This is a genomic window from Pseudonocardia sp. Cha107L01 (genome assembly GCF_052566575.1).
Map to the genome: position 1 here is coordinate 6540943 of NZ_CP199579.1, position 56599 is coordinate 6597541.

At 70.4% G+C, this 56599-nt stretch carries 57 protein-coding genes and 1 pseudogene (2 of these 58 running past the window's edge); 27 read left to right on the forward strand and 31 right to left on the reverse strand.

What is annotated here, in order from left to right:
- A protein-coding gene (locus ACTXG6_RS30805; protein ID WP_445182911.1) for a gamma-glutamyltransferase family protein crosses the window boundary here: on the reverse strand, positions 1-136 show its start. 1652 nt of this gene lie to the left of the window's left edge; 136 of the gene's 1788 nt are visible here — the first part of the coding sequence; the start codon lies at positions 134-136; the stop codon falls past the left edge of the window.
- Positions 137-261: 125 nt separating this feature from the next.
- On the opposite strand from ACTXG6_RS30805, the gene ACTXG6_RS30810 reads away from it, so the two are divergent.
- Entirely contained in the window at positions 262-1143 is an 882-nt protein-coding gene (locus tag ACTXG6_RS30810) for a LysR family transcriptional regulator (protein WP_445182912.1), read from the forward strand.
- 16 nt (positions 1144-1159) lie between these two features.
- Here ACTXG6_RS30810 and ACTXG6_RS30815 read toward each other — a convergent pair whose 3' ends face one another.
- From ACTXG6_RS30815 to ACTXG6_RS30830, 4 genes are all read right to left on the reverse strand, one after another.
- A complete protein-coding gene (locus tag ACTXG6_RS30815; protein WP_445190142.1) occupies positions 1160-1678 on the reverse strand; it encodes a RidA family protein in 519 nt (172 codons plus the stop codon).
- Positions 1561-2898, reverse strand: coding sequence for a UDP-glucose dehydrogenase family protein (locus ACTXG6_RS30820; RefSeq protein ID WP_445182913.1), 1338 nt, complete (start codon positions 2896-2898; stop codon positions 1561-1563). Before ACTXG6_RS30820 ends, ACTXG6_RS30815 begins: the two co-directional genes overlap by 118 nt.
- 124 nt (positions 2899-3022) lie before the next feature.
- Positions 3023-4087 carry a glycosyltransferase family 4 protein gene (locus tag ACTXG6_RS30825; RefSeq protein ID WP_445182914.1) on the reverse strand — a complete coding sequence of 355 codons (1065 nt, stop codon included), beginning with the start codon at positions 4085-4087 and terminating at the stop codon, positions 3023-3025.
- A gap of 104 nt (positions 4088-4191) precedes the next feature.
- Positions 4192-4455, reverse strand: a complete 264-nt coding sequence (locus tag ACTXG6_RS30830) for a hypothetical protein (RefSeq protein ID WP_445182915.1) — start codon at positions 4453-4455, stop codon at positions 4192-4194.
- A gap of 313 nt (positions 4456-4768) precedes the next feature.
- Here ACTXG6_RS30830 and ACTXG6_RS30835 point away from each other — a divergent pair, with 313 nt between their 5' ends.
- Positions 4769-5914 carry a hypothetical protein gene (locus tag ACTXG6_RS30835; protein ID WP_445182916.1) on the forward strand — a complete coding sequence of 382 codons (1146 nt, stop codon included), beginning with the start codon at positions 4769-4771 and terminating at the stop codon, positions 5912-5914.
- Positions 5915-5956: 42 nt separating this feature from the next.
- On the opposite strand, the gene ACTXG6_RS30840 is transcribed toward ACTXG6_RS30835, so the two are convergent.
- Positions 5957-6667, reverse strand: coding sequence for an ABC transporter ATP-binding protein (locus tag ACTXG6_RS30840; RefSeq protein ID WP_445182917.1), 711 nt, complete (start codon positions 6665-6667; stop codon positions 5957-5959).
- A gap of 176 nt (positions 6668-6843) precedes the next feature.
- Between ACTXG6_RS30840 and ACTXG6_RS30845 the strand changes: the two genes are divergently transcribed.
- Entirely contained in the window at positions 6844-7155 is a 312-nt protein-coding gene (locus ACTXG6_RS30845) for a fumarylacetoacetate hydrolase family protein (protein ID WP_445182918.1), read from the forward strand.
- Between the two features lie 31 nt (positions 7156-7186).
- Here ACTXG6_RS30845 and ACTXG6_RS30850 read toward each other — a convergent pair whose 3' ends face one another.
- The 3 genes from ACTXG6_RS30850 to ACTXG6_RS30860 all read right to left on the reverse strand — a co-directional run bounded on the left by ACTXG6_RS30850 (position 7187) and on the right by ACTXG6_RS30860 (position 9709).
- Entirely contained in the window at positions 7187-7837 is a 651-nt protein-coding gene (locus ACTXG6_RS30850) for a GntR family transcriptional regulator (protein WP_445182919.1), read from the reverse strand.
- Positions 7838-7918: 81 nt separating this feature from the next.
- Positions 7919-8221 carry a hypothetical protein gene (locus tag ACTXG6_RS30855; protein WP_445182920.1) on the reverse strand — a complete coding sequence of 101 codons (303 nt, stop codon included), beginning with the start codon at positions 8219-8221 and terminating at the stop codon, positions 7919-7921.
- Between the two features lie 162 nt (positions 8222-8383).
- Complete coding sequence (locus tag ACTXG6_RS30860; protein ID WP_445182921.1) at positions 8384-9709, reverse strand: MFS transporter; 1326 nt, start codon at positions 9707-9709, stop codon at positions 8384-8386.
- A gap of 594 nt (positions 9710-10303) precedes the next feature.
- Here ACTXG6_RS30860 and ACTXG6_RS30865 point away from each other — a divergent pair.
- The 3 genes from ACTXG6_RS30865 (at position 10304) to ACTXG6_RS30875 (ending at position 14139) form a co-directional block, all read left to right on the forward strand.
- Positions 10304-11941: an FAD-dependent monooxygenase gene (locus ACTXG6_RS30865; protein ID WP_445182922.1), complete on the forward strand. Its 1638-nt coding sequence runs from the start codon at positions 10304-10306 to the stop codon at positions 11939-11941.
- Positions 11938-13440, forward strand: a complete 1503-nt coding sequence (locus tag ACTXG6_RS30870) for a carboxylesterase/lipase family protein (protein WP_445182923.1) — start codon at positions 11938-11940, stop codon at positions 13438-13440. The genes ACTXG6_RS30865 and ACTXG6_RS30870 overlap by 4 nt, the downstream gene beginning before the upstream one ends.
- Positions 13441-13530: 90 nt before the next feature.
- A complete protein-coding gene (locus ACTXG6_RS30875) occupies positions 13531-14139 on the forward strand; it encodes a TetR/AcrR family transcriptional regulator (RefSeq protein WP_445182924.1) in 609 nt (202 codons plus the stop codon).
- 47 nt (positions 14140-14186) lie between these two features.
- On the opposite strand, the gene ACTXG6_RS30880 is transcribed toward ACTXG6_RS30875, so the two are convergent.
- The 3 genes from ACTXG6_RS30880 to ACTXG6_RS30890 form a co-directional block, all read right to left on the reverse strand.
- Positions 14187-15551: an FAD-binding oxidoreductase gene (locus ACTXG6_RS30880; protein WP_445182925.1), complete on the reverse strand. Its 1365-nt coding sequence runs from the start codon at positions 15549-15551 to the stop codon at positions 14187-14189.
- Between the two features lie 130 nt (positions 15552-15681).
- Complete coding sequence (locus tag ACTXG6_RS30885) at positions 15682-16605, reverse strand: SMP-30/gluconolactonase/LRE family protein (protein WP_445182926.1); 924 nt, start codon at positions 16603-16605, stop codon at positions 15682-15684.
- Entirely contained in the window at positions 16602-18095 is a 1494-nt protein-coding gene (locus ACTXG6_RS30890) for an FAD-dependent monooxygenase (protein WP_445182927.1), read from the reverse strand. The genes ACTXG6_RS30885 and ACTXG6_RS30890 overlap by 4 nt, the downstream gene beginning before the upstream one ends.
- Before the next feature lie 238 nt (positions 18096-18333).
- Between ACTXG6_RS30890 and ACTXG6_RS30895 the strand changes: the two genes are divergently transcribed.
- The 6 genes from ACTXG6_RS30895 (at position 18334) to ACTXG6_RS30920 (ending at position 25266) form a co-directional block, all read left to right on the forward strand.
- Complete coding sequence (locus tag ACTXG6_RS30895; protein ID WP_445182928.1) at positions 18334-19965, forward strand: alkaline phosphatase D family protein; 1632 nt, start codon at positions 18334-18336, stop codon at positions 19963-19965.
- 166 nt (positions 19966-20131) lie between these two features.
- Positions 20132-20647 carry a VOC family protein gene (locus ACTXG6_RS30900; RefSeq protein WP_445182929.1) on the forward strand — a complete coding sequence of 172 codons (516 nt, stop codon included), beginning with the start codon at positions 20132-20134 and terminating at the stop codon, positions 20645-20647.
- Positions 20648-20667: 20 nt separating this feature from the next.
- Positions 20668-22314: a thiamine pyrophosphate-dependent enzyme gene (locus tag ACTXG6_RS30905; RefSeq protein WP_445182930.1), complete on the forward strand. Its 1647-nt coding sequence runs from the start codon at positions 20668-20670 to the stop codon at positions 22312-22314.
- 168 nt (positions 22315-22482) lie between these two features.
- The gene (locus tag ACTXG6_RS30910) at positions 22483-24021 is read left to right on the forward strand and encodes a DHA2 family efflux MFS transporter permease subunit (RefSeq protein ID WP_445182931.1); all 1539 of its coding nucleotides are present in this window, start codon (positions 22483-22485) and stop codon (positions 24019-24021) included.
- 63 nt (positions 24022-24084) lie between these two features.
- Positions 24085-24588: a TetR/AcrR family transcriptional regulator gene (locus ACTXG6_RS30915; RefSeq protein ID WP_445182932.1), complete on the forward strand. Its 504-nt coding sequence runs from the start codon at positions 24085-24087 to the stop codon at positions 24586-24588.
- 99 nt (positions 24589-24687) lie between these two features.
- Positions 24688-25266, forward strand: coding sequence for a hypothetical protein (locus ACTXG6_RS30920; RefSeq protein ID WP_445182933.1), 579 nt, complete (start codon positions 24688-24690; stop codon positions 25264-25266).
- 1 nt (position 25267) lies between these two features.
- Here the strand turns inward: ACTXG6_RS30920 and ACTXG6_RS30925 are convergent, their stop codons facing one another.
- The gene (locus tag ACTXG6_RS30925; protein ID WP_445182934.1) at positions 25268-26071 is read right to left on the reverse strand and encodes a COG4705 family protein; all 804 of its coding nucleotides are present in this window, start codon (positions 26069-26071) and stop codon (positions 25268-25270) included.
- Between the two features lie 306 nt (positions 26072-26377).
- Between ACTXG6_RS30925 and ACTXG6_RS30930 the strand changes: the two genes are divergently transcribed.
- Positions 26378-27061 (forward strand): hypothetical protein, encoded by a 684-nt coding sequence (locus tag ACTXG6_RS30930; protein ID WP_445182935.1) that lies wholly within the window; start codon positions 26378-26380, stop codon positions 27059-27061.
- Between the two features lie 15 nt (positions 27062-27076).
- Here the strand turns inward: ACTXG6_RS30930 and ACTXG6_RS30935 are convergent, their stop codons facing one another.
- Genes ACTXG6_RS30935 through ACTXG6_RS30945 form a run of 3 tightly spaced genes read right to left on the reverse strand, consistent with a single transcriptional unit; the run spans position 27077 to position 29174 of the window.
- Positions 27077-27586, reverse strand: a complete 510-nt coding sequence (locus tag ACTXG6_RS30935) for a class I SAM-dependent methyltransferase (RefSeq protein ID WP_445182936.1) — start codon at positions 27584-27586, stop codon at positions 27077-27079.
- Positions 27583-28080 (reverse strand): acyltransferase, encoded by a 498-nt coding sequence (locus ACTXG6_RS30940; RefSeq protein WP_445182937.1) that lies wholly within the window; start codon positions 28078-28080, stop codon positions 27583-27585. The genes ACTXG6_RS30935 and ACTXG6_RS30940 overlap by 4 nt, the downstream gene beginning before the upstream one ends.
- The gene (locus ACTXG6_RS30945) at positions 28059-29174 is read right to left on the reverse strand and encodes a hypothetical protein (RefSeq protein ID WP_445182938.1); all 1116 of its coding nucleotides are present in this window, start codon (positions 29172-29174) and stop codon (positions 28059-28061) included. The genes ACTXG6_RS30940 and ACTXG6_RS30945 overlap by 22 nt, the downstream gene beginning before the upstream one ends.
- A gap of 272 nt (positions 29175-29446) precedes the next feature.
- On the opposite strand from ACTXG6_RS30945, the gene ACTXG6_RS30950 reads away from it, so the two are divergent.
- Both ACTXG6_RS30950 and ACTXG6_RS30955 read left to right on the forward strand, forming a co-directional pair.
- Positions 29447-32302, forward strand: coding sequence for a BTAD domain-containing putative transcriptional regulator (locus tag ACTXG6_RS30950; protein ID WP_445182939.1), 2856 nt, complete (start codon positions 29447-29449; stop codon positions 32300-32302).
- Positions 32303-32362: 60 nt separating this feature from the next.
- Positions 32363-32815 (forward strand): anti-sigma factor antagonist, encoded by a 453-nt coding sequence (locus tag ACTXG6_RS30955; RefSeq protein ID WP_445182940.1) that lies wholly within the window; start codon positions 32363-32365, stop codon positions 32813-32815.
- Between the two features lie 27 nt (positions 32816-32842).
- On the opposite strand, the gene ACTXG6_RS30960 is transcribed toward ACTXG6_RS30955, so the two are convergent.
- The 4 genes from ACTXG6_RS30960 to ACTXG6_RS30975 form a co-directional block, all read right to left on the reverse strand.
- Complete coding sequence (locus tag ACTXG6_RS30960) at positions 32843-33016, reverse strand: SDR family oxidoreductase (protein WP_445182941.1); 174 nt, start codon at positions 33014-33016, stop codon at positions 32843-32845.
- Between the two features lie 40 nt (positions 33017-33056).
- Positions 33057-33338 carry an SDR family NAD(P)-dependent oxidoreductase gene (locus ACTXG6_RS30965; protein WP_445182942.1) on the reverse strand — a complete coding sequence of 94 codons (282 nt, stop codon included), beginning with the start codon at positions 33336-33338 and terminating at the stop codon, positions 33057-33059.
- Positions 33339-33427: 89 nt separating this feature from the next.
- Positions 33428-34303 carry a GntR family transcriptional regulator gene (locus ACTXG6_RS30970; protein WP_445182943.1) on the reverse strand — a complete coding sequence of 292 codons (876 nt, stop codon included), beginning with the start codon at positions 34301-34303 and terminating at the stop codon, positions 33428-33430.
- Positions 34304-34391: 88 nt separating this feature from the next.
- Positions 34392-34517 carry a hypothetical protein gene (locus tag ACTXG6_RS30975; RefSeq protein WP_445182944.1) on the reverse strand — a complete coding sequence of 42 codons (126 nt, stop codon included), beginning with the start codon at positions 34515-34517 and terminating at the stop codon, positions 34392-34394.
- Positions 34518-34865: 348 nt separating this feature from the next.
- On the opposite strand from ACTXG6_RS30975, the gene ACTXG6_RS30980 reads away from it, so the two are divergent.
- The 3 genes from ACTXG6_RS30980 (at position 34866) to ACTXG6_RS30990 (ending at position 37957) form a co-directional block, all read left to right on the forward strand.
- Positions 34866-35927 (forward strand): NAD-dependent epimerase/dehydratase family protein, encoded by a 1062-nt coding sequence (locus tag ACTXG6_RS30980; RefSeq protein ID WP_445182945.1) that lies wholly within the window; start codon positions 34866-34868, stop codon positions 35925-35927.
- A gap of 215 nt (positions 35928-36142) precedes the next feature.
- Positions 36143-36817: a DUF3558 domain-containing protein gene (locus ACTXG6_RS30985; RefSeq protein WP_445182946.1), complete on the forward strand. Its 675-nt coding sequence runs from the start codon at positions 36143-36145 to the stop codon at positions 36815-36817.
- A gap of 84 nt (positions 36818-36901) precedes the next feature.
- A complete protein-coding gene (locus ACTXG6_RS30990) occupies positions 36902-37957 on the forward strand; it encodes an aldo/keto reductase (RefSeq protein WP_445182947.1) in 1056 nt (351 codons plus the stop codon).
- 451 nt (positions 37958-38408) lie between these two features.
- On the opposite strand, the pseudogene ACTXG6_RS30995 reads toward ACTXG6_RS30990, so the two are convergent.
- The 3 genes and pseudogenes from ACTXG6_RS30995 to ACTXG6_RS31005 all read right to left on the reverse strand — a co-directional run.
- A pseudogene (locus ACTXG6_RS30995) lies at positions 38409-38687 on the reverse strand (amidase family protein); the annotation flags it as partial.
- 17 nt (positions 38688-38704) lie between these two features.
- Positions 38705-39307 (reverse strand): response regulator transcription factor, encoded by a 603-nt coding sequence (locus ACTXG6_RS31000; RefSeq protein ID WP_445182948.1) that lies wholly within the window; start codon positions 39305-39307, stop codon positions 38705-38707.
- A gap of 209 nt (positions 39308-39516) precedes the next feature.
- A complete protein-coding gene (locus ACTXG6_RS31005; RefSeq protein WP_445182949.1) occupies positions 39517-39678 on the reverse strand; it encodes a hypothetical protein in 162 nt (53 codons plus the stop codon).
- A 101-nt stretch (positions 39679-39779) separates the two neighbouring features.
- Between ACTXG6_RS31005 and ACTXG6_RS31010 the strand changes: the two genes are divergently transcribed.
- Positions 39780-40529: an AfsR/SARP family transcriptional regulator gene (locus tag ACTXG6_RS31010; RefSeq protein ID WP_445182950.1), complete on the forward strand. Its 750-nt coding sequence runs from the start codon at positions 39780-39782 to the stop codon at positions 40527-40529.
- Positions 40530-40538: 9 nt separating this feature from the next.
- Here the strand turns inward: ACTXG6_RS31010 and ACTXG6_RS31015 are convergent, their stop codons facing one another.
- A complete protein-coding gene (locus ACTXG6_RS31015) occupies positions 40539-41747 on the reverse strand; it encodes a PucR family transcriptional regulator ligand-binding domain-containing protein (protein ID WP_445182951.1) in 1209 nt (402 codons plus the stop codon).
- Positions 41748-41867: 120 nt separating this feature from the next.
- On the opposite strand from ACTXG6_RS31015, the gene ACTXG6_RS31020 reads away from it, so the two are divergent.
- From ACTXG6_RS31020 to ACTXG6_RS31035, 4 genes are read left to right on the forward strand one after another with little or no spacing between them, the layout of a single operon-like run.
- Entirely contained in the window at positions 41868-42791 is a 924-nt protein-coding gene (locus tag ACTXG6_RS31020; RefSeq protein ID WP_445182952.1) for an FAD binding domain-containing protein, read from the forward strand.
- Positions 42788-43279: a (2Fe-2S)-binding protein gene (locus ACTXG6_RS31025; RefSeq protein ID WP_445182953.1), complete on the forward strand. Its 492-nt coding sequence runs from the start codon at positions 42788-42790 to the stop codon at positions 43277-43279. The genes ACTXG6_RS31020 and ACTXG6_RS31025 overlap by 4 nt, the downstream gene beginning before the upstream one ends.
- The gene (locus ACTXG6_RS31030; RefSeq protein ID WP_445182954.1) at positions 43276-45603 is read left to right on the forward strand and encodes a xanthine dehydrogenase family protein molybdopterin-binding subunit; all 2328 of its coding nucleotides are present in this window, start codon (positions 43276-43278) and stop codon (positions 45601-45603) included. Before ACTXG6_RS31025 ends, ACTXG6_RS31030 begins: the two co-directional genes overlap by 4 nt.
- Positions 45600-47003: an amidohydrolase family protein gene (locus ACTXG6_RS31035; protein WP_445182955.1), complete on the forward strand. Its 1404-nt coding sequence runs from the start codon at positions 45600-45602 to the stop codon at positions 47001-47003. The genes ACTXG6_RS31030 and ACTXG6_RS31035 overlap by 4 nt, the downstream gene beginning before the upstream one ends.
- A gap of 3 nt (positions 47004-47006) precedes the next feature.
- Here ACTXG6_RS31035 and ACTXG6_RS31040 read toward each other — a convergent pair whose 3' ends face one another.
- Positions 47007-47234, reverse strand: coding sequence for a hypothetical protein (locus ACTXG6_RS31040; RefSeq protein ID WP_445182956.1), 228 nt, complete (start codon positions 47232-47234; stop codon positions 47007-47009).
- A 175-nt stretch (positions 47235-47409) separates the two neighbouring features.
- Here ACTXG6_RS31040 and ACTXG6_RS31045 point away from each other — a divergent pair, with 175 nt between their 5' ends.
- The 3 genes from ACTXG6_RS31045 (at position 47410) to ACTXG6_RS31055 (ending at position 51075) form a co-directional block, all read left to right on the forward strand.
- On the forward strand, positions 47410-49020 hold the full coding sequence (locus ACTXG6_RS31045) for a sugar ABC transporter ATP-binding protein (protein WP_445182957.1): 1611 nt from the start codon (positions 47410-47412) through the stop codon (positions 49018-49020).
- On the forward strand, positions 49017-50024 hold the full coding sequence (locus ACTXG6_RS31050; RefSeq protein WP_445182958.1) for an ABC transporter permease: 1008 nt from the start codon (positions 49017-49019) through the stop codon (positions 50022-50024). Before ACTXG6_RS31045 ends, ACTXG6_RS31050 begins: the two co-directional genes overlap by 4 nt.
- A gap of 64 nt (positions 50025-50088) precedes the next feature.
- Entirely contained in the window at positions 50089-51075 is a 987-nt protein-coding gene (locus ACTXG6_RS31055; protein ID WP_445182959.1) for an ABC transporter substrate-binding protein, read from the forward strand.
- Positions 51076-51080: 5 nt separating this feature from the next.
- Here ACTXG6_RS31055 and ACTXG6_RS31060 read toward each other — a convergent pair whose 3' ends face one another.
- The 6 genes from ACTXG6_RS31060 to ACTXG6_RS31085 all read right to left on the reverse strand — a co-directional run bounded on the left by ACTXG6_RS31060 (position 51081) and on the right by ACTXG6_RS31085 (position 56275).
- Complete coding sequence (locus tag ACTXG6_RS31060) at positions 51081-51698, reverse strand: histidine phosphatase family protein (RefSeq protein ID WP_445182960.1); 618 nt, start codon at positions 51696-51698, stop codon at positions 51081-51083.
- Positions 51692-52672, reverse strand: a complete 981-nt coding sequence (locus tag ACTXG6_RS31065; protein WP_445182961.1) for a lysylphosphatidylglycerol synthase transmembrane domain-containing protein — start codon at positions 52670-52672, stop codon at positions 51692-51694. The genes ACTXG6_RS31060 and ACTXG6_RS31065 overlap by 7 nt, the downstream gene beginning before the upstream one ends.
- On the reverse strand, positions 52672-53562 hold the full coding sequence (locus tag ACTXG6_RS31070) for a class I SAM-dependent methyltransferase (protein ID WP_445182962.1): 891 nt from the start codon (positions 53560-53562) through the stop codon (positions 52672-52674). Before ACTXG6_RS31070 ends, ACTXG6_RS31065 begins: the two co-directional genes overlap by 1 nt.
- Positions 53517-54614 (reverse strand): glycosyltransferase family 4 protein, encoded by a 1098-nt coding sequence (locus ACTXG6_RS31075; RefSeq protein WP_445182963.1) that lies wholly within the window; start codon positions 54612-54614, stop codon positions 53517-53519. The genes ACTXG6_RS31070 and ACTXG6_RS31075 overlap by 46 nt, the downstream gene beginning before the upstream one ends.
- Positions 54615-54868: 254 nt before the next feature.
- On the reverse strand, positions 54869-55267 hold the full coding sequence (locus tag ACTXG6_RS31080) for a 6-pyruvoyl trahydropterin synthase family protein (RefSeq protein ID WP_445182964.1): 399 nt from the start codon (positions 55265-55267) through the stop codon (positions 54869-54871).
- Positions 55268-55312: 45 nt separating this feature from the next.
- On the reverse strand, positions 55313-56275 hold the full coding sequence (locus tag ACTXG6_RS31085; RefSeq protein WP_445190143.1) for a zinc-dependent alcohol dehydrogenase: 963 nt from the start codon (positions 56273-56275) through the stop codon (positions 55313-55315).
- Positions 56276-56354: 79 nt separating this feature from the next.
- On the opposite strand from ACTXG6_RS31085, the gene ACTXG6_RS31090 reads away from it, so the two are divergent.
- On the forward strand, positions 56355-56599 hold the 5' end (the start) of the coding sequence (locus ACTXG6_RS31090; RefSeq protein WP_445182965.1) for a sulfatase. 1453 nt of this gene lie beyond the right edge of the window; 245 of the gene's 1698 nt are visible here — the first part of the coding sequence; the start codon lies at positions 56355-56357; its stop codon lies off the right edge, out of view.

A 56599-nucleotide genomic window follows, 5' to 3' on the forward strand; every position in this document is an offset into this window, starting at 1 on the left:
CGAACCCGGCCGCGACCGCCGCGTCGAACGCGTTTCCGCCGTCCTCCAGGACCGCCGTCGCCGAGGCCGAGGCCAGCCAGTGCGTCGAGGAAACCATGCCGAACGTGCCCTGAAGGGTCGGCCGGGTGGTGAACACAGGGGCGCCTCCGCTCACATATGAGAGTTCCAGTCAGTGAACACTCGAACCGACCGTTGCGTCCAAGACATCTATGACACCACACCCATAGCTACCGACTATCGGCGAGCGGTTAAGAAGGACGCATGGAGCGCCGCCAGCTGGAGTACTTCGTCGCGGTCGTCGAGCACGGCGGATTCAGCGCGGCGGCCCGTGCCCTGCACGTCGCCCAGCCCTCCCTGTCCCGCTCGATCGGCAACCTGGAGCACGAGCTGGGGGTCGGACTGTTTCACCGGGCCGGCCGCACCGCGGTGCTCAGCGCGGCGGGCGAGTCTCTCGCGGACCGGGCCCGGCTGGTGCTGCGTGACCTGGACGCGCTGCGCGCGGCGGCTCGGGCGCTGGGCGAGGGCATCGCGGGGCGGGTCGAGGTGGCGGCCACGTCGTCGTCGGGAATCGAGCCGGTGACCAGTGTCGTTGCCGAGCTGCGCGAACGCCATCCGGGCGTCACCGTCAGCACGACCTCCGCACTGTCCGCGGCCGAGGTCGTGGCGATGGTGCGCGACGGCCGGTGTGAGGCGGGGGTGTGCGGCAGCGCCGAACGGCCCGCCGGGCGCGGTTTAGTCGCGCACCACCTGCGGGACGAGGAGCTCTTGTTGGTGGTGCCGCCCGGCACGCTCTCCGGCGCCGGGCCCTCGGTGCGCCGCGAGGTGCTGCACGGCATGCGGTTCGTCGTGCCAGCACCGGCAACGGCGGTGCGGGCCCTGTTCGATCGGCTCTCCGGCAGCGTCGGCGGGATGACGGTTGCGGCGGAGGTCGGCGACCGCGGCATGGTGCTGCCGATGGTGCTGCGCGGGATCGGTGCCGGCCTGATGCCCGACGGCTGGGCCGACCTCGCCCGCCGCGCCGGTGCCGGCGTCTACCACTTCGACCCGCCGGAGTTGCTCCCTCAATGGCTCGTGCACCGGGCGGGCGGGATGACCGCCGCGGCGCGGGCCTTCGTCGACACGACGCTGGCGAGCGCGCGCTGACCCTCGCCGTGTTGCTTCAGTGCAGAGCCGCGATGGCCTCGACCTCGACGAGCTGGTCGGGGTAGCCCAACACCGCAACGCCCAGCAGGGTGGACGGTGCGTCGTGGTCACCGAAGCAGCGCCTGACCACCTCCCAGGCTGTCACCAGGTCCTCTCGGCGCTGGCTGGCGACATACACGGTGGTCTTGACGACGTCGGCCAGGCCGGCACCGGAGGCCCGCAGTGCGATAGTCAGATTCGCCATGGCCTGCTCGGTCTGTCCGGCAACGTCACCCACCGGCGCGATCGTGCCGCTCCTGTCCAGCGGACAAGCGCCGGCGGTGAAGACGAGTGTCGAGACCTCGTGCGCCACGGCGGCGTACGCGTACTGGGCACGGTCGGTGAGCTCGGGCGAACGGATCAGTTCACGGGGTTTGTTCAGCGGCAGCCGACGCCGACCCAGGAGAAGCCGGCGCGGCGTAGGACGTCGGGGTCGAGCAGGTTGCGGGTGTCGACCACGGTGCGGGTGGCCGCGACCCGGGCCAGCGCCGGCCAGTCCAATGCCCGGAACTCCGGCCATTCGGTGAGCACCACGATCGCGTCGGCGTCCTTCGCGGCGGTCATCGCGTTGTCGGTGACCGCGATGCCGTCGGTGAACCCGGGCACCGGGGCGGGGCAGCCGGGGTCGAACCCGGTCAGCTCGGCGCCCTCGGCGAGCAGGTCGGCGGCCACCGCGAGCGCCGGGGAGTCGCGCAGGTCGTCGGTGCCGGCCTTGAAGGTCAACCCGAGCAACCCGATCCGCTTGTCCGCCAGACGGCCGCCGACCGCACCGCGGATCTTGTCCACCATCCGCCCGCTCTGCCGCTGGTTCGTCTCCAGCGACGCGGTGAGCAGCGGGAAGTCGAAACCGGCGGCGTCGGAGATCTGCATCAGCGCGTGGGTGTCCTTCGGCAGACACGACCCACCCCAGCCCGGGCCGGGCTTGAGGAACGACTGCCCGATCCGCTTGTCGTAGCCCATGCCCTCGGTGACCTCGTGCACGTCGGCGCCGAGCCGCTCGCACAGCTCGGCCATCGCGTTCACATACGACAGCTTCATCGCCAGGAAACAGTTCGCCGCGTACTTGACCATCTCCGCGCTGGCCGCGTCGGTCAGCAGCGTCGGCGCACCGAGCCGGGAGTACAGCGCGGCGACCCGCTCCGCGGCGTCCTGCTGCTCACAGCCCACCACGATCCGGTCCGGGTTGAGGAAGTCGTGCACCGCGCTGCCCTCACGCAGGAACTCCGGGTTGGACACCACCGCGATGTCGCGGCGCCCCAGCAGCTGCTTGGTCCGCGCCGCGGTGCCGACCGGCACGGTCGACTTGTTCACCACCACACACCCGCGCGGCAACAGGTCACGCACCTCCTGCGCGACCGCCTCCACCGCGGCCAGATCAGCGGCACCACCCTCACCCATCGGGGTGGGCACACACAGGAACACCACCTCGACCGGATCATCAGTGCCGTTGAGAGAGCCGCCGTCCGGAGCAGCACCGACCGGCGCGACAGCGTCACGGGCACCGACCACGAAACTCAACCGCCCCGCCGCCACCCCCTCCGCGACCAGCTCACTCAGCCCCGGTTCCAGGATGGTGACGTCACCGTCACGCAACCGGGCGATCTTCTCCGCGTCGATGTCGGCACACACCACCCGGTGGCCCAGCGACGCCAAGCAAGCACCCGTGGTCAGACCCACGTACCCGGTGCCGATGACAGCGATACGACGAACGAACATCATGCTCCTTCAGGAGTGGGGCCGGAGGTGTCCGGTGCGGTTGCAGGGTCTGTGTGGTTGATATGGGGAGACGATGGGACGCACTCGGCGTCGAGGGGCCCGAGCTAGCGGTTGAGCCGTCCGGTCATTCGGATACCGCCCGACACAGCCAGTCCTCCGCCTGGACCCGCCCGTCGAGCGGTGGAAGGGAAGCGCGGACCTCGACCGGGTTCAGCTGATTCCGCGCGGCGTCGCACAGAGCGGTCGACAGATCGGCCACGGTGAACTCGTCCGGCAGCACCCCGTGCCCATGTAGCTCGAGCCACTCCCGCAGGCCGGTATCCGGGGTGGCGACGATGTGGCAGCCGTGCGCCAGGCCCTCGACGATGGAGAGCCCGATCTGCTCGCGCCAGCGCCCGTCCCGCCGGGACGGCAGGACCACGATCGAGGTGGTGATCATGAGTTCGTGCATCTCCGGCCGCCCGATCAGGCCGAGCGGCACTATCGACGAATCGGACGCCGCGGCCCGCGCCACGTCGTCAGCGAGCGGTCCGGCCCCCGCCATCGCCAGCTCCCAGCCAGCCCGGCCCAGACCCGACTCCGTCCAGGCCGCCAGGAGATCCAGTACGCCCTTCCGGGGTTCGAGAGCGCCCAGAAAGGTCACCCGCCGGAGCTTCGTACCGATCTCCTCACCGAGACATTCCTGGGGGAGATCGTTGAACAGTTCGACTCCGCCCTGCTCGGGCAGCAGCCGGACCGCCACGTAGCAGTCGCTGGCTCCGCGACTGGCCAGGGCGACCCGATCGAAGATCCACCCACTGAGGTGGCGGACAAAACCGAATGCGACACCCCGCGACCCGCCCGGAATACCCCGCAACAGCGCCGAGGGGTCGTTGTTCTCCATCGCGTACGTCACGATCCGCGTCTTGCGCCGGCACACCAGGTCGGACACGCGCACGGCGAGGCCCACCGACAAGGTCAGCGGCAGTGCCCGTAACCACAGCGGCTCCGGCAGCTGCACCACGTTCCAGCGTCGCTTGAAGGCCCACAACCACGCCCACATCAGGCTCACGCGGTGGGCACTCGGCCACACCGAGCTCCGGTCCAGGTCGCCGTACCCGGAGACGTAGATTGTGATCCTCTCCGGCGACGGTCGGGACCGTTCGAAATGGGCGCTCCGCGCTTCGGGCAGCACGCGCAGAACCTGCACAGAGACCTCCTTCCTCGCCGTGCGCCGCGGCGCACGAACCATCACTACAAGCGGGCAGGCAGCACGACGGCGCGCGCCGGCTGACCGCTACTCCACCGTCGACCTCATATCGACCGCCCCCGAGCAGCTATCACGGAAACATCACAAATGCCGATAACCACATCGGAGCGGCCGTCGATCGGGCGCACCAATGCGGCAAGAAAATCTGACTCCCGGCGATCACCATTACGCAACCCTGCCGCGTAGAGTCCTCGCACGTTCAATGGCGCCACGAAGAGGTCCTCGACCATGCCCGAGGCAATCAGCCGCGCAAGGCACACTGGTCGATTGCGAGACGGCATGATGCCGCTGACCAGCGGTGAAGACACGATTTCCACCGTATCTGAGGATGCCGCGGTACCGCGCCGTAAATTTTTACGACTCCGCCCCCGAATGGCACCCGATGGGCGCGGAAACCCCACACGACATGGGTCGATCCGGAGAGTCGGATAGTGAGATGCAACACTAGCGCGAAGATTACTCGCTTGAGTTATGGTCCTGCTGACCGAGGAACGCGAGAGTCGCCTGGAGATACCTAACTCTTATGATGACAAATCCATGCGAACCGCGCTAAACGCCAGGGTTGCGCTCCGGGCGCCCGCGGTCTCCCTTGCATCACAGGTCACGGGGCTGGTTCAGCTCGTGCTCATCCTGGCCCGGGCAGGCACGAACCAGAGCACCGACGCCTATTTTTACCTGTTCAACGTCGGTCTCGTTCCGATCCAATGCATCATCGTCGGAATGATGTATCCCTCGCTGCTCAATGATCGGGGGATGTCCCGAGCCGGCTTGGCGAGGATCCGATGGTTGACACCCGCGCTCGGCCTCGTGTTCGTCACCGGAGGGGCGCTGTGGCTCACGGAGCGCGACCGGCTGCCCGTGGACCTGATCGCATTGGCCGTCCTGAGTGCGTTGAACGCACTCGTACAGGCTCTGCTCTGGTTCAAGGCGGTCGCGGCCCAAGCCGGCGGCAACGCGCTGTGGATCTCCGGGGTCGCGTTGCCGGCGAACATCCTCGCGGTCGTCGCACTGACCTACCCGTGGAAGTCGCCGCCGGCCGCGATGACCATCATGGTCGGGGCACTGCTGGTGGGGAACATCGGCCTGCTCGTCGCCATGACCCGCCGGAAGGTCGGCACGGCGGTCCTCGACTCGGTCCCCCTGGTGGCACCGTCGCGATCGGGCCCGTTCTGGTTCCTCGGCAAGTCCACCGTCGGCTACCTCGGCCAGATCTTCCTGCAGTCGCTCGCGGTCCTACTGCCCGCCTCGGGTGTCACGTTCCTGAACATCGGCGTCAAGATCGTCAGCTCGGTGTCGGCGACGTTCGTGAACGCCACCATGCCCTCGCTCGTCCACCGCTCGACCGACTCCCCCCACTCCGCGCGCCAGTTTCTGCGCCTCACCGTCGTGGTTGTCAGCCTCGGTGGCGCCGCGCTGGTCGCGGGGACCTGGATCATCTGGCCAAGCCTGCTCAGACCGGCCATCGTGGTGGCCCTCTGGCTGATCGCCTCGTCCGCCTCGGCGATCGCCGCCCAGATGTCGTACCGCTTCCTCACCCCGCAGATGTCGACCCGGACCATCCTCGTGGTCACCGCGGTCGTCGCGCTCACGGCGCTCTCGTCGCGGGGAACCGGCTTCGACCTCACCGTGGCGCTCTGCGCCTACGCCACGATCGACGCCGCGTCGGCGCTGCTGTTGCTCCTACCGCTGCGCGACCGGACGATGAGCCTGCTTCTCGGTGGTGTGGTGGCGGGTCTGGCCAGCACCTGGATCACGGCATACCTGTAGGCACTGCCCGCGTTGCTCGGGACGGTCAGTCGCTCGGGATGGTCAGGAGGCGGCCGGCAGCAGCTGGCCGCCTCGAACGCGCCGGTCGTTGGGTTCGTCGCTGACGATGTTGCCGTCGCGCAGCCACACCTTCCGGGTGCAGTACTCGGCGACTTCCTCCTCGTGAGTGATCACCACGATGGTGCAGCCGGCCTCGTTGAGCTCGCAGAGCAGCTGCATGATCTCGGTCGTCGACTTGGTGTCCAGTGCCCCGGTCGGCTCGTCGGCCAAGATGATCGAGGGATCGTTGATCAGAGCGCGCGCGATCGCGACGCGTTGCTTCTGGCCACCGGACAGCTCGCTGGGCACGTGCCGCAACCGGCTGCCAAGGCCGACCCGCTCCAACGCGGCCTTCGCCTTCGCCCGCCGGTTCCGGACCCCGTTGTAGATCAGCGGCAACTCCACGTTGCGCATCGCATCAGTGCGCGGGATCAGGTTGAACGACTGAAACACGAACCCGATCTTCCGGCCGCGGGCCCGGGCGAGCTCGGATTTCGACAGCTTGCTGACGTCGATGCCGTCGAGCATGTAGCGCCCGCTGGATGCGGTGTCCAGACAACCCACGATGTTCATCAAGGTGCTCTTACCGGAACCGGACGGGCCCATGATCGCGACCATCTCGCCGTCTCCGACGGTGAGGTTGATGCCGTGCAAGATCTGCATATCCCCCTCCGCCATCTTGAAAGACTTGGTGACGCCCTCCAACTCGATCACGATCTTTCCTCCCCGTCGCGGTGCCTGAACCACCAACTCGTGGTTTCCGGCCCGAAGTCCACCGCTGTCTGTACTCAGTTGACCGGGCCCGCCTGTGAGTTCGCTGTGGTTTCCGTTAAAGATCTGAATGCTTTGGATCCGCCGAGGTCACCGGCCCGGACGGCGCACCGGTCACCGTGACCGTGGACGACCCTGTCGGGCGGACAGCCGCCAAGTTCATGCCCGACGTCACCGACCTGCGCAGCACGCTCTCGGTCAACGACGAGCCGATGATGGACGCCTCGACGAGCGAGATGCTCTACGCGGTGGACGAGCAGCTCAGCATCATCAGCGAGTACATGCCGCTCTCCCCCGGCGACATCGTCTTCACCGGTTCGCCCGCCGGATCTGCCGCCCACCACGGCGGCCGCTGGCTGAAACCCGGAGACCGCATCGACGCCCACATCGGCGACATCCCCACCCTCACGGTGTCCATGCGGCACGACTGACCAGCTGATGAGCGGCGGCGGCCGGTCCGTCTCAACCGGTCGCGGTTGCCGCCGCTGACATGGCATCCAGTACCGCGCACCGCCCGATCTCGATGTCACGGGCCAGGGCGTCGACGGCACGGTCGCCACCGTGGCGCAGGTGCGCCAGCAACTCGGTGTGCAGGGCGGCGAGTTTGCCCGCGGTGTAGGCGGGCCGCGTGATCGCGGTGACGAACTGCAGTTCCTCCTCGCAGCTCGCGTAGGCGTCGATCAGTCGGCTGTTGCCGCTCAGCCCGACGATCGTCCGGTGGATCTCCTGGTGGGTGCGCACCACCTGCGGCCACGGCGCGTCGGCGGGCAGCGCCTCGAGCGCGGCGGTCGTGCTGGCCACCGGCTGGAGCGCGACCTGCCGGGACAGCGCGATGCGCAGGCTGCCGACCTCGAGCACCGTGCGGTAGGCGAAGAGCTGGTCGACTCTTGTCGGATACAGCTGCGGAACCCGGGCACCGCGGTTGGCCTCATGTTCGAGGAGCCCGTTTGCCACCAGGGTGCGCAGGGCCGAACGCACGGTGTAACGACCGACGCGGAACCGCTGGGCCAGGTGCTCCTCCTTGAGCCGCGAGCCGGGCGCGAACTCACCCGACAGCAACTCGTCGCGCAGTTGGTCGGCCAGCAGGGCGGCCGCGGCACTCAGCTCACGCACGGCTCGAGTCTGGCAGACACGGTGAGTACCCGCCGCGAACCCACGGTGTTCTTCCACCGGTGGTTCATCGCGTCGTGCTCGTCAGCGGCGCGGGTGATCGTCGAGCATCTGGGTGCCCATGTGCGCGGTGGCGGCCAGCTCTTCGTTGCCGGCGGGCAGGAATGTCACGTCGTGGCCGGCCAGCAGGTCGGGGATGCGCGACAGGGCGAGGTCGAACCCGGCAAGTGGTGACCCGGGATAGCCGCTGATGAAGGTGCCGATCCGTAGCCCGTCGGCCCGGTCGCGCCGCGCCTGCTCGAGCGGCACCCGCACCAGGGCTTGCAGACCCGGCAGGAAATGAGTGCCGTCCGCCGCGGTCAGTCGGTCAGTCAGGGAGGCAGCCACCGCCGCACTTTGTGTCACAATTTATTGTGACACAATCGACGACGTCGCGAACAAGACGTGTAGAACGTGCGGTGACACAGACCGGCCGCCGGCGGCGCAGACCCCGCAAGGTCTGTGCCACCGGTACCACGTCTGTGCGGCTGCGAAGGACGCCAGCCCGACTCACCGCGGGGTGTCCGCCGGAGCCTCTATCGGGGCGGTCGCCCGCGCGGTCGCCCGGCGCCGAGGGACGCTCGCCGCACAGACGGCGGACACCAGCGCGACGACCGCGAAGACATAGAAGTTCGAGGCGACGCCGTAACCGGCCGCGATCAACAACCCGGCCACCGTCGGCCCGGTGATGCCCCCCAGCCGACCCACCGAGGCCGTCCATGCCAAGCCGGCGGCCCGGCATGTCGTGGGGAAATAGGTAGCGGCGAAGCCGTAGACAAGGACCTGGGCTCCGATGGTGCCCGCGCCCGCGACGAAGGTCAGCAGGTACAGCCCGAGTGTCGGCAGCTTCACGCTCAGCAGGCAGATCGCGACGGCGGCAGCGGCGAACGACACAGCGACGACCTTCTGCGGCCCGATCCTGTCCGCGGCCCGCGACGCGAGCAGCGGTATCAGGATGGCGCCCGCGTTGAGCACCAGCAGGAAGGCCAGGGCGGAGCCCAACGCGTATCCGCTGCTGCGCATGAGCTGAGGCAGCCAGGTGTTGAGCCCGTAGGTCAACAGTAGTCCCCCGGCGCTCATCAGTCCCATCAGGACAGTCGCCGTCCGACGACCTCGGTCGAAAAGCGCGAGCGGACCTCGGCGTTCGCTCGCCTCGTTCCGGTCGGGGGCGGCGTGGCTGAGGCCGTAGCGCCGCGCGATCACGGCCGCTTCCTCGTGCCGCCCCCGCAGCGCGAGGAAACTGGGCGACTCCGGGAGGAATCGCAGCGCGAGCGGAACGACCGTGACCAGCGGGAGGACGCCGAACCAGAACAGACTGCGAGGCCCGAACTCCTCCAGGAACACCAGGCCGAGCAGCGCGGCGAGAACACCGCCGCCGGGGTAACCCGCCCACACGATGGCGCTGTGCGTGTTCCCGCGACCGGGCGGCGCGAACTCCACCGCCAACGCGGCCGCCGTGGGGATGAGCGCGCCGATCCCCACGCCGACCAGGAACCGCGCCAGCCCGAAGACGGAGAGGCTCGGCGCAACGGCGGTCACCGCCATCCAGGCCGAGAACCAGGCTGTTGACACGATGACCAGCCAGCGCCGCCCGACGAAGTCACCGATCGCGCCGGCCAGCAGCGAGCCCGCGAGCATGCCCACCAGCGCGTAACTCCCGATCAGCCCGGCGTGCGCTGCTCCCAGTCCCCACCGCGGATCAGCCAGGATCGACGGCAGCGCCGTTCCGTACGCGACCAGGTCGTACCCCTCGAAAACGATGGAAACCAGGCAGATGGCCAGCACGCCCCTCGCGCGGCGACCCGCGCGGAGGCCCCCAACACTGTGGTCCTGCATCTCTCTCCCTCCTCATTGACGGAGTACGGGGCATCGCCCGGACGGACACCCACGGCGGGGACCAGCCGACCCGGGCCGTCGGTCAACTCGGGCGTGGCCGGTGGGGCATGACTCGCAGCTCGTTGACCAGGGCACATTCCCTCGCCGAGACCCCAGAGCGGCGGTCCGCCGGCCACTTTTGTGTCACAATCTAACTTTGACACAGAAGGTTCTGAGCGGCAATGCCCTGTAGAACATCACGGGCGACGCAGCCGCCGAGCCGGCCCGGCAAAACCCTGACAGCGGCGCGAGCGTGCCCGGTCGCCGACGCCACGAGCACGACATTTCCGCGCAAACAAGAACGATCGTTGGCGTTATGCGCCTCTGACTGGTAGCTTCCCGGTTATGCCAGAACGTTCGTTGGCGTTTGAGGCTTCGAGGTCATCAGGTGCGCGGTTGTCGATCAGCTCTGCCCACACCGAGGCCGACCCAGGACATCGATAACGAGCTCCTCCGCCGGCGCCGGCCGCGACAACCAGGACTCCGCTGTCGGCGACCTCGCTGACGCCCACGGTCACAGCTGGTTAAGAGACAGCGAATGAAGGGACATTTGCAATGGTGCATTCACCGGTTGTCATCGCTGGAGCTGGACCGGTCGGTCTGACAACGTCACTGCTGCTCTCGGCCGCCGGGGTGCCGAACGTCGTGCTGGAGAAGCGCCACGGCACCAGCCTGCTGCCGAGATCACGCGGGATCATGTGCCGTACGTCGGAGATCTGGTCCCACCTCGGGCTGCTGCCAGCCCTGCGGGAGCGGAGCCTGCCGGAGGAGTGGACCCGCTACTTCCTCTACGTCCACGGGCTCAGTGGTGCGGAAATTGGCCGCATGGAGGCGACCTCGCAGATCGCGGAGTTCACCGCCCGCTACAGCCCCGCGCCCTTCCTGTGCAGCACGCAGGACCGGATGGACGACGTCCTCAACGCGGCGGCGCAGAACCAGGAGAACTCCAGGGTCCTGTTCGGACACGAGGTGATCGGGGTCGAGGACACCAGCAACGGCGTCAGTGTGCAGGTCAGGGACGGCGAGAAGTACACGATCGACGCCGACTGGTTCGTGGCCGCCGACGGGGCCAACAGCCCGACGCGCCAGGCGCTCGGCATCGAGATGCCCGGTGTACGCACCCAGCGTTGGTACCTCAACGCGCACTTCCGCGCCGACCTGAGCCGCTGGACCGATCCGGACCGCAAAGCCACCCTGATCTGGGCACTGGACACGGCGATCGAAGGGGTGTTCCAGCCGCTGGACGGGGGCACCGAGTGGGCGGGCGGCTCCAGCTTCGACGCCACCGTCGATCCTCCGGAGAGCTTCACCGCGCAGCGGGTGCGCGAGATGTTCCGCACGATGATCGGCCCCGGCGGCGAGGACACCGAGATCGATCTGATCGGATTCTGGCCGTGGTTCGTCTCGGCGACCGTCGCGGACCGGTTCCGGCAGGGCCGCGTGCTGCTCGTCGGCGATGCCGCCCACCAGGTCCCGCCGTTCGGCGGCATCGGCATGAACACCGGCGTCCAGGACGCCCACAACCTCGTCTGGAAGCTCGCGGCGGTCATCAAGGGCTGGGCCGGCGACGCGCTGCTGGACAGCTACGGACTCGAGCGGCGCGAGATCGCCCAGCGGGCCTGCACCTACGGCCTGACCAACGCCAGGCACGTGAGCTCGATTCGAGAGCTGCCCGCCGCTGAGCGCGTCGCGGCCCTGCGGCAGTACGGAAACTGGGCGGGCCTGGACGTCGGCGTGCACTACAACACGGGCGCATTCCTGCCCGACGGCTCCCCGCCACCCGGGCACGAGGTCGCCGTCGACACGTACCACCCCTCGGCGCGGCCGGGCGCGCGCGCTCCGCACCTGTGGGTGCGCACACCGAACGGGCGCGCCTCGACCATCGAGTTGTTCCACGACGGGTTCACCGTGGTCGCCGGGGCCAGCGGCGACGCGTGGACGAAAGCCGCGCGGAAGCTCAACGAGGCGAGCCCGGCCCCGGTGCGCGGCTACACACTCGGCATCGACCTGCATGCCGAGACCGACCAGCCCGATGACGAGTTCGGGCGACTGTACGGAATCGACCCTGGCGGAGCGGTGCTGGTCCGCCCGGACGGCCACGTGGCGTTCCGCTCCCGCGGCGCCGTCAGCGATCCCGCCGCGGTCCTAGCGGACGCACTCGCGGTGGCACTCGGAAGGAAGGAAGCGGCATGACCACTCCTGACACGATCTTTGCCGGACAGAGTCCGGTGGTGGCGACCAGCGGCGGCCGGGTCCGCGGCGAGGTCGTCGGCGGGATCGCCCGGTTCCGGGCCATCCCGTACGCGGCGCCACCGGTGGGAGCCCTGCGGTTCGCGCCACCCGCGAGGCCGTCCTCGTGGGACGGGGTCCGCGACGCGCGCTCACCGGCCGCGACCGCGCCGCAGACGCACCGGAGCCTGCCCGGGGTGGACCTGACGCCCGTCACCGGACCCGGTTGGCGGCGCGGCGAGGACTACCTCACGCTCGATGTGTGGTCCCCCGACATCGGCGCGCGCGGCCTGCCAGTGATCGTTTTCCTGCACGGCGGTGCCTTCGTCGCCGGGACCGGCTCCGCCGCCAGCTGTGACGGCTCCGGGTTCGCCCGGGCGGGGACGGTCCTGGTCACCATCAACTACCGAGTGGGCGCCGAGGGCTTCCTGCCGGTTCCCGGCGGGGCGACGAACATCGGCCTGCGCGACCAGATCGCCGCCGTCAAGTGGGTACGCGAGAACGCCGAGGCATTCGGCGGCGACCCACACAACATCACGCTGTTCGGGCACTCCGCCGGAGCGGCGAGCGTCGCCTGCCTGCTGCGCTCGCCCCTGGCCGAGGGACTGTTCCGCCGCGCGATCGTGCACAGCGGGAATGACGAAACGACGCGCCCGCTCGCTGTCGGACACCGGCTCAGTGCCGCTGTCGCCGAGGCCGTGGGAGTCGAGAACACCGCCGAGGCCCTGCGCGCCGTCTCCAGCGAGCAACTGCTCGAGGCACAGGCCGTCGTCACGACGCGTGGCACCAAACCTGACCTGCGCGACTCCGAGGGCTTCGACCCCGGCTACGGGCTCGTCACGTTCCTGCCCGTGACCGGCGACGACGTGCTGCCCTGGGACACCGCGTCCGGCACGGCGCCAGCCGGTTGGGCACCCGAGCTGCTCATCGGCACCTGCCACGACGAGATCAACGTCTACCTGGTGCCCACCGGGGTGGTGGACTCGGTCGGTGAACGCCAGGCGGTCGGCATGCTCCAGGCATCCCGACCGGACGCGGAAGCCGTGCTCGCGGCCTACGGGCTGGGTGAAGGCGACAGCCAACCCGGCTCGGTGTTGGCCCGGGCGCTCACCGATCTGGCTTTCCGCTCCCCCGCCCGTCGCCTGGCGCGGCGCCACCCCGGCCACACCTACAGTTTCGACTTCCGCTGGCCCTCTCCGTTGCATCAAGGTCGGTTGGGCGCCTGTCACGGGCTCGAGCTGCCCTTCGTCTTCGACACCCTCGGTACCGCCGGCGGCCCCACCGGGCTGGTGGGCGATACCCCTCCCACCCAGATCAGCGCCCTGATGCAGCAGGCCTGGGTGGAGTTCGCGGCGAGCGGCAAGGCCAGCTGGCCGCTGTACGGGCCCGACCACCAGGTACTTCAGATCGACGAAACGACGTCGGTCGGCACGGACGAAACCGCCCCGATTGCCGACAGCTGATTCATCCCGCCGGGCCACCGGCGGACCGGACACGCGGTGAGCGCCGGCCCGGGCCGGCGCTCACCGATCTCTTCTCCCTAGGCTGACACGATGCCCAGGCTCAGCGCCGATCTCCTTGCCCAGCGGCGGCACCACATCTTGACCAGCGCATGGAGCTGTTTCGCCCGTGCCGGGTTCCATGCCACCTCGATGGACGACGTGGTGGCCGCGACCGGCATGTCGACCAGCGCCGTGTACCGGTACTTCGCCAGCAAGGACGACCTGATCGACGCCACCGTGGACGAGGCCCTGGTCCTGGTCCGTGACCTGTTCAGCCAACTGCTGGCCCGCGAACCACTGCCGACCCCGCACGAAACCCTCCGTGCGCTGACCGAGGAACTGCACCGCCGATCCGCGCACCCTCGCTACGACCTGTCCCAGATCGTGATCCAGGGCTGGGCCGAAGCTCTGCGCCGACCCGAGTTACGCGAGCGCACCCGCACCTTCTACCTCGAAGCGCAAGCACACCTGGCCGAGCTGGCGCGGCGCTGGATCGGTGACGGGCAGCTGCCCGCCGACGCCGACCCGGACGCGGCCTCGGCGCTGCTGCTGGCCCTGATGCCGGGACTGATCGTCACCCACCAGCTCGTCGCCGAGTTCTCCGCCGACACCCTCACCCGTGGCCTCGCCGCGCTGGGCGGTGCCGGCCACCGCACCTAGCCGGCCAGCGCACCTAGCCGGCCAGCGCACCTACCCGGCCACCGCACCTAGTAGCCCCGCCCGGGGTTGAGCAGGCCCTGGGGATCGAGCGCCCCTCGGATGGCCGCCTGGACAGCCAGTGCCGTCGAGTCCAGCTGCTGGGCCAGCCAGCCCATCTTGAGCTGGCCCACCCCGTGTTCACCGGTGATGCTGCCGTCCAGCTCCAGCGTCGCCGTGCAGATCTGCTCGGCGACGGCCATCGCGGTGCTCCTGGTGGCGTCGCTCAGGTCCGGGAGATACAGGTTCGGGTGCACGTTGCCGTCGCCGGCGTGGCCCACGGTGGCGATCCGGATTCCGCTGTCCGCCGAGATGCGGGCGATGGCGGTGAGCAGCTCGCCCAACCTGCTGCGTGGCACGACAACGTCCTCGATGATGGTGGGCCCGATCGCCGCGATGGCGTGGCCGGCCAACCTGCGGGCCTGCATCAGCATGGCGCCTTCCGCCGGGTCGTCGGTCGCCACGGCCAGCGATGCACCCGCGTTCTCGCAACAGGTCACGATGGTGTCGACCTCGCGCAGGGCGTCGACCCCGTCGGCCTGCGCGATGATCAATACAGCCGCGGTCCGGTCGAGGTCCATCCGGGTGTGATCTTCCACCGCGTTGATCGTTTCCTGGTCCATCAGCTCGAGCACGCTGGGCGTCACGCCGCTGGCGAAGATCCCGTCCAGCGCCCGGCAGCCGGCTTCCAGGGTGTCGAACGTGGCCACCATGGTCGCCGTCCTGACCGGCAGCGGACGCAGGCGCAAGGTGGCCGATGTGATCAGGCCCAGCGTGCCTTCCGAACCGATGAACAGCTGCGTCAGGTCGAGGCCGGCGACGTTCTTGACCGTCCGGCCGCCGGTGCGAAGGATCTTGCCATCCGCGAGCACCACCTCCATGCCCAGCACGGAGCTGCGGGTGACGCCGTACTTCACGCAGCGCATTCCCCCGGCGTTGGTGGCCAGGTTCCCGCCGATCGTCGAGATCTCGAAGCTGCCCGGGTCCGGCGGGTAGAACAGCCCCAGGTGCGCCACGGCCCGGCTCACGTCCGCGTTGATGACGCCCGCTTCGACCACGACCGTCTGGTTCGGCGCATCGATCTCGCGGATACCGGTCATCCGCTCGAGGCTGACCACCAGGCAGTCGTCGAGAGCGGTCGCTCCGCCGGACAGGCCGGTACCGGCTCCCCGGGCGACCACGGGGGTCCCGGTCGAGCTGGCCCACCGCATGATGGTCACCACCTCGTCCGTGGTGGTCGGTCTCAGCACCGCGAGCGGCTTGCCGGCCGCCACCAGGTCAGCTCGATCCCGGGAGTAGCCCCACATCACATCGGGATCAGTGGTGAAGACCGCGGCCGGAAGGGCGCTGTGCAACGTCTGCAGGGTGTCGCTCATCGTGTCCGTCCCGATCTGTGTTGGCGTCGGGTCCGGCGGCCCGCCGCCGCCGGGAACCCAGAGCCGAGCCTTCTGGAGGCGGCGGGTCTTCGTTACCCCCATTGTGCGGCTCAGCCGCGGCCGGGAGGAATCAGCGGTCCAGAGTGAGGCGGACGAGCCTGGCGGGCTGGACTCCTCCTTCGGGCGGGTTGAGCATGCCGCCGGTCGCGGTGACGTACAGGGCGGTGGGGTCCTGTGGGTCGAGCGCGACGGACGTGGAGCCGGCCACGCCCTCGTCGAGGCCGGCGATGTCCTCGCGGTGTCCGTCCGGGTCGAGGCGCAGGACACTGTGCAGGACGTGGGTGGCGACGTACGCCCGCCCGCGCCCGTCGATGTCGAGGTCGTCGCCGGCCAGCCGCTCGGCGACGACCTCGATCTCGTCCGCCGGGCTGTTGCTGGCCACCGGGCAACGCACCAGCAGGGCCCGCTCGCTGTTGGTGACATAGACCCATCCCCCGTGCACCGCGATGCCGTTGGCGCCGGGCAGGGCGGTGGCGGGGTCGAGCTTGGTGAGCAGTTCGTGGGCCAGCCAGACCGAGCTGGTGCGCTGCACGGGGTCGATGGCCACCAGGTGACCGAGCCCCGAGTCCACGGCCAGCAGGCGGTGTCCGTCCCAGGTCAGCCCGTTGCCGAGCACGAGTTCGGGGACGTCGCACACCGTGTCGCCGGTGGGTTGGCCGGCGTCCGGGTCGTCGAGGCGCGCCAGCCGCCATCCCGGCTCTCCCATCACCCCGGTGAGGAAGAAGGTGCCGAGGTCGGTGGTGGTGATGCCGGTGACCGTGGTCGGCAGCTCGACGACGGTGTCCCACGTCCCGCCCGGGTCCACCCGGTCGATCCGGTTGTGCGACGGGACGGTGACCAGCCAGCTGCCCGGGTGCGTGCCGGACGGGGCGAGGTTCTCCAGGAACGTGCCCTCGGGCCACTCGGCGACCACGACCGAGGGCACCGGGCGCAGCGGCGGAGCGTCGTGCGCGGATGCGGAAATGGGCTGCCCACCGCCGAACTGGGTGCTCATGACGACTGGCCCAGCGCGTACCGCCCGAGGGCGGACCGCACGGCCGACGGGTCCGCGGGCACGTCCGTGGCGGCGAGGTAGCCGTCCGGGCGCACCAGCAGAGTGGTGTCCAGGCCGTCGAGCACCCGCACCGTGAGCTGGTCGAACTGGGCGTCACCGTCCGGGCCGCCGCTCGACTTGGGGACCGCGAGGGTCCAGTCCAGCCCGTGCGGAGCCACCAACGTCGGCGCGACGCGCTGGCCGACATGGTGCGCGGAGGTCGGCGGGGCATCCAGCCTCGGCGCGTAGTCGATGTCCAGCTGACCGAGGCGCTTGGCGAGCCAGTCCGTCGCGCCGGGCGCCTTTGCCGCCTCGGCCAGGACCCGGTTGCGCAGCTGGCCGGCCTCGGTGCCCCGGACGAGGGCCAGGCTGGCGATCTGGCTGGTGAACGCGACGAGCCGCTCGGCGACGGGGTGGCGTTCGCGGTGATAGCTGTCCAGAAGCTCGCCGGGCGCGACGCCGGTGAGGACGGCGTGCAGCTTCCAGGCGAGGTTCCCCGCGTCCTGGATCCCGGTGTTCATGCCCTGTCCACCGGCCGGGCTGTGCGTGTGCGCGGCGTCGCCGGCCAGGAATACCGGGCCCTCGGACAGCCGCTGCGCGACACGTTCCTGCACGTGGTAGGTCGAGGCGGCGACGACCTCGGTCACCCGGGGGAACTGAGCCGGCCCCCGGGCGGCCAGGAACGACTCGACGTCGGACAACGACGGCGGCCGCGAGCCCGGCGGGACCGAGGCGACGATCCGGAACTGGCCGCCCTCCAGCGGGGAGGTCAGCAGCACGCCCTGTGCGGAGAGGAAGAACGTGGTGTCCGCGTTGTCGTCCCCGAACGCGGTGGCCAGCCGCACGTCGGCCAGGGCGTAGAGCTGTTCGGGGGCCTCGCCGGGGAACCCGATCCCACTGATGTCCCGCACTCGGCTGTGCACCCCGTCGCAGCCCACCAGGTAGCGGGCGTTGACCGCGCGGACGGTGCCGTCCGGGGCCGCGACCGTCGCGGTCACCCCCGGGAAGTCCGACCCGAAGTCCAGCAGCTTGTGGCCGCGGTGGATGCTGCCGCCCCGTTGGGCGAGGTGCCGGGTCAGGTGCTCCTCGGTGGACTGCTGGGACAGCAGCAACACGTACGGGAACGGGGTGTCCAACTCGTCGTAGGGCACCCGCAACAGGCTGCGCTGACCGTCGTGCAGCTGGAACCCACGGCCGCGTTCGCCCGCCGCGACCAGCTCGCGCGCCAGTCCGAAACGGTCGAGGTACTCCAGCGTCGCGGGCTGCAGCCCGGCGGCTCTGGTGCCCGGCTGGAGCTCGTCGTTGCGATCTATCAGCACATGGTTGATGCCGAGTTGGGACAGACTGCAGGCGAGCGCCAGCCCAACGGGACCGGCTCCCACGATGAGCACATCGGTTCGGGCGGGCAGGGCTGACATGCTGTTCTCCAAATCACCGGAGTGCTGGATCATGATCTACTCCTACGTCCAGGTGACTTCTCCCCTGCACGGGCCGGCCCGATGATCAACTCGAACCTCCGCGACGGAGGCGGAAACGATCATTTCGACGAAACCGACCGTATCAGCGAACCGAGCTTTACGCCAACGATCGTTCCCGTTTGAGTGATGAGCAGCCTTCCCGCTGATCAAGCGGCGATCACCCCGCGGCAGCGGCCCGCGTCCACTACGGTTGCCGCCTGGGAGGTCGCCAATGCCCCGGCTCGTCCTCGGCCCGATGCAGCGCCATGTCGACCACACCAGCGCCGCCATCTGGGTGGAGACGGACGCGCCGTGCACCGTTGAGGTGCTGGACACAAAATCCACGACGTTCACCGTGCACGGGCACCACTACGCCCTGGTGGAGCTGTGCGGGCTCGCCCCCGGCGCGGTCCTGCCGTACACCGTGCGCCTCGACGGCGAGCAGGTCTGGCCCGAACCGGACAGCCCGTACCCGCCGAGCCGGATCCGCACCATCGACCCGACTGGGCGGGTGCGGCTGGTGTTCGGCTCCTGCCGGACCAGTGTCGCCCACGACGCGGCCACCACCCTGGTCCACGGTGTGGACGTGTTGCGCTGCCACGCCCACCGGCTGCGGGACGCCGACGAGCGGGATTGGCCCACCGCGTTGCTGCTGCTCGGCGACCAGGTCTACGCCGACGAGCCTCCCGAGGCGGTACTCGAGTACATCCGCGCCCGGCGAGACACCAACCAGCCACCCGGCGAGGAGACCGCCGACTTCAGCGAGTACGCCGAGCTGTACCGGCACGCGTGGAGTGAGCCGGAACTGCGGTGGCTGCTGTCCACCGTGCCCACCTTCATGATCTTCGATGACCACGACCTGCGCGATGACTGGAACACCTCGCAGACCTGGCGCGAGCAGATGGCGCGCCAACCGTGGTGGCGCGGGCGGGTGGCCGCGGGGCTCGGCGCCTACTGGATCTATCAGCACCTGGGCAACCTGTCGCCGGACCAGCGCGCCACCGACCCGCTGCTGACCGCCCTGCGCAGAACCGACGGTGCGGGTGACTGTGACGGCTGGCGGGTCCTCGAGGAGTTCGCCGCCCGCGCCGACCAGGACCCGGCGGCGAACCGGTGGAGCTACCACGTCGACTTCGGTCACACCCGGCTGGTGATGCTGGACAGCCGCTGCGGGCGGGTACTCACTCCTGGCCGGCGCACGATCCTCGACGACGTCGAGTGGGAGTGGCTACGCGGCTTGACGGCCGGCGAGCACCGCCACCTGGTCATCGGCACCTCGCTGCCCTACCTGCTCCCGGTCGGGGTCCACTACCTGGAGAGTTGGAACGAATCGGTCTGTGACGGCGCGTGGGGAGCCCGCGCCGCCCGCGTCGGCGAGCGGATCCGACAAGCCGTGGACCTGGAGCACTGGGCCGCGTTCGGGCGCTCGTTCACCGCGATGGCCCAGCTGATCACCGACCTGTGCCAGGGCCGCCTCGGCACCCCACCGGCCAGCATCGGGTTCCTGTCCGGCGACGTGCACTTCTCCTACCTGGCCCGCCTCGACCCCGCGCCCGCCGGCTCCACCGCCGTCTACCAGGCCGTCTGCTCACCGATCCGCAACCCGCTGCCCCGGCCGATCCGGCTGCTCAACGGCGTCGCGAGCTTCGGCGCCGCCGGCGCGGTCGGGCGCGCACTCGCCCGCCTCGCCCGGGTGCCCCGCGCTCCGCTGCGGTGGAGACTGCAGGACGGCCCGCACTTCCAGAACGCCCTCGGCACGCTCGACCTGCACAGCGACCGGGTCGAAATCAGGTGGGACGCACCCGGGACGAGCGACGCCGACCCGCCACCGCTGCGACAACTCACCCACCGACACATCGCCTGACGAGCCGCTGCCGCACCGAGGGGCGCGTGCTCAACACCATTTCCTGAGGGCGGGAACGGTCCTTGTTGCCGACGCGGGCACCCGCTAGCGTCCCACCCAAAGCAGAAACGATCGTTCACGCTATGAAGACCCGACGGATCGAGCGGCTCAGGAGGGAAGACGTCCCGTGTCGAAGGCACAGGCCACCACGGCAGCACTCGCCGCACCACCGAGCCAGCTCACGTTCTCGGGCTTGCACCACCTGAAGGTCCCGGTCAGCGACCTGGACGCCAGCGTGGCCTGGTACGAGAAAGCCCTGCGAGCCACCGTGCAGGGCGACCTCGACCATCGCGACCCCGAGGGAAACCTCTTCGCCAGGATGATCCAGATCCCCGGGCTCGAGGTACTGCTCGAGCTGAGACTGGCCCCGAAGGCCGCCGCCGCCACGGACGGCTACGACCCGATCACGCTCCAGGTCGACGACCTGACCCACCTGCGGCAGTGGCTGGACCATCTGGACGCGGCCGGCGTTCGACACTCCCCCGAGCTACGCAGCATGATCGGTTTCCTGCTCGTGGTACCGGACCCGGACGGACTGATGATCCGCATCCACACCAAACCCGCCGCCAGCGCCGAGCTCGACTCGGCGGGCGCCGATCACGACTCCCTGTGGACCACACCACCGATCATGAAGCGCGACTGAGGAATCCGATGGACACTCCTGTGGACAGCACCACTGGCAACCGGCCGCCGACCTCGGCCGACCTTATTGTCGAGGGCCTGCTCGCTCATGGTGTGGATACGGTCTTCGGCATTCCGGGCGTTCAGACCTACGAACTGTTCGACAGCTTCGCCCGTGCCGGGGATGCGCTCCGGGTGATCGGCACGCGCCACGAGCAGACGGCCGGCTACATGGCGTTCGGCTACGCCCAGGCGACCGGCCGGACCGGCGTCTACACGGTCGTGCCAGGTCCCGGCGTCCTGAACTCCTCGGCGGCATTGCTGACCGCCTACGGCGCTGGCGCCCCTGTGCTGTGCCTGACCAGCGAGGTCCCCCGGGCCTTCCTCGGCCGCGGCCTCGGACACCTGCACGAAATGCCGGACCAGTTGGCCACGCTGCGGACGCTGACGAAGTGGTCGACCATGGTCGAGCACCCGGCACTCGTCCCCAACGCGCTCGGGGCCGCCATCCATCACGCCCACACCGGGCGCCCCCAACCCGTGTCCCTGGCCGTTCCGTGGGACTGCCTCGGGCTCCGCTCACCCGCCACGCCGATCGCCCCTCGCCCACCCGCAAGGCCGCCGATCTCACCGGACGCCATTGCCGAGGCCGCCGAGCTGCTGGCCGGCGCCCGCAACCCGATGATCATGGTCGGTGGCGGGGCACGACATGCGGCGAGCGAGGTCCGCGCTCTCGCCGAGCACCTGCAGGCTCCCGTCGTCCCGTTCCGAAGCGGCCGGGGCGTCGTCGGCGACGATCATCCACTCGGCTTCACCTGCGTGAGCGGGTTCGAGCGGTGGTCGGAGACCGACGTGGTGATCGTGATCGGTACACGGATGGAGCTCGCCTGGTCCCGATGGCCCGACCGCCCGGCCGGACTGTGCACGATCCTGCTCGACATCGACCCACGCCAGACCGCTCGACTCGACCCGGACATCGCAGTGATCGGCGATGCCATCGACAGCGTCGCCGCGCTCACCCAGGCACTGGCGGCCGACGGCCCCCCGCGCACTGACCGCTCGGCGGAGTTCGCCGAGGTGAAGAGGCGCATCGCCGAACAGATCACCGACGTCGGCCCGGAAATCGAGTATCTCGCCGCGATCCGCCAGGTACTGCCCCGCGACGGTCTGTTCGTCGAGGAGATCTGCCAGGCCGGGTTCACCTCCTACTTCGGGTTCGAGGTCTACTCACCGCGCACCTTCATCACCGGCGGGTACCAGGGCACTCTCGGCTTCGGCTACCCCACGGCGCTCGGCGTCCAGGCCGCCCACCCGGACCGCCCGGTCGTGTCGATCGCCGGCGACGGCGGGTTCATGTTCGCGATACAGGAGATCGCGACCGCCGTGCAGTACGGCCTCAACGTCGTCGCGGTGGTCTTCGACAACGGCTCGTTCGGCAACGTCGAACTGGACCAGCAACGGCTCTTCGAAGGACGCACCTTCGGCACCAAACTGGTCAACCCCAACTTCGCCCGCGTCGCCGAAGAGTTCGGCGCGCTCGGCATCACCGCCAACAATCCACTCGAGCTGCGGGACGCACTGGACACAGCCTTCAACTCCGGGCGCCCCGCCGTCATCCACGTCCCCAGCGAGCTGGGCAAGGGTGAGTCACCGTGGAAGTACCTACGGCCCGCCACGCGTTTGCCGTGACAGGTCCCCGTGCGTCATTGGCACCCTGACCCACCTATCGGGTAGCGCGCTGTCCGGTGTCCCGGGCCGCCCCACCGTCGCGTCGCCGTACGCACGTCGAGTGTGAGCTCAGAGACATATAAAACTCTTAACAACAACGGTCGTTTCCGTATGGCTACCATGGTTGATATGACAACCGCGACCGGACGCGAGACCCGCGCCCAAGCTCAGGGATGGGTACTACCGCTGTCCGTGCTGATCGTGGGCAGCTTCATGTCAGTCCTGGACACCAGCATCGTGAACGTGGCGGTGCCACGGATCCAGATCGACCTCAGCGCCGCTCCGGACGACGTGGAGTGGATCGTCACCGGCTACACGCTGGCACTGGGCATCGTGGTGCCACTGACCGGCTGGCTGGGCATGCGCATCGGCCAGACCAGGCTCTACATCCTGTCGATGGTCGGCTTCTCGGCCGCCTCGGCACTGTGCGGCATCGCCGGGAACCTCGACGAGATGATTTTCTTCCGGGTCGTGCAGGCGATCCCGGGCGGGATCCTGCCGGTGGTGACGATGACGATGCTCTACCAGACCGTGCCCAGGGAGAAGATCGGCGCGGCGATGGGCATGTACGGCCTGGGGGTGGTCGTGGCCCCGGCGGTCGGCCCGACGCTGGGCGGCTACCTCGTGGAGTACGTCGACTGGCGGCTGATCTTCTTCATCAACGTGCCGATCGGCATCCTCGGCACCATCGCCGCGCTCATCGTGTTCCCGCGGATCAGCCCGACCAGCTGGCCGAAGTTCGACCTCTGGGGGTTCCTCACCATCGGCTACGGCCTGTTCGCCTTCCTGCTGGCCTGCTCCGAGGGGCAGGACTGGGGCTGGACCGGATACCGGATCATGGGCCTGTTCGTCTCCGGCTCGCTGAGCCTCGCGTTGTTCGTGGTCATCGAGCTCGAGGTCGACAACCCGATCATCGATCTGCGGATCTTCAAGGTGCCCGCCTACTCGGTGTCGCTGATCCTGCTGGGGGTGGTGGTGACGGGACTGTTCGCCACGCTGTACTTCATCCCCCAGTTCCTGCAGAACGTGCAAGGCCTGCAGGCGTTCGACTCCGGTCTCGTGCTGGTGCCCTCCGCACTGGTGTTGGTCGTGCTGACGCCACTCGCCGGGCGGATCTACGACAAGATCGGACCACGGATCCCGGTGGCGATCGGGCTCGTTCTCATGGCCTACGGCTCCTACCTCCTGGCCAGCCTGAGGCCGGACACGCCGCGCCCGGACATCGAGATGTGGACCAGCATCCGCAACGCCGGCATCGGCCTGTCGATGATGTCCATCATGACCGCCGGCGTGTCGGCGCTGCCCGGCAGCCTCACCGCCGCGGGCAGTGGGATGAACAACGTCATGCAACGTGCCGCCTCGAGTGTCGCGGTCGCCGTGCTCGGCAGCCTCAACACGTCCCAGGGAGCCCAACTCATGCTCGACCGCGGCTCGCTCCTGAACACCGGAGCCAACGCGCTGCCCGGGGTCAACGATGCGGCGGCACAGGGCGCGTCCGGCCTGCTGAGCCTCTACCAGGAGCTCAGCAACGCCGTGACGACCCAGACCTACGCCAACGACTTCTACGTCATCGCACTGTTGAGCGCGGCCGGAGGGGCACTCGCACTGTTCCTGCGCTCCGGCAAACCGAAGAACACCGGCGGCCCGGTGCACGTCGTCGAACTCTGACCGCCCCTTGGATCAAAACGCTCGTTTTCTCTTGACAACGATCGTTACTGTTTAGGATGAGATATGCCCCGCCTCAGTACCGAGCTCCGCGCCCAGCGCCGTCAGCACGTTCTCGCCAGTGCCTGGCGGTGCTTCTCCCGCGACGGCTTCCATGAGACGTCCTTGGACGACATCATCGCCGCCACGGGCATCTCCTCCGGCGCGGTCTACCGCTACTTCCGCGGCAAGGACGATCTCGTCGATGCGGCGGCCGAGGAGTCACTCGCGTTGATCCGCGACGTGTCGAAAATCGCCATGCACGCCTGGGCGGAGGCACTCCGTCGACCCGAGCTGGAGGCCCGCACCCGCGCGTTCTACCTCGACGTACGCGGGCATCTCACCGAACTCGCCCGGCGGTGGCGTACCGCGGGACACCTCGCGCCCGACGCAGAACCCGAGCATGTGGCCACCGCGCTGCTGACCCTCATGCCGGGGCTCATCGTCACCCGCCACCTCGTCGGCACGGTCTCCGCGCACGAGCTCACCGAGGGCCTTTCCATGTTGGGCACCGCCGCCACGACGCGCTGACCGGCCGCGGGCGGACTCGGAGCCAGGGCACGGCCAGCAGCTCAGGAACCCGTCGCGCGAGAGCGGGTGCACCCCCGGTGTGGGCGTAGTCTGGGTGCGGTGACCGCCACGTTCCTGAATGCGATCCTGGTCGTTGCCGCTCTGTTCACCGGCGTCGCCGGGGCCCTCGCCCTGACAGTCCGCGCCCACCTCCGCCGTCGTCTCGACGACGCCCGCGCGGAGGCCCGACACTGGGTCGAACGTCTCGGTGGTGAGCTACTCGTGCTCGACAGCGCCGCCGCCGCCCGGCCCGGAGACATCGGCCCCGCCGGGTTGGCTGAGGCAGCGGAGCGGTTCACCGCCGCCGGCGCCGAGCTCGGGACCGCGCGGACCCCCCGGCAGTGCCGACTCGCCCAGCAGAGCGCGGTCGAAGGCCTCCACCACGTGCGCACCGCGCGCAAGGAGCTCCGGCTCGACGCTGGACCCCGGGTCCCCCGCCAGGGCGTGGCGCGCGCCCTGCACACCGTGCTCACGGACGCGGGCTCACTGCCGAGGTTGGTGCACACGGTGCTCGACCAGGCGCGCGGACGGGCCCAGCAGCTTCCCGCCGGGCAACCGACCCAGCCGGTGGGACTCGGCGGCCGCGACACCACGAGGCACCCCGTCTGGGGCCAACGCGCCAGGCCGAGCCCGGAGTGACTCACCGGGGTTCCGCGGCCACCCTCGGGCGCTCCTTGTCCCGACCGGTCAGTGCCATGAACCCGATGCAGCCCAACACGGCGAGCGCGAGCACCCCACCGACCCAGGCAGTACCCCAGCCCAGACCGCTACGACGTGCCGGGGCGGCCATCCAGTCCGCGAAGGATGCGCCCACCGGGCGGGTAATGACGTAGGCGAACCAGAACGCCAGGATCGAGTTCATCCCGAACTTCCAGTACCACACCGCGGGAACAGCGATGATTAGGATGAACAGGACCGCCGAGACGAGATAGCCCAGCCGGAACGTGCTCGCGGTCAGGTCCCCGGCCGCCGTACCGAGCGCGAACGTGGCGACCACCGCGCCCCAGTAGAACAACTCCCGGCGCCGGGTATAGATGCTGTGGATGGACAGCGTCTTCTCAGACAGGTACCACCAGGTAAACACCACGCCGAGAATGACCGCGTAGAGCGCTGTCGAAATCGGCAGGGGGACGCCGAGGCCATGCACCACGTCGGCGGCCATGGTACCGAAGATGCCGACCATCGCTACGGTAACCCAGTACGCCCAGGTCGAATACCTGCGACAACGGAGCTGGATTACCAGCGCAACAGCGAACGCGACGGCTCCGGCCAGCACGGCCGGAACATGTCCGATCGCGTGACCGAGCGCATCTGAGACCGACTCCCCCATTGCGGTGCTCAATAGTTTGGCGATCCAGAAGGCCACCGTTGCGTCCGGCACTTTGGACACAACCTGCGACGTCCGACTCGTGATCAATATCTGATCAGCATCAGGCTTGGGCATTGGATGAGCCTGACAGGTGAATATTAGAACCGAATAAGTGTTTCTGAGAATTACTGATAATTACCCAGGGTAACCTGAAGAACGTGGGTGACATTAAATCGGAGACAACAAATAGACCGCGACAATTGACGGCTGTCAGGACTCGCGGTGGCCCGCTCCAATGCGGGGCCGACCCAGAACTCGCCCAGATCGTTCTGGTGGCTGACACTTCTACTAGATAGCACTTCTACTGTAGCGAGCCTACTACATTGACATGGCGGCCGTAGCTTAGGTGTGGTGATGTGGTCCACGTCGATGAGGAGAACCGTGAGCAGTCCACCACGCCGGACGCGCCGGGAGGCGCTGCGGACGCTGACCGCTGCCGGAGTAGTCACCGCCTCGGCGGCTCTGCTCACCGGGCGCGGCGCGGAAGCACTGGCGGCGACTCCCGCGCAGTTCCCGCACCCCGGCGCCCTCATCATGATCATTCGCCACGGCGAGAAGCCGTCGGACTCCGACGGATCACCGGGGATGGACGGCACTGGGAAGCACGATTCCCACTCACTGACCACCCGCGGCTGGACCCGAGCCCGCGCGCTGGTGCAGCTGTTCGCGCCCGTGGCCGGGGCAGCGGGTCCCCGCATGACCCGCCCCACCGCGATCTACGCATCCGGGGGCGACGGCGGGGAGGGCCGACGAACACGACAGACCGTCACCCCGCTCGCGGCCTACCTGCGGGTACCGGTCGACACCAGCTTCAGCAAGGGCCACGAGTCCGCGCTGGCCCGGCACGTGGCGAGCCGCACCGAACCGACCCTGATCTGCTGGCAACACGGCGAGCTGCCGGCCATCGCCAGCGCACTGGCGACCGTGACCCCGGCCCCGCCGACCTCCTGGCCGGACGACCGCTTCGACCTGATCTGGGCCCTGGCCCCGACCGGCGCGGGCTGGTCGTTCCACCAGATCCCCGAGTTGCTGCTCCAGGGCGACAGCAACCGGTCGATTGCCTGACGGGCCGAGGGCCAGCTATCCGCCTCTGCGGCCGTAGAGGCGCAGGTTGCGGATGTCGTAGGTGAACAGCTCGTCGACCGTGAAGAACTCCGCCACGGCGGCGCGCAGCGACTGGGCGTCGAACATGGTGTGGTGCGCGTTCCAGATCCAGAGCGGCACCCCGCGGTCGTCCACGCCCTTGTGCGCGTCCCGCTCGGAGTGGCCGCCGAGGATCCAGTGGTTCGCCTCCGCGGTGTCGATCTCGCCGTTCACCCACTGGGCCGCGACGAACCGCGCGTCCGGAACGCCGATGTCGACCCGCCCACCGGGCCGCAGCACCCGTGCCCACTCCCGCAGCGTCTCGGAGATCAGCTCGTAGCTCTGGTGCTCGAGCACGTGGTTGGCGCGGAGCGCCTCGACCGAACCGGTGGCGAAGGGCAGGCGGTCGATCGCACAGCGCACCTCGATGTCGGGCAGCGCGAGCAGGTCGACATGCAGGTCGTAGTCGGGGTGCGGCTTCTCCCCCGCGCCGATCTCCAGTCTCATGAGGTGGGCGGGGTGATTTTCCTGACGACCTTCGCGGGCCGCCCCGCGACCACCGTGTACGGCGCCACGTCCTCCCGGACCAGCGACCCGCCTGCCACGACGGCGTGCTCGCCGATCGTGACCGGTCCGAGCACCAGAACGTGGCTGGCCAGCCACACGCCCTCGCCGATCACCACGTCGCGCCCGGACCGGGGGAACGCCAGCTGGCGGGCTCGCCCGAACTGCTCGATGTCGTGCGTGCCGGTGAGCACCGCGACGTCGTGGCCGAAGAACGCGTACTCGCCGATGGTGATCGTGCCGCCGGACATGTTGAACAGCGCATTGTTGACCACAGCGGTGTCGGGCAGGCGCAACCGGGAGCGGTCCCCGTGCCAGCGGTAGGAGTAGAGCGCATCGAGCTTGAGCTCCGCCACCTGTTGGGCGACCTTCTCCGCGACCAGCGCATCCAGCGGGCCGGTCAGGACGCGGGTGATCAGGCGGTCAAGCAGTCGCACGGGTCGTCTCCCTGCTCGCGGATGGCGGCCGCGTGCTCGCACGGCGCAACACCGGACAGTAGCCGATCAAGCCGCCTGACCAGCGGATCGAAGCCGAAATGACGGTGGGCGATCGCTTCGTTGTGGTCCAGCAGCGCCGGGTCCGGGTCGGCCAGGAAGGCGCGCAACAGGCCGGGGTCCGCCGCATCGAACCACCGGAAGCCGAACGCCGCGAGCTCGCGGGCAACCGGGAACTCCCCGACCGCGATCGGTTTGCGGTGCAGTGCGGACTCGATCAGGGGCAACCCGAAGCCTTCCCACGACGACGGGAGCACGACGGCATCGCAGGCCGCGTAGGCACCGGCCATCCGCACCCCCAACGGGAGCCGACGCCGCACAGGTACCGGGGCGTCGCGCAGCAGGCGCTCCAGCGCTGCGTGGTAATCCTCTTCCGCTGGCCCGGTCAGCCAGTACACACCGCCGAGCGCACTCGCGAAAGCGAGCCCGAGGTCGACGTTCTTGCGCGCGATCGCGCGCGTGGGCTGCAGGATCAACGGACAGCGCGGCGGTATCCGCAGCCGGCGCCGCACCAGGGTGCGCTGCCTCGGACAGGGCCGCTCGGCGAAACCGTGGTAGATCGTCGTCGCGGCGATACCCCGGTGGACAGCCAGCGACCGGCGGGCCGACTCGCTGATCGTCACGTGCCGCCAGGCCGGATCGTCCAGGGGCCAGGTGCTGACCCCGGCGTAGCGCTCGCGCTCCCACGGCAGGTCGTGGTGGCGCAGCACGGTGCGGCGCCCTCCGAGGTAGGCGGCCAGCGCCTCACCGGCGGACCGGTTCACCGGCAACGAGCACACGTTGTCGAGCACGACCACATCCACGCCGTCCAAGGCCGCGGCCAGCTCACGCCGGGACGGCGGGCGGGCAGCATCCAACGCCAGCCCCGGGATCAACACGTCGGCCCGACCGTTACCGGCCACTGTGCGCACCCGCATCCCCGTCCGGCGCAGCGCCTTCGCCCACAATGCCGCCGTCACCGAGACGCCGTCGGCCATCCCCAGCCGGTAGGACACGATCGCCGCCCGAGCACCGGACAGCATCCCCATCGCAGGCATCGTCTCCTCCCCCACGGATAGTCAGACCAGCGCAAACTCGTGCACGCGGCCGCCCCGGAAAGGCGGTTGGCGACGTTGCCATCGGCATGCCCGCTCCAGCGGTTGTTCAACGCGCCCATCAGGGTGAACATCACCGCGACCGCGACGATCCCGGGCCATTCTCTGTTGATCTTCACTCGTCGAGGTAAGAACCGCGGCCGCGGCGCTGAGCCGGCGTGTCGCCCGACCATACGAAGATGACCGGCGGAAGTCGCTGTTTGTACAGTAAGCCTGTGCTGATCTGCAACGTTCTCGGCTCGACCGAGGTCGAAGCCGACGGCACCCGTCTGGAGCTCGGCGGCCCCTCTCCCCGGCGCCTGTTCACCGCGTTGATCGCGGCTACCGGGCAACCGGTCTCCAATGACCGGTTGGCCGAGGCGGTGTGGGGCGAGCGGACGCCGGGACAGACCACGTCGACCCTGCAGGTCTATGTGTCGCGGTTGCGTCAGGCACTGGGCGAACGACACCGCGAGCTGTTGCACCGCACCGCCTCGGGCTACGCACTGCGCCTGGCGCCGGACGCGACCGATGCCGCGAGGTTCACCCGTGACGTCGAGGAAGGTCGTCGGCTGCTCGCCGAGGATCAGGCCCAGCCGGCCGCGGCGAGGCTCACCGGAGCGCTCGCCCTGTGGCGGGGTGAGCCGTTCGCCGACCTGCTGAGCTCGGACGCCGCCCAGGCCGCTCGCGTGCAGCTGCACGAGCTGCGTGAGGTGGCGATCGACGAGCGGTGCGCGGCCTGGCTGAGAATGGGTGACGCGGCGCGAACGGTGTCCGAGCTGGGTGCGGCAGTGACCGCGAGCCCCTACCGGGAGCGGCGCTGGGCGTTGCTGATCGTGGGGCTCTACCGGTGTGGCCGCCAGGGCGATGCGTTGGCCTCGCTACGCCGGGTGCGGGCTCTCCTGGCGGATGAGCTGGGTATCGATCCAGGCACGGAGCTGCAGGAACTGGAGCGGCGGGTACTGGGTCAGGACCCGCACCTGCTGCTCGCCGGGCGGGCGACACCTCACGGGCAGCGCGGCGGAGCAGGCCAGCGACCCGCCGCCGGTGAGACGAACCGGCCCGGTGGGCGGCTGTGGTCCTCGTTCCTCGGCCGCGACGAGGAGATGGGCACCCTCAAGGAGGTCCTGGACGGGCATCGCCTGGTCACGTTGGTCGGGCCGGCGGGGGTGGGCAAGACCCGCCTCGTCATGGAGTACCTCTCCACCCAAGCGGCGGACGACGGTCCCTGGCTCGCCCGCCTGGCCGATGTGAGCGAGCCGGAGGTGCTGGCGCGGGCGTTGTCCCACACGGTCGGGCTCGCCGATGTGGGCGGTGATCCTCGGGCGATGTTGATCCGCGCGCTGGCGGTACGCCCGGGACTGTTGGTCCTCGACAACTGCGAACATCTCGTCGATGCGGTGGCGCACCTTGCGCTCGACCTGCTCAACAACTGCCCAGCCCTGCGGATACTCGCCACCAGCCGGGAGCCGCTCGGGGCGGACGGTGAGACCGTCGTGTCGCTCGAACCGCTGGCGCTGGTGGGCGAGGACGGTAGGGACGGCCCGGCGGTGGCCCTGCTGATCGATCGGGTCCGCGCGGTCCGCCCCGGCTGGACACCCACCGCCGAGGAGCTGACCTTCGCCCGGCAGATCAGCTCGGCCCTGGACTGCCTGCCGCTGGCTCTGGAGTTGGCGGCGGCCCGCGCCAGAGTCCTCAGCCTCGCCGAGATCGCCGAGAACCTTGATGATCGCTTCGCATTGCTCGGGACGGTCCCGCGCGGGTCGCTGACCGCACACGCCACGCTGCACGCCGCGATCGAGTGGAGCGTCGCGCAACTACCCGACCTCGACCGGACCTTGTTGTTCCGGCTGTGGCCGTTCGAGGGCGGCTTCTCCCTCGATGCCGCCGAAGCGGTCCGCCCCACTGACATGTCGATGATCGAGTCGGTGTCGACCCTCGTCACCAGGTCGGTGGTGATCGCCGATACGTCCATGACGCCGACGCGCTACCGGCTGCTGGAGACACTGCGCGCCTACTGCCGCGAGCACGACCCGGATCCCGGTGGGACCAGGGAGGCACACGCCCGCTGGGGCCGGGAGCTGGTCGGCCGCTACGTCGACGAGCTGACCAGCCCACGGGGCGGCCACGTCGTGCGGATGCTCAGCCGCGAGCTGCCGAACCTGCGTGCTGGTATCACCTACGACCTGACACACCATCCCGAGGCCGCGCTGCGCACCGTCGCGCAGATCGACAGGTTCTGGATCAACGGTGGCTATCACGAGGACGGGCGCCAACTGCTCGATGCGGCGCTTCGAGCAGCCCCGCACGCCTCGACGCTCGACCGGGGCCGCGCAACCCTCGCCCGCGCCAGCCTCAGTGCCCTGAGCGAGGACATCGATGAAACCCGACGCCGATTCACCGACGCACTCGTCCTGGCCACCGCGTCGGACGACCTTGAGCACCGCGTGCTCCTCGGGTGGGTCCTGTTCCGCGCCGCACTCGGCCTGATCATCTACCAGGCGGCCGAGCCCGCCAGGGAAGCCGCCGAACGCGCACTCGCCCTCGGTGAGGAGATCGGCGACGACTGGTTGATCGCCAGCGGACAGACCATGCTCGGGGCCGCGCTCGTCCTGCAGGGACGCCCGGCCGAGGGCGCGACGATGCTCACCGCCGCCGGCGAGCTGGCCACCCACCACGGCCGGCTCTGGACAGCCGGCTGCGCGCACCTCTTTCTCGGCTGGGCGATCATGCGCAACGCTCCGGACGCGACGGACCCGCTGGCTCGCGGTGCGGGGGCACTCACCGCGCTCCGCCAGGCACTGACCTGGTTCCAGCAGCTGGAAGATGTGACCTTTGCCCTCACCGCGCTCGATACCGGCGCAACAGCTCTGGCCGTCGCCGGCCGGGTGAGCGACGCGGCCCGACTGCGGGCAGCGGTACACCATCACGCCGCGCGGTTGGGGATGCCGGCCGAGTACCTGCGTCGACTCCGCGCCATGATGGGCGACCTGCCCATCGTCGAGACAACGGACCCCGCCGGAGAGGCCTCAACCGAAGCAACCGCTGGTCAACTGACCTGGTCGCAGATGGGCGCCCTCCTCTCCAGTTGACTTAGCGGATGTTGATCTGCTGGAAACACCACCGGTACGTGCGCTGTTTACGGTGCCGCCGTGCAGGAATCCCATGCCGCGACCCTCCCGGGCAGAACGGGGATCGGCGTCGGCCCCGGTGTCGGACCGCCCGAGGAACAACTCATCCGCATCGGCACCGTCCACATCGACCACGGTGACCGAAAGGCGCTGGTGGTCTCGGTGGCCGGCGAGATCGACATTCGCACCACCACCTGGTTCCGCGCGGCCGTGACCGACGGCCTGGAGCAGGTGGCCGACGCGGACACCGACCTGGGTCCGCTGGTGGTCGACCTGACCGGGGTGACCTTCCTTGCCTCGTCCGGCCTGCACGCCCTCGTCGATGCGACCCGGGCGGCGGGCGGCCGCGGCGAGCCGCTGCGCCTCGTGGTCAACCAGAACCGACCGGTCGTCCACCCGATCGAGCTGACCGGCCTCGACAAGCTCCTCGCGTTGTACAGCAGCGTCGAGCACGCCCTGCACACCGCACACTGAACAGCCGATGCGTCTCGACCGTCCCCATCAGTCATTCGGGGTCCGCATCCAAATCGAGGTGCCGCCGTCGACCACCAGGTTGTGGCCGGTGATGTAGCCGGCGTTGTCCGAGGCGAGGAAGACGAAGGCGGCGGCGACATCCTTCGGTGTGGCGATCCGGTCCAGCGGGGCGGGCGGGAAGTGGTCGCGCAGCCGTGCCATGGACGGGCGGCGAGCCCCCGACCCAGGTAGAACGAGGCGTTCATGTGCAGAGCGATCTCGCTGGCCCAGACCCCGTCCGGCACGTTCGGCACTGCCCAGATCGGCCACGATAGACTCCGCCGAGAGCCCCTGCCGCCTCGATCGAGGCCGCGGCCTCGGTCAACGGTTCGGGCGCGAGGTCGGCCAACAGCACCGTCTTCGCACCCTCCGCCGCCATCCGGGCGGCGACGACCCTGCCCACTCCGCCGGCCGCGCCGGTGACCAGGACGATCTTGTCTGCCAACTGGACGCCCGTGCCCACGCTCCTCGTTGAACGACCCATGTGCACTTCGATGTAGATGTAAAGTGACTTGTTGAATTATGCCCGCAGTTCTGTCCCGGATCGGACCTGTCCGCCCGGACCGGCGGAGCTCAGCCCCTGCTGGAGTCGGCCACCACCCGGGCCAGGAACGACGCCAGCGTCGGATCGGACAGCCGGGCGTCGCGCAGCGCCGGCACGGTCTTGATCCGCTCCACCACCACGTCGTGGTACTCGGCCACCACCGCGACCAGCCGCTCCGCGTCGCGCTCCTCCAGCCGCTCCACCATGGCCAGCCGCAGCGACCCGGCCGAGGCCGACCAGCGGCGCCAGAACTCCGCCGACTGCTGCTCGTAGCTGCCGACCTCCAGCTCGGTCACCAGGTTCACCAGGAACCGGATGAGCGCGGCGAGCAGCCGGTCATGCGCCGCTTCGCCGAACGAGGTGAGGAAGGTGGTGATCGCGTTCGCGATGTCATCCACGCTGTCACCGGCGATGGTGGCCTGGGCGGCCCTCCGGATGACCGCGATCTCCTCGTCGGTGGCCCGCTCGACGGCCAGCCGAGCGGCGTACCCGTTCAGCACGGCGCAGAGCCGGATCAACTCCTCCACGCCGACCTCCTCGAGCTGCACCAGCGCGCCGAGGGAGACGGCCACGATGCCGTCGATGTTCGGCGCGACGTAGGCACCACTGCCGTGCCGCACCTCGACCAGCCCCAGCGCCGAGAGCCCCCGGATCGCCTCCCGCACCGTCGGGCCGCTGACCCCGAACCGCTGCGCGAGCTCTCGCTCCGGGGGTAGCCGGGCGCCCCGGGGCAACGCCCCGCTGACGATCTCGGCACGCAGCAGCGAGATCATCCGGTCGGCGACCTTGGGACGGGACATCGGACCGGCCTCGCCGCGCGGGCCGACCTCGCCACGCGGGCCGATGTCGCCACGCAGGCCGATGTCGCCGGGCGGACCGACCTGGGTCGCTCGAGGGCGTGCCATCGAACCTCCAAAAGTCAACAAGTGACTCCGAGCGTACCCCGACGATCACTCTGCCCGAGCGGTAGCCCTGTTCTCACTAGTGTCGTTCTCACCAGTGTCGCAGGGCGTCCATCGGGCAGAGCCTGGCCGCCGCGGACGGCCGGATAGCACCCAGCGAGACGCCCACGAGCAGGCTGATCCCGAAGGCGATCCCGATCACGGGGACGGAGACCACGCGGCGGCCCAACCCCTACCGTTCTGGCAATGCAATTTCGATTTGCGAAACTCGGAAGGATGCAATCCCCGTTCGTCAAATCACTCGCAGATCTGGGCGACCCGATTTCAGTGGACGCTAGCTCCCACGGATTAACCCGCCAACCACCTGCGACGATGGAACCCCCGGCCGCGACCACTGAGCCGGTCGACTCCGACTGCCCGCTCCGCCTGCCCGCCCCGGCTGTCACCGTGTGCATTGGCTCACCAGAGCTTGACCACTGTACGTCGTATAGTCACTATTCTGCCCAGAGACTTGTACAGCGTATAGTTGCGATTCGGCCACGCCCCCACCGCGGGAAGGAACACCATGAAGGTTCTCGTCACCGGCGCCACCGGTTACATCGGCGCGGTCGCCGCCGACACACTCGCTGCCAGAGGGCACGAGGTCCTCGGCCTCGCCCGATCGGCGCGATCGGCGGCGGCACTGCGCCAGCGCGGCATCGAGCCCGCCATGGGCGACTTCGGCGACGTGGCCAGCCTGGCCGCCGCTATCACCGAATCCCGCCCGGACGCCGTGGTCAGCACCGCCAGTGTCGGTGCGTCGAGCGGGGACAACGCCGCCACCTTCGCCCGTGACCGCGAGGCCGTCCGCGCGATGGGAGAGGCTCTCGCTGGTCACGGTGGTGCTCTGGTGTTCACCAGCGGCTCGGCGGTCTTCGGCACCTTCAACGGCGGAGACGCGACCGATACTGTCTACGCCGAGGACGCCCCGCTGCCGCTTCCCCCATCCGTGTTCGCCGCCTCGGGCGTACACCCGCTGCTCGTCGCCGGGTTCGGTGACTCGATGGCGGCCCGTGTCGAGACCGAACGAGCCGTTCTCGCCCAGCCGGGCGTGCGCGGGATCGTCGTCAGGCCCGGCCTGGTGTATGGGCGCGGCGGGAACTCCGACATCGCCGCCCTGATCAACCGCGCACGGACGGACGGCCGCGCGGCACACTGGGGCAGCGGCGGCACCCTGCAGAGCTACGTGCACGTCGAGGATCTCGCTGAGCTGTACTGCCTGGCCGTGGAACGCGCGCCGCACGGGGCGCTCCTGCACGGCGCCGTCGACGAGGTCAGCCAGCGCGACCTGGCGTTGGCGATCAACCGGATGATCGGAGCGGGCGAGCGGACCGAGCACCTCTCACTGGAGCGGATGCTCGGTATGAACCCGGCCGCGCGGGTGGGACTCACCCTCACCAAACGGCTCTCGGTGAACACCGTCCGCAGGATCGGCAACTCCTTCTCACCGCCGCCCAGCGCCGGGTTCGGCATCAGTGTGTCGCTGAACAAGCGCATGTCCTCGCGGCAGACCCGCCAACTCCTCGACTGGTCGCCGTCCCGCACCGACATCCTGCGCGACGTCGAGTCCGGCTCGTATGCCCACTGACGCACGCCGTCGGCCTCTCAGCCAGCCCACCCACCGCCCAGGTAACCTGGATTTGGGCCCAGGATTGCAACGTCGCGCCGCCGGGTTGGCAACTCGTGTGCGGTGCCCCGGTGCCGGTGACCCGCGGTGTCGGGGCGGGATGCCAGGTCTCTGAGGGCCTCGCTCGGCGCGCATCCGCGTGGCCGTACCGGCGTCGGATCGGGAGGAGCGGCGTGATGGGCAGCCCGCCGACCGACGACAGGTGCTGGGCGGTGCGGCCAGGTCCTCAGTTGAGCGCTCCGGGTCCGGCACGGGGCAGGCGGGTGTGGCTGGCGGTGGTCGCAGCGGGGTTGCTCTGCTGCACGGCGAGCTGCGGATCGGGAACCGGCAGCGCGCCGGGTTCGGCCACTCCGGCGTCGAGCGCGGCCAGTGAACCCAGCCGGGCACCGGTGCTTCCGCCCCGCCCCTCGGACCTGTCCTTGATCCGTGTCGAGCCGTGCGGGCTCTTGGCTGGTGCCCAGATCACCCAACTGGGCGTGGGCGCGGGTAGCCCCTACGGCGACCCCGTGCTCGGGAACGCCGAGTGCGTGTGGGCCACCCCCTCGGCTACCGACACCTGGATCACCCGCGCCCTCATCTACGAGAGCGCGGCGACCGCGCTGGGCGACCCGCACGCTCAGGTGGTCCACGTCGCCGGGTTCCCCGCGGTACAGACCAGCGACCCGACCGCCGACCCCACCCACACCTGTGAGCTGTACATCGACATCGCCGGGGGACAGACCCTGCTCGTCGCCTACGTCGGCGGCCCCAACAACCCGAACAGTGCCACGTCCACCCATCCCCTGGCCTGCCAGAAGGCCGCCCAAGCCGCCGACCTGATGATCCAGACACTGCAGACCCGGCGGCACTGATCCCGCCACACTGGCAAACTCAGGTCCGGTCCCACACAAGGTCTCGGGCCGGCCGGGCCGGGCGCGGGACACTAATGTCGAGGTATGGACTACCGAGGCCTTGGACGTACCGGAATGCAGGTCAGCCCGCTGTGCCTGGGCGCGATGATGTTCGGGGCCTGGGGGGAGCCGGACCATGACGCCTCGATCAGGATCATCCACCGGGCGCTGGACGCCGGCATCAACTTCATCGACACCGCCGATGTCTACTCACTGGGCGAGTCCGAGGTCATCGTAGGCAAGGCGCTCGCCGGTGGCCGGCGGGACGACGTGATCCTGGCGACCAAGTTCCACGGCCCGATGGACGTGGCGATGGGACAGCCAGGCGGCGACCCGAACAAGCGGGGCAACTCGCGCCGCTGGGTGATCCGAGAGGTGGAGAACAGCCTGCGCCGACTGGGCACCGACTGGATCGACCTCTACCAGGTGCACCGGCCGGACCGGCACACCGATGTGGAGGAGACGCTGTCCGCGCTCACCGACCTGCGGAGCCAGGGCAAGATCCGGGCCTTCGGCTGCTCCACCTTCCCGGCGCACCAACTGGTCGAGGCGCACTGGGTCGCCGAGCGGCGCGGGCTCGGCCGGTTCGCCACCGAGCAGCCGCCGTACTCGATACTGGTGCGGGGCATCGAAGCGGACGTCCTGCCGGTCGCGCAGCGCTACGACATGGGTGTGCTGCCCTGGAGCCCGCTGGCCGGGGGCTGGTTGACCGGCGCGTACCGCAAGGGGCGGGACATCCCGATGTCGCGGCGCGCCGAGCGGATGCCCAGTCGGTACGACCTGGCCAGCCCGGAGAACCAGCGCAAGCTGGACGCCGCCGACGCGCTGGGCGACCTGGCCGACAAGGAGGGCATCTCGCTCATCCACCTGGCGTTGGCGTTCGTGCTGGCGCACCCGGCGGTGACTTCGCCGATCATCGGACCGCGCACCATGGAGCAGCTGGAGTCGCAGCTGGGGGCGGCCGACGTGGTGCTGTCCACCGAGGTGCTGGACGAGATCGACCGAATCGTGCCACCCGGGGTGACCCTGGCCCGGGCGGACGCGGGGTACCTGCCCCCAGAGCTGGAGGACCCGTCGCTGCGCCGCCGCCCCATCGCCTAGAGGGCGTCCTCGGGTGTGGGAACTTTGGCAGTTGGGCAGAGTTTCTGGTCTGTTGTTGCGTCTGCCCGCTCCAGAATCCGGAGATGTAGGTATGGCCAGCCACGTTGAGGGGGCACGGTCACAACCACCGCCGCGGCACTGAGGGGTAACGCCGCGTCACCGAGAGGGCGGCCTGGTGTCGATCCTGGCGCGACTGGCGCGTCCCTTGTCACCGAGGCCAACGTCAGTCCGGAATTTTTCGCCGAGATCCGGACTCAGGTCGACCTCGACGCAGCCCACCCCCAGGTCAGCGGCCTGAGTCGATCTGCCGGTCACCGACTGTGGCTATCGCGGCATGGCGGCGGGCGGCGGCCTGTCGATCATGACCGCGAGTCCCCGCAGTGAGAGTCGGTCACATCAAGTCGCTCAGCGGAACGCACAGCTCAGCCACCACCTCAGCGGTCCTAGGCGCGAGCGGGACGTTCGTCTTACCGAGGATGACGGCGCCGGCCGCCTTGACGCGGGCAACGGCCAGGGCATCCTCGCTCGCGGTGAAATCACGGAACCACGGCATACCCCAGGTGGTCGGCAGGCCGGCGACGTTGTACGACTCCTTGACCGTCATCGGAATGCCGAGGAGCGGCCGCACGTCGCCTCGGGCGCGGGCGGCGTCGGCCTCCCGCGCCGCCGCGAGCGCCCGGTCGAAAATCTCGGACGCGGCGCGGCTAGGACACCGCGCAGCCGGCTGAATGAGCTGGGAGACAGGCTCTAGGACACCAGACCCTGGCGGAATCCGTGCGCCACAGCCTCGGCACGGTCTTTCACGCCGAGCTTGCGGAACATCCGTCGGGCGTGGGTTTTCACGGTGTCCTCGGCCAGGAACAGCGAGCGGCCGATCTCGCCGTTGCTGTTGCCCTGGCTCATCCCGACCAGCACCTGCAGCTCCCGGTCACTCAGCCGTGAGCCCTGTTCTTTGGGAGCCCGAGGCCCCCCGGGCAGCACCCCTGTGCTGGTCAGCGTGTGGGCCAGGCTGGCGACCAGGTCGGGACGCGAGCTGTCCCAACGCAGGAAACCACGAGCTCCCCCGGCGATGGCCGCGATGATGGCGCCGGCGTCCTCGGGCGAACCGAACACGATGACGTTGGCCTTCGGATGCGCCGCAACGAGTCGACGGGTCGACACGACGCCGGCCGCGACCGCCCGTTGGGTCCCCACCAGCACGAGATCCACCGGTTGCCGGGCGTAGCGGGACAGCAGTTCGTCGCCCTGCGCCACACAGTCGATCGACTGCACCCCCGCCACCGCGGCCATCACCCGCGTCAGCCCCTCGCGAACATTACGGCGATCGTCACAGACCAGAACCGTCGTCACAGGGGCCCCTCCCTCACACCGCGGCACGTGTTGCACGGTCCGGACCGGCGCGCAAACTCGGGCCGCCGCGGGTGGCGGCCTACCTAAGGCAACGACCGCGAGCATCGGACGGTGCGTGAACGGCCCAGAAGCTTCTTTCCGGCACCGTGGTCAACTCCGCGTCGGGAGACCCGCGGCTCGCGGTTCAGGCGGCCAGGCAGCGCTGTGCACTAGGGCACGAGCTCGACCCAGCCTCGCACCACCTCGGGGGTGACCTCGCCGACGAGGTCGGGGTGGGCATCGTTGACGTGCGTGAGGACCGTCTTGACCAGGATGTCCTCGTCCTCCTCGCGAGCGCGGTACCCACATTCGCAACTGACCTGGTGCTGCATGACCGACTCCTTTGTTGGTCGCAACGTCGGGTCGCCAGTATGGCCTCGGGTCTTGGTCTGAACTTGCGGCCCGATGGCGGAAACCTTGCCAAGATGTTGCCGTGCGTATCCAGCTGCACGGGCGGTTCACCATCGAGATCGGCGGGCATGCGGTCGATCAGCAGCTGCCGGGCCGGCGGGGCCGACTACTGGTGGCCTACCTGGCCAGCCACTCCCACACACCCGCCGAGCGTGGCTCCCTGATCGACCTGCTCTGGCTGCCCGGCCAGCCCGGTCCGGGGGCGGCGGCCAGCTTCGCGGCGCTGCTGTCGAAGACCCGCCGGGTCCTGGCTCCGGCCGAGATCGCCGGACGCGCCAGCCTCCAGCTGCTGCTGCCCACGGGCACGCTGGTCGACACCGACCGCGCCACGGCCGCCCTGCACGACGCACACGGCGCCACCGCGGTCGGCGACTGGCGCCGCGCGTGGACCCAGGCACTCAGCGCGGTGTTCATCACCCAGCGGGAGTTCCTGCCCGAGTTCGACGCGGACTGGGTCCACCAGCTCCGCGCCCGATCCCGCCGCCTACACCAGGACGCCACCGCCTGCTACGCCCAGGCCTGCCTCGAGCTCGGCGGAGCCGAGCTGCCCAGCGCCGAGCGCTGCGCACGCCGACTCATCGACACCGACCCACTCGCCGAACGCGGCTACCACCTGCTCATGCGCGCCCTCGCCGGACGCGGCGACCACGGCGCGGCGCTACAGGTCTACCAACAACTGCGCGGCACACTCCGCGAGGAGCTCGGCGCCTCCCCCAGCCCGACCCTCGCCGCGCTGCACGTGCGCCTGTTGCGAGGCGGCCAGTCCGGATAAGCCCGCTACTCAGGGACGCTCCTCGGGGCGCACCGCTCGCAGTTCCACGGCGAGTATCAGATTGGTGTGCCGACGCGGCACACCAACGTCGCCGACGAGCGCGGTGATGCGGGCCAGCCGCTGGTAGAGGGTCTGTCTGCGCACGTGCAGCGCGGCGGCGGTCGCGACCTTGTTGGAGCCGTGGATGAGGAACGCGCGGAGCGTGTCGACCAGCGCGGTGCCGTGCCGGCGGTCGTGCTCGATCAACGGCCCGATCTCCTCCCGGACCAGCCGCCGAGCCAGCGCACCGCCGGCCAGCTGGTCCAGGATCAGCCGGGCGGACATCAGGGGCGCGGCGAGACGTCTCTCGGGCAGCCCGAGGCCGGCGGCCAACGACAGCGCCCGGCGCGCGTCGGTGATCGAGCGGCCCGCCTCGGGCAGCCGCTGCACCACCGGCCCGGTCACCACCCGCGCGGACCGCGCCGCACCGCGCTGGTCGGCCAACTGGTCCACCGCATCCAGCACCGCCCGGCCGGTGGCCTCGGCCGCGGTGCCGTGCACGACTGCCAGCACGTCCCCGTCCACCCCGCTGACCAGCGCTCGATACGGGCGCAGGGCGACCTCGACCGCGTGCACCACCGCGGTGTCGTCCCCGTTCGGGAAGCCGCGCACCGCCACCGCGAGGTAGGGCCCTTCGACGGTCAGGGGCACGCCGGCCGCGCCGGCACGCTCGGCCAACTCGGCTCCGTCCTGCCGCTGGCCGGACTCGAGGTCCTGCACCAGGCGGCGCCTGCGCTCCCGGACGCCGTCGTCCGGGCCGGCCGGCAGCGGTGTCCGCCGCTCCAGGATCGCGGTCTGCGCCCGCTCGGTGATCTCCACGAACGGGACGATCTCGCGCAGTGCGAGCAACGGTAGGTCGTACTGCCGGGCGGCTTCGACGAGCGCCGCCGGTACCTCGGAGAAGGTCCAGCCGAGCTCGATCGCCAGTGCGGCCGCACGCCGTTCCGCCAGCGCGGCGACATAGGCGCGCTGCCCGACCGCGCCCCGCCCCACCAGCCCGAGCCCGGTGGTCAACAGCAACTCACCGCCCTTGAGCAGCAACGCGGCCTCGGCGAGCTCGCTCGTGTGCACCCAGCGCACCGGCCGGTCAAGACCGTGCTCACCGTGCAGCAGCACCGGCCGGGTCCGGCGGACCACGTCCAGCTCGAGGATCTCGCCCAGGGTGAGTGCTCCGGTCAATCTGACCGCTCAACATGGTTATTCGCTGACATAACGTCCATAGTGCTGCGCCCGGGAGCCCTCCACAATGGGGCGATTCGTCGGCGCGGACGAGACAGCGGCAGCACTGGACGGAGCGTTATGAAACCCCCTCCCTTCCGTTACGTCCGGCCGAGCACGGTGGCCGAGGCCGTCGCGGCGTTGGCCGAGGGCGGCGCCAGGGTCCTCGCCGGTGGGCAGAGCCTGGTCCCCCTGATGAACCTGCGGCTGACCAGCCCGGAGACCCTGGTCGACATCAACCGGGTGGCGGGCCTCGACCTGATCGCCGAGCGGGACGGCTACGTGGTCGTAGGTGCCACCGCGCGCCAGGCCGATGCGCTCGGCTCCGCGCTGGTGCGGGACAGGGCTCCACTGGTCGCCGCGGCACTCAGGCAGGTGTCACACGTGCAGGTGCGCTCCCGGGGCACCGTGGTCGGCAACCTGGTCCACCACGACCCCGCATCCGAGCTCCCCGCTGTCGCGCTGGCGCTGGACGCCGAGTTCACCCTCGTCGGGCCGCACGGTGAGCGACGGGTGCGCGCGGCGGAGTTCTTCCTCGGTGAGTTCGCCACCGCCACGGCCGCCACCGAGCTGGTCACCGAGGTGCGCTTCCCGTGCGCGCCCCCGGGCACCGGCGCCGCGTTCCACGAGATCACCCGCAAGGCACGGGACTGGCCGCTGCTCGGGGCGGCCGCCCAGCTCACCGTGCACGACGGCGAGGTCGTGGACGCGCGCGTCGCCGTGTCCGGGATGAGCGGTGTGCCGGTGCGGCAGCACGACGTGGAAGCGGCACTCGCCGGCCGACCGGCCGCCACGTCGGCGATGCCCGCGGCCGCGGCACGGGCGCACGCGGACGTGTCCGCGCACGTCAACGCCCGGTCGGGCGCGGACTACCGCCGCCGGGTCCTGCCGGTGGTGGTGCGGCGCGCACTCGTCTCGGCACTGGACTCCGCACTGGACCCGGCCGCCGGCCACCGCGCGGCCGGCTCCGGTCGAGCGGCGCGGGTCGAGGAGGGAGCGGCATGACCGAACAACCTGGCGTGCCGGTGCACCTGGTGGTCAACGGGGTCGACCACCGCGCCGAGGTGGCGCCGCGGACGCTGTTGTCGGACTACCTGCGCGAGCAGCTGCGGCTGACCGGCACGCACCTGGGCTGCGCCCACGGCACCTGCGGCGCCTGCACCGTGCTGCTGGACGGTGCCCCGGTGCGCGCCTGCCTGCTGTTCGCCGCCCAGGCCGACGGCTGCGCCGTCACCACCATCGAGGGCATCTCCCCGGACGGCGAACTGACCGCGGTGCAGCAGGCCTTCCAGGACAACCACGGCATGCAGTGCGGCTTCTGCACACCGGGTTTTGTGGTGTCGCTGACCGCGCTGCTCACCGCCGACCCACATCCGACGGAGGACGAACTGGTGGACACCCTCGACGGGCACCTGTGCCGGTGCACCGGCTACCAGAACATCCTGCGGGCCGGGCGACAGGCGGCCGGGCTGGCCGAGGGCGGCTCCCGATGACCGTGACCCCGGCCCGCCCGAAGTACGTCGGCGGCGCGGTACTCCGCCGGGAGGACCCCCGGCTGCTCCTCGGCCGGGGGCGCTATGTCGCCGACATCGCACTGCCCGGCACGGTCAGCCTCGCGGTGCTGCGCTCCCCGGTGCCACACGCGCGGATCACCCGCATCGACACCTCCGCCGCGCTCGCCGCCGAAGGCGTGGTGGCCGTGCTGACCTTCGACGACATCCGGGCCGAGGTCACCCCGCTGCCCTGCATCGACGTCTACCCCGACAGCCGTCCCGCGCTGCAGACCGTGCTCGCTGACGGGGTGGTGCGTTACGTCGGCGAGCCGGTCGCCGCGCTGGTGGCCACCGACGACTATCTCGCCGAGGACGCGCTGGCCCTGATCGAGGTGGACTACCAGGAGCTGCCCGCGGTGGCCGACCTGGAGCGCGCGGTCGCCCCGGACGCCCCGCTGCTGTACCCAGAGTTCGGCGGCAACGTGGTCAACACGGTGCACCAGGACGTCGGCGACCCGGACGCGGCGTTCGCCACCGCCGAGCACGTCTACCAGGAGACGTTCACCGTGCACCGGTACGCGCCGGTGCCGATGGAGACCCGCGGTGTGGTCGCCGACGTCGACCCGCTGACCGACCGGCTGGTGCTGTACACCTCGACGCAGTTCCCGCACCTGGTCCGGCAGTTCCTGTCCGGGGTGCTGTCGGTGCCGGAGAGCGGGATCCGGGTGGTCGCCCCGGACGTCGGTGGCGGTTTCGGCGGCAAGTGCGAGTTCTATCCCGAGGAGGTCCTCGCGCCGCTGCTCACCCGTCGGCTGCGCCGCCCGGTCAAGTGGATCGAGGACCGCCGCGAGCACCTGGTCGCCGCCAGCCACGCCCGCGAGCAGCGGCACCGGGTGCGCGCCGCCGTCGCCGGGGACGGGACGGTCACCGCACTCGACGTGGAGTCCTGGACCAACAACGGGGCCGCGTTCTGCACCCTGGCCACCACCCCGGCGTCGATCTCCTCGGCGATGACGCGCGGCCCCTACCGGATCCCGCACTACCGGGCGAGGGCACACACCGTGGTCTCCAACAAGACCCCGCTGGCGGTGTACCGGGGCGCCGGTCACCCGCAGGCCGCGCTGGTCATGGAGCGGATGATGGACATCATCGCGGCCGACCTCGGCGTGGACCGGGTGGAGCTGCGGCTGCGCAACATGCTGGGCCCCGCCGAGCTGCCCAGCGACCGGGGCACCGACATCGTGCTCGCCGGGCACGTCGTCTACGACACCGGCGACTACCCGGAGTCGCTGCGCCGGGCCGCCGACCTGATCGGGTACGGCGACCTCGAGGCCGAGCGGCGGGCGGCGCTGGACCGGGGCCGTCGCCTCGGCGTCGGGTTCTGCTGCTTCGTGGAGGAGACCGCGATCGGTCCGTACGAGTCCGCGGTGGTCCGGGTGGATGGCGCCGGCAAGGTGACCGTGCTGACCGGCTCCTCGCCGCACGGCCAGGGTCACGTGACCACGTTCAGCCAGCTGGTCGCCGACGAGCTGGACATCGACATCGCGGACGTGACCGTGCTGCACGGGGACACCGACGTGGTGACCGAGGGCGTCGGTACGTTCGCCTCGCGCAGCGGCGCGATCGGGGGCGCCGCCGCCCGGCGGGCCGCCGAGGCGGTCAAGCACAAGGCACTGGCCATCGCCGGGCACCTGCTGGAGATCGACCCGGCGGACCTGGAGTGGCACGACGGGGCGGCCCGCGCCCTGGGCAGCCCGGACACCTCCATGTCACTGGGCCAGATCGCCACCGCCGCGACGCCGTGGAACCCGCCGCTCCCCAACGGCATGGACTGGAACCTCACCGCCACCCACCAGCACCAGGTCCCCGGCATCGCGTTCTCCAACGCCACCCACGCCGCCAAGGTCGAGGTCGACCCGGAAACCGGGCAGGTGCGGGTCCTGGACTACGTGGTGGTGCACGACTGCGGCACCGTGATCAACCCGATGATCGTGGAGGGCCAGGTGCACGGCGGTGTCGCCCAGGGCCTCGGCGGCACCTTCTTCGAGGAGCTGGTGTACGACGAGCAGGCCCGGCCGAAGACGCGGACCCTGCACGACTACCTGATGCCGACCGTCAGCGACATGCCGTGGATCCGCACCTCGCACATGGAGTCCCCGACACCACTCAACCCGTACGGGATCAAGGGGGCCGGCGAGGGCGGGGCATCCGGCTCCCCCGGTGCTCTGGTCAATGCACTGGCCGACGCGCTCGGCGTGACCCTGTGCTCGGACGGCCCGTGGACCCCGGAGCGGGTCCTCGAACTGCTCCCGGAGAACCCGTGACGGCCGAGGTCCTGCTGGCCGGCGCGACGGTGGTCACCATGGACCCCCAGCGGCGGATCCTGCGGCCGGGTGCGGTGGCGTTCTCCCCGGACAGTGGTGCGCTGCTGTCGGTCGGCCCGGACGCCGAGGTGCGAGCCGCCCACCCGGACGCGGACGTCGTCGACTGCACGGGCTCGCTGGTGCTGCCCGGCTTCGTGAACACCCACACCCACCTGTTCCAGACCCTGCTCAAGGGGCTCGGCGACGACCGGGTGCTGTCCGACTGGTTCACCGCGATGACCGGGCCCAGCGCTGTCGAGCTCACCGAGCGGGACAGCTACGCGGCCGCCCTGCACGGCTGCGCCGAGGCATTGACCACCGGCACCACCACCCTGCTGGACTTCATGTACGTCCATCCCCGACCCGGGCTGGCGGACGCGGTGGCCAGGGCGATGACCGACATCGGCATCCGGGGTGTGGTGGCCAGGGGCTACGCCACGGCCGGAGCCGACGTCGGCGTCCCGGAGCCGCTGATCGAGCCGCTGGACGTCGCACTGGCCGACGCCGGGCGGCTCATCGGCGAGTGGAACCGCCCCGGTTCCCGGGTGACGGCGGGGCTGGCGCCGTGCATGAGCTGGTCGGTGGACGAGCCGACGCTGCGGGAGACCCGCGCACTGGCCGACGATGCCGGTGCGCTGGTCACCATGCACGTGTCCGAGTCGGACTTCGACGTGACCGAGTCGCTGCGCCGGTTCGGCGTCCGGGACGTACCGCTGCTGGACCGGACCGGGCTGCTCGGTCCCGACCTGCTCGCGGTGCACTGCGTGCAGTGCGACGACACCGACATCGCCCTGCTGGCCGCCAGCGGCACCGCCGTGTCGCACAACCCGTGCAGCAACCTCTACCTGGGCTCCGGCTTCGCCCCGATACCGGCCATGCTGCGTAGCGGCGTCACCGTCGGCCTCGCCTCCGACGGACCGGCGAGCAGCAGCAACCACAGCATGCTCCAGGCGCTCAAGTTCGCCGCGCTGCTGCACAAGGGGGTGCACCGGGACCCGGAGATCCTCACCGCCGAGGAAGCGCTGGAGATGGCGACCGTGGGCGGTGCCGCCGCACTGGGCATGAGCGACCGGATCGGTTCACTGGAACCGGGCAAGCGGGCCGACGTGGTGGTACTGGACATGTCGAACCTGTGCCTGACCCCGGTGCACCAACCGGTGTCCGCGCTGGTCTACTCCGGGCGCGGCGACGAGGTCGACCGGGTCTACGTGGACGGTGCGCTGGTCGTCGCCGACGGACACCTGGTGACCATGGACGAGACCCGGATCCGCGCGCACAGCGCCGAGGCGGCCAGCGCGCTCACCGTGCGGGCCGGCACCTCGGGATTCGCCCACCGACCCTGGCGCTCCCGCATCCGGTAACCCTCATGTGACGTCGACCGGGTCGCCGTCATCCAGGCCACCTCGGCAGACGGCAGCGCCTTGGCGGGTGGCCTCGACCCAACCGCCGGCCCGCTCGCACTGGTGCACGCTCACCGTCGGTCGGAACCGCCGGATGTCCGGGACACCGGCCGGCGAGCCGGCCGAGGGGAGAGCAAAACCCACCACGAGCGCGGTGGCCGCGAGGGTGATTCCCTTGGCAACGCCGTTCATCCCACACATCATGAGCGCTCCCGACTGACCACTCCTCCGCACGGACCCGACGAACTGTTCAACGACCGCCGGCGCAGGCGGTTGCGACGGTGACCGCGCGATCGGCTGAGACGAGCTATGGCTTGACGGCTCGGAGATCCTCTAGGGTATACACCGATCCGGGAGGACACTGGCCGTGAACTCCGAACATCGTTCGACGCCGAACGACGACCGGGCCCCGCTGCTGCAGGTGCGGGGCGTCGTCAAGACCTTTCCCGGGGTCCGCGCGCTGGAGGACATGCACCTCGAGCTGCGGCACGGCGAGGTGCTCGCCCTGGTCGGGGAGAACGGCGCGGGCAAGTCGACGCTGATGAAGTTGCTCTCCGGCATCTACCGACCGGACGCCGGGCAGTTCTTCCGGGATGGCGCGCCGCTGGAGATCACCGATCCCCGGCACGCCCAGGACCAGGGCATCAGCATCATCCACCAGGAGTTCAACCTGATGCCCGACCTCACGGTCGCGCAGAACATCTTCATCGGCCGCGAGCCTCGCGGCGGGCGGTTCCTGCTCAGTGAACGCGCGCTCAACGCGCGGGCCGAGGAACTGATCGGTCGGCTGCACCTGCCGCTGCGGCCCCGGCAGGTCGTCGGCGGCCTGACGGTGGCCAAGCAGCAGATGGTCGAGATCGCCAAGGCGCTCTCCTACGACGCCAAGGTCCTGATCATGGACGAGCCGACGGCGGCGCTGAACGACGCCGAGGTGAGCGTCCTGCACGAGCTGATCCGGCGGTTCCTGCGTCCCGACACCGGGGTCATCTACATCTCGCACCGGATGGACGAGCTCAAGGCCATCTCGGACCGCATCACGGTGATCCGGGACGGTCACTACGTGGACACCCTGGACACCGCGAGCACGTCGATCAGCAAGGTCATCGCACTGATGGTCGGCCGCGAGATCACCGGCGAAGCCAGACCGGTGGGCGTGCGCACCGACCGCGAGACGGTGCTCACGGTCTCCGGGCTACGCACCAAGACGCTGCTCAAGGACGTGAGCTTCGAGCTCGAGAAGGGCGAGATCCTCGGCTTCGCCGGGTTGATGGGCGCCGGGCGGACCGAGGTCGCCCGGGCACTGGTCGGCGCCGACCCGATCGAGTCCGGCACCATCAGCGTGCACGGCCGGCCGGTCACGATCAAGACGCCGGCGGACGCGGCGAAGCACCGCATCGGTTACCTGTCCGAGGACCGGAAACAGCTGGGCCTGCTGCTGGAGCAGGACGTCACCGCCAACATCGGGCTCAGCGCGCTGCGCGAGCGGTTCCAGTCCTTCGGCTTCGTCAAGAACCGCGCGATGCGCGCCACGGCCGCCGAGCTCGTCGACTCACTGCGGATCAAGACACCGTCGATCTCGCAGACCGCGAAGAACCTCTCCGGCGGCAACCAGCAGAAGGTCGTGATCGCCAAGTGGCTGGTCAAGGACTGCGACATCCTGATCTTCGACGAGCCGACAAGGGGCATCGACGTCGGTGCCAAGGAGGAGATCTACAAGCTGCTCAACGAGCTCGCCCAGCGCGGCAAGTCGATCATCATGATCTCCTCGGAGCTGCCCGAGGTGCTCCGGATGTCGCACCGCATCGTGGTGATGAGCGAGGGCCGTATCGTCGGCCAGCTCGCCGCCGGCGAGGCCGACCAGGAACGGGTCATGCACTACGCGACGCTGCGACCGGATGAGAACCCGGCGGACGCCGCCGAGCTCGGCCTGGTCGAGCCCGGGGGTACCGACCCGGCGATGACAGTGGGAGAGAAATGACCGCGTCGACCGCCGACCTGGCGCAACGGGGCGCTGCGAGCGGCGTGCGCGGCACGCTGCGGGACCGGCTGCAGCAGTTCCTCGCCTTCGCCAGCCTCATCGTCATCTTCGTGTTCTTCGCCGTGGTCAGTCCGGACTTCCTGAACTACGGCAACGTCACCGCGATCCTGTTCTCCACGGTCGTGATCGGCACGCTGGCGCTCGGCACCACCTTTGTGATCATCACCGGCGGGATCGACCTGTCGCTCGGCACCGGGATGGCGCTGTGCGCGGTCATCTCCGGTGTGCTGATCGTGAACAGCCGGCTGCCGATGCCGCTGGGGGTGCTCGGCGCGGTGCTGTTCGGCGGGGTCATCGGGCTGGTCAACGGGATCAACGTGGCGGTGCTGAAGCTGCCGCCGTTCATCGCGACGCTGGCCATGATGCTGGTCGCGCAGGGACTGGCGCTGGTGATCTCGGGCAGTGCCCCGATCTACTTCAACGACTCCCCCAACTACAGCAAGATCTCCACCGGCAGCATCATCCCGGGCACGAACTTCCCCAACGCGGTGCTCATCTTCGCCGTGCTGGCGGTGGCCGCCGGTGTGCTGCTGAACAAGACCGTCCTCGGCCGCTACACCTACTCGATCGGGAGCAACGAGGAAGCGACGGCGTTGTCCGGGATCAACGTCCGGGGCTGGAAGCTGATCATCTACACGCTGGCCGGCCTGTTCACCGGCCTGGCCGGCGTACTGATCTCGGCCCGGCTCGGCTCCGCCCAGCCGGCCACCGGGGTGGGCTACGAGCTGCAGGCGATCGCCGCGGTCGTGATCGGCGGCACCTCGCTGTCCGGCGGCAAGGGCTCGATCGTCGGCACCGTGATCGGCGCGCTCATCATCTCGGTGCTCAACAACGGGCTGCAGATCATGTCGATACCGCAGGAGTGGCAGAACGTGATCCTCGGCTGCGTGATCCTGGTGGCGGTGTACGCGGACATGGCCAGGAAGCGCGCCAGCGTGTCGTGACGGACAACGGTGCCACCAGCATCATGTGACGGCTTCATCGAGCCACAACGGAGTGGAGATTCAGATGCAGTTTCGGCGATTCGGAACGTTGATCACGGCGGCCGCGATGGCGGTCGCCCTCAGCGCCTGCGGCTCCTCCTCGAGCAACTCCGGTGCTGGCGGTGGATCCGCCGGCGGGGGCGGTGCGCCGAGCATCGCCATCGTGTCCAAGGGCTTCCAGCACCAGTTCTGGCAGGCCGTGAAGAAGGGCGCCGAGCAGGAGGCGCAGAAAGAGGGCGCCACAATCACCTTCGTCGGCCCGCCCACCGAGCAGGACGTCGAGCAGCAGCTCACCATGCTGACCAACGCGCTGAACCGCAAGCCGGCCGCGATCGGCTTCGCGGCGCTGGACTCGCGCTCCGCCGCGCCGTTGCTGCAGCAGGCCCAGAGCGAGAAGATCCCGGTGATCGCCTTCGACTCCGGCGTGGACAGCGACATCCCGGTGACCACGGCCGCGACCGACAACAAGGCGGCCGCCGCCGAGGCGGCCAAGCACCTGGCCGCGGCGATCGGTGGCACCGGCCAGGTGGCGATGGTGGTGCACGACCAGACGAGCCGCTCGGGCATCGACCGCCGCGACGGGTTCATCGAGTGGATGAAGGCCAACGCGCCGGGCATCCAACTGCTGCCCCCGCAGTACGGCGGCGGTGACCAGGCCAAGTCCGCCGACATCACCAAGTCGATCATCTCGGCCAACCCGGGCCTCAAGGGCATCTACGGATCCAACGAAGGCTCGGCGACCGGGGTCATCAAGGGCGTCCAGGAGAGCGGCAAGACCGGCCTGGCGATCGTCGGCTTCGACTCCGGCAAGGCCCAGATCGACGCGATCCAGAGTGGCGCCATGCTCGGCGCGATCACCCAGAACCCGATCGGCATCGGCGAGCAGGTCGTGGCCAGCGCAATGAAGGCGATCAAGGGCCAGAGCCTGCCGAAGGTCATCGATACCGGCTTCTACTGGTACGACAAGACCAACATCAGCGACCCCAAGATTGCGGCGGTGCTGTACCAGTAGCCAGGTCAGCGGTGTGCCCGGTCGCTTCCGTCGCCGGAGCACGGGCCGTTGAAGGCGAGCAGCAGCGGCACCCGGCCGCTGGTGTCGATCCGGCACACCGCGGCGTCGGTCAGGAACATCCGCCAGCCCACCTCGTGGCCGACGCCCAGCGCCCAGGTGATCGCTGCCTTGATCGGGGAGACGTGGCTGACCACCACCACGTCCGCGCTCGCGGCCTCGTCAGCCAGCTCGAGGCAGGCCTCACGCACCCGGGCACAGACCGCCGCGAGAGACTCACCGCCCGCGGGCACGAAGTCCGGGTCCTGCCGCCAGGTCCGCCACGACGTCTCGTCCAGCGCCGACGCGGGCCTGCCGTCCAGGTCGCCGTAGTCCATCTCGATCCACCGCGCGTCCACCTCGACGCCCTCGACGTCCGTGGTGCCGGGCGGCGCGCCGGCAAGCAGGGCGGCGGTCTGCCGCGCGCGCGTCAGCGGGCTGGACACGATGCGTTCCGCGCGCGGAAGTGCCGCGGCCAGGGCACATGCCTGGCGGTACCCGGTCTCGTTCAGCGGCGGATCGGCCCGGCCCAACAGCAGTCCGCGCGCGTTGGCGTCCGTCTGGCCATGCCGCACGAGGATCAGCACCCCGCCACCCTAGCCTCCGGCCGCGGGGCTGGGCACCGGCTGATCGGGCGCCGCAGCAGCAACACGCCGACGCCGGGAAGGCACGCGATCAGGCTGAGCACCCCGTACACCACGGCGGTGCTGAGCCCCTGCGTCGCGCCGAACCCCACTGCCCCGAACGCCGCGGTGCTGACGGCCTCCCGGGGTCCCCAGCCGCCGATGTTGAGCGGCAGTCCCATCGCGAACAGCGCCAGCACCAGCAGCGGGAGCAGCTCGCCGAGCGTGGCCTGGGATCCGGCGGCCCGTGCGGCGACCACGAAGAGCGCGAGGTACCCGGCCAGCGCTGCCGCGGACAGCAGGACCACCGCCGGCCAGGTGCCGAGGGACAGCACGCCGGCGCGGACGTCCGCGAGGCCCGCCCGCACCGCGTCCCGGAGCCGTGACGCGCGGCCGCCGCGCACCGCCGCGGCCCCGAGCGCGAGGACAACGGCGAGGACGACGGCGAGCACGGTGAGCGTCCCGACGGTGACCCCCCGGCCGGAGGTCAACCCGCCGACCGCGGCCGCGAGCAGGGTCGGGTGGGCGGCGAGCACCCCCACCCCGACGACGATCAGGACCACCTGGCCCGCGAGCCGTTCGAGCACCACCGCGCGGACGCCGCGACCGACGTCCCCTGCCTGCCGGCCGTGGCTCACCGCCCGGTGCACGTCGCCGAGTACCCCCGCCGGCAGCACCGAGTTGAGCAGCAGCGCCCGGTAGCAGTCCGCTACCGCCGTCGCCAGCGGCAACCGCAGGCCCAGACCGCGCGCAACGAGGCACCACCGCCAGGCGCTGAACACCGTGGTCAGCAGGCCGATACCGAGCGCGGCGAGCACCGCCCCGGGCCCGATCGCCCGCAGGCCGCCGACCACGGCGCCGGTGCCGAGGCGCACCGCGAGCGCGGCCAGGATGCCGACGCCGAGCAACACCCGCAGCCAGGGCCAGAGCCGGCGCATCACGACGCACCCCCCGGGAGCGCGAGCACGTCGACGTGGCCGACCACGACCCGCAGCTCCCCGGCCGAGCTGGCGTCGAGCCTGCGGCGCAGGTAGCCGCCCGCGTGCCGCTCGAGGTCCGGTTGCTGCGCGCACGCGGCGCCGATCCAGCCCCGCAGCCACTCCTGCGCCAGCTCGGCCCGCTCGGCACCGAGAGACCACGGGCTTGGCCGGCTGTGCACCGCCACCCCGCGCCGGGCGAACGCGTCGACGGCGGCGGCGCCGGCGTCCGGGCCGAGCAGGCGCCTGCCGCCCGTGTTCCGCCGTTGGTGGGAGTCGAAGGCGGCCGCGAACGCGACATCCAGCGGATCGGCGGGGGCGATCTCGACGCACCCGATCACCGTCAGGGTCAGCAGCGCGGCGCAGCCGGCCCGCACACAGGCGGCGGCGAGCCCGTCGACCTCCTCGGCGGTGAGCAGGTCCAGCACGGCGGACGCGGTGACCAGCGACGTCCCGGCGAGGTCCGCGGCGCGCAGGCTGGTGAGGTCGCCCTCGCAGGTTCGCGCGGTGACCGGAGACCCGTCGGCGGCCGCGCCCGGCAGGCCCGCGACCGCGCGGGCGAGTAGGCCGGGGTCGCGGTCGTGCAGGATCCAGCGCTGCGGGCCGGGCAGCCGGCCGGCGAGCCAGCGTCCCATCGAGCCGGTGCCGCAGCCGAGGTCCCTGATCACCGCCGGAGCACCGGGCCGGGCACCGGCCGTCAGGTGGGCGCGGAGCCGCTCGACCAGCTCGGGTGACCGGGCCGAGGCGTCGGCGCCTTCGCGCAGCGCGAGCCAGTCCGGTGCGCAGACCGGCGACCCGGGCACGCTCAGCCTGGCGTCCCAGGCAGCTGTTCCAGCACTCCGGCCAGGCATCGTGACGTCACCTCCCACCCGTCCAGGGTGCCGCGCCGTGCTCGGGCGGCACGGCGCAGGCGATCCCGCGGCGCCGGCCCGCCGAACCAGTGGCGCAGGGCCGCGGCGAGTGCCGGGACGTCGTCCGGGGGCACCAGGATCCCCGGTACGGCGCCGTCCGGGTCGTGGCCGAGGGTCTCCGGTACCCCGCCGACGGCCGCCGCGAGCACCGGGATCCCCCGGGCCAGTGCCTCGGTCACGACCATCCCGTAGGACTCGACGCGGGACGGCAGGACCAGGAGGTCGGCCTCGGCGTAGGACGTGGCGAGCCGCGTGCCGGTCCTGGGGCCGGTCAGCCGCACCCGGTCGCCGAGCCCGTGGCGCTCGATGGTGCGCCGGACCGCGGCCACCTGCGCGGGATCGCGGCGCAGCGGCCCGACGAGGTCGCAGCTCCACGGCAGGTCGGCCACGGCGGCGAGTGCCTCGACGAGCAGGTCCTGCCCCTTGGTCGGGGTGACCGACCCGACGCACAGCAGGCGGCTCACGCCGTCCGTGCCCGGTGCGAGCGGCGCGTGATCGACGCCCGGGGTGGCGACGTGGATCCGGTCGGGGTCGAGCCCGTGCTCCGCGGCGAGCCGGCGCGCCGCCCAGGGGCTGGTGGCCACCACCGCGCTCGCGGCGCGCAGGGTCTCCCGCTCGAGGGCGGCCAGCGCCGCCGCGGCCGACGGGGCCGCGCCCACCTCGTCGCCGAGGGGCAGGTGCACCAGAACGACCAGCGTCAGCCGGCGCGCCTGTGGGACGACGACGTCCGGGACGCCACAGGCCACCAGCCCGTCGAGGAGCACGACGGCGCCGTCGGGCAGGGCCGAGAGGGTGCGGGCCAGCGATGCGCGGGCAGCGGTGTCCGGCCGGGGCCAGCCTCCCGCGACCGCGACCTCGTGCACCGAACAGCCGGTGGCCGAAAGGCCGAGGCAGACCCGGCGGTCGTAGGCGTTGCCGCCGCTCGGCACCGCGACGTCGTCGATGTCAGCCGGCACCACGACATGCACCGAGCGGAGGCCGGTGCTGCTCACCGGACTCTCGCTCACAGTGTTGACGGCTCGCTGCGAGCCCGGCTCCGCTCCTCGCTCGCTGGCGCTCACTGCGATGCTCACCGGACTCTCGCTCACGGTGTTGACGGCTCGCTGCGAGCCCGGCTCCGCTCCTCGCTCGCTGGCGCTCACTGCGATGCTCACCGGACTCTCGCTCACGGTGTTGACGGCTCGCTGCGAGCCCGGCTCCGCTCCTCGCTCGCTGGCGCTCGCTGCGATGCTCACCGGACTCTCGCTCACAGGGAGCGCTCGTAGGTCGCCCAGGCGACGTGGGACTCGTGCAGCGCGACGGTGATCCCGGCCAGGTCGCGGGCCCCCGCGCCCAGCGCGCCCGCGTGCACCTTGTCGGCGAGCCGGTCGGCGATGACCTTGGCGAGGAACTCCGTGGACGTGTTGACGCCGGCGAACGCCGGCTCGTCGTCGAGGTTGCGGTAGTTGAGGTCGGCCAGCACGGCACCGAGCTCCTGGGTGGCCAACCCGATGTCGACGACGATGCCGTCGGCGTCGAGGTCGGCACGGCGGAACGACGCGTCCACCACGTACGTGGCGCCGTGCAGCCGCTGCGCCGGACCGAAGACCTCGCCCCGGAAACTGTGCGCGATCATGACGTGATCGCGGACGGTGATGCTGAACAAGACCGATCCTCCCGACGGGTTGCTACCTGCTCAATAGACGACTGCTCAATAGACGACACGGACACACAGGGCCGAAAGTTCACCGCCGGCGAGACGAGGCATCAGCCGGGGCAGGTCCTCGAACGGGCTCTCGTCCGTGACCAGCGCGTCGAACACGGGGTCGGCGAGCAGGCGCAGTGCCAGTGCCAGCCGGTCGCCGAAGCTGCGACGCCCCCGCCGCGCCGGTGCCACCGCGCCCACCTGGCTGCTGCGCACCACCAGGCGGCGGGAGTGGAAGGACTCGCCGAGCGGCACCCGCACCCGGCGGTCGCCGTACCAGCTCAGCTCGATGACCTCGCCCTCGTCGCCGAGCAGCTCGAGGGATCGAGCGAGGCCCGCCTCCGTGGCGCTCGCGTGCACCACCAGGTCGCACTCCCCCGCCGCCTGCTCGGGCGCCGCGAACCCCACGCCGAGCGCCTTGGCGACGACCGCGCGCGCGGGGTCGACGTCGACCAGCTCGACGCGGACACCGGGAAAGCGGGCGAGCACCGCGGCGACGCTGCAGCCGACCATCCCGGCCCCGACCACGGCGATCCGGTCGCCGACCAACGGCGCGGCATCCCACAGCGCGTTCACCGCGGTCTCCACGGTCCCGGCGAGCACCGCGCGCTCCGGCGGCACGTCGTCGGGAATCGGCGTCACGGCGGCGGCCGGCACCACATAGCGCGTCTGGTGGGGATAGAGGCAGAAGACCGCGCGGCCGAGCAGCGCCGGTGGGCCGTGCTCGACCACCCCCACGTTGAGATAGCCGTACTTGACCGGGCCGGGGAACTCGCCGTCCTGGAAGGGCGCCCGCATCGCCGTGAACTGGCTCTCCGGCACGCCGCCGCCGAAGACGAGGGTCTCGGTACCGCGGCTGACCCCCGAGTAGAGCGTGCGGACCTCCACGTCGTCCGGGCCGGGCCCGGGCAGGGCGACCGGCCGGATCTCGCCCTCGCCCGGAGCGCGGAGCCAGAAGGCCCGCGCGATGCGCTCCACGTCATTTCTCCAATCCGCGGTGAACCCCAGCCGCGTCGAATCCGTGCTGAGTGAGATGGACAGAGCCTGGATGACGACCGTAGTCCGGCCGAGGGCAACCCAGCAGCAGACCGCCGGGACAAGCCGCGGCGGTTGGCGCAAGATCGCGGCCGGGGTGACGACCGCGGGCGCCGGCCTGCTCGTGTTCCTCGCCCTCATCGCACCGCAAACGGTCGGTCAGCTGACTCCCGGCGCGCTCCTGCGCATCCCGGTGGAGGGACTCCTCGGCGTCGTCCTCGTTCTCGTCCTGCCGACCGGGGCGAGGCGGGCGGTGGC

Coding starts and splice junctions, on each gene's coding strand:
- ACTXG6_RS30810 (WP_445182912.1), top strand. CDS start 262: ATGGAGCGCCGCCAGCTGGAGTACTTCGTCGCGGTCGTCGAGCACGGC.
- ACTXG6_RS30820 (WP_445182913.1), bottom strand. CDS start 2,898: ATGTTCGTTCGTCGTATCGCTGTCATCGGCACCGGGTACGTGGGTCTG.
- ACTXG6_RS30860 (WP_445182921.1), bottom strand. CDS start 9,709: ATGCAGGACCACAGTGTTGGGGGCCTCCGCGCGGGTCGCCGCGCGAGG.
- ACTXG6_RS30865 (WP_445182922.1), top strand. CDS start 10,304: ATGGTGCATTCACCGGTTGTCATCGCTGGAGCTGGACCGGTCGGTCTG.
- ACTXG6_RS30870 (WP_445182923.1), top strand. CDS start 11,938: ATGACCACTCCTGACACGATCTTTGCCGGACAGAGTCCGGTGGTGGCG.
- ACTXG6_RS30875 (WP_445182924.1), top strand. CDS start 13,531: ATGCCCAGGCTCAGCGCCGATCTCCTTGCCCAGCGGCGGCACCACATC.
- ACTXG6_RS30880 (WP_445182925.1), bottom strand. CDS start 15,551: ATGAGCGACACCCTGCAGACGTTGCACAGCGCCCTTCCGGCCGCGGTC.
- ACTXG6_RS30885 (WP_445182926.1), bottom strand. CDS start 16,605: ATGAGCACCCAGTTCGGCGGTGGGCAGCCCATTTCCGCATCCGCGCAC.
- ACTXG6_RS30890 (WP_445182927.1), bottom strand. CDS start 18,095: ATGATCCAGCACTCCGGTGATTTGGAGAACAGCATGTCAGCCCTGCCC.
- ACTXG6_RS30895 (WP_445182928.1), top strand. CDS start 18,334: ATGCCCCGGCTCGTCCTCGGCCCGATGCAGCGCCATGTCGACCACACC.
- ACTXG6_RS30910 (WP_445182931.1), top strand. CDS start 22,483: ATGACAACCGCGACCGGACGCGAGACCCGCGCCCAAGCTCAGGGATGG.
- ACTXG6_RS30915 (WP_445182932.1), top strand. CDS start 24,085: ATGCCCCGCCTCAGTACCGAGCTCCGCGCCCAGCGCCGTCAGCACGTT.
- ACTXG6_RS30925 (WP_445182934.1), bottom strand. CDS start 26,071: ATGCCCAAGCCTGATGCTGATCAGATATTGATCACGAGTCGGACGTCG.
- ACTXG6_RS30935 (WP_445182936.1), bottom strand. CDS start 27,586: ATGAGACTGGAGATCGGCGCGGGGGAGAAGCCGCACCCCGACTACGAC.
- ACTXG6_RS30945 (WP_445182938.1), bottom strand. CDS start 29,174: ATGCCTGCGATGGGGATGCTGTCCGGTGCTCGGGCGGCGATCGTGTCC.
- ACTXG6_RS30960 (WP_445182941.1), bottom strand. CDS start 33,016: ATGGCACGGCTGCGCGACCACTTCCCGCCCGCCCCGCTGGACCGGATC.
- ACTXG6_RS30965 (WP_445182942.1), bottom strand. CDS start 33,338: ATGGGTCGTTCAACGAGGAGCGTGGGCACGGGCGTCCAGTTGGCAGAC.
- ACTXG6_RS30970 (WP_445182943.1), bottom strand. CDS start 34,303: ATGGCACGCCCTCGAGCGACCCAGGTCGGTCCGCCCGGCGACATCGGC.
- ACTXG6_RS30980 (WP_445182945.1), top strand. CDS start 34,866: ATGAAGGTTCTCGTCACCGGCGCCACCGGTTACATCGGCGCGGTCGCC.
- ACTXG6_RS30985 (WP_445182946.1), top strand. CDS start 36,143: ATGGGCAGCCCGCCGACCGACGACAGGTGCTGGGCGGTGCGGCCAGGT.
- ACTXG6_RS30990 (WP_445182947.1), top strand. CDS start 36,902: ATGGACTACCGAGGCCTTGGACGTACCGGAATGCAGGTCAGCCCGCTG.
- ACTXG6_RS31005 (WP_445182949.1), bottom strand. CDS start 39,678: ATGCAGCACCAGGTCAGTTGCGAATGTGGGTACCGCGCTCGCGAGGAG.
- ACTXG6_RS31020 (WP_445182952.1), top strand. CDS start 41,868: ATGAAACCCCCTCCCTTCCGTTACGTCCGGCCGAGCACGGTGGCCGAG.
- ACTXG6_RS31025 (WP_445182953.1), top strand. CDS start 42,788: ATGACCGAACAACCTGGCGTGCCGGTGCACCTGGTGGTCAACGGGGTC.
- ACTXG6_RS31030 (WP_445182954.1), top strand. CDS start 43,276: ATGACCGTGACCCCGGCCCGCCCGAAGTACGTCGGCGGCGCGGTACTC.
- ACTXG6_RS31040 (WP_445182956.1), bottom strand. CDS start 47,234: ATGAACGGCGTTGCCAAGGGAATCACCCTCGCGGCCACCGCGCTCGTG.
- ACTXG6_RS31050 (WP_445182958.1), top strand. CDS start 49,017: ATGACCGCGTCGACCGCCGACCTGGCGCAACGGGGCGCTGCGAGCGGC.
- ACTXG6_RS31055 (WP_445182959.1), top strand. CDS start 50,089: ATGCAGTTTCGGCGATTCGGAACGTTGATCACGGCGGCCGCGATGGCG.
- ACTXG6_RS31065 (WP_445182961.1), bottom strand. CDS start 52,672: ATGCGCCGGCTCTGGCCCTGGCTGCGGGTGTTGCTCGGCGTCGGCATC.
- ACTXG6_RS31070 (WP_445182962.1), bottom strand. CDS start 53,562: ATGCCTGGCCGGAGTGCTGGAACAGCTGCCTGGGACGCCAGGCTGAGC.